At 51.9% G+C, this 57671-nt stretch carries 51 protein-coding genes, 1 tRNA gene and 6 pseudogenes (1 of these 58 running past the window's edge); 28 read left to right on the forward strand and 30 right to left on the reverse strand.

What is annotated here, in order from left to right; genetic code table 11:
• Positions 1–184: 184 nt before the first annotated feature.
• Positions 185–1255, forward strand: coding sequence for an acyltransferase family protein (locus EAH77_RS04440; RefSeq protein ID WP_140470602.1), 1071 nt, complete (start codon positions 185–187; stop codon positions 1253–1255).
• A gap of 205 nt (positions 1256–1460) precedes the next feature.
• Positions 1461–1559: pseudogene (locus EAH77_RS25095) on the forward strand (IS5/IS1182 family transposase); the annotation flags it as partial.
• Between the two features lie 655 nt (positions 1560–2214).
• Here EAH77_RS25095 and EAH77_RS04450 read toward each other — a convergent pair.
• The 3 genes and pseudogenes from EAH77_RS04450 to EAH77_RS04460 form a co-directional block, all read right to left on the reverse strand.
• Positions 2215–2366 (reverse strand): annotated as a pseudogene (locus EAH77_RS04450) (IS3 family transposase); the annotation flags it as partial.
• 69 nt (positions 2367–2435) lie between these two features.
• Positions 2436–2597: pseudogene (locus EAH77_RS04455) on the reverse strand (DUF2280 domain-containing protein); the annotation flags it as partial.
• Positions 2598–2817: 220 nt separating this feature from the next.
• Positions 2818–3399, reverse strand: a complete 582-nt coding sequence (locus EAH77_RS04460; RefSeq protein WP_140470604.1) for a maltose acetyltransferase domain-containing protein — start codon at positions 3397–3399, stop codon at positions 2818–2820.
• 207 nt (positions 3400–3606) lie between these two features.
• Between EAH77_RS04460 and EAH77_RS04465 the strand changes: the two are divergent.
• Positions 3607–4681 (forward strand): annotated as a pseudogene (locus EAH77_RS04465) (site-specific integrase); the annotation flags it as partial.
• A gap of 308 nt (positions 4682–4989) precedes the next feature.
• On the opposite strand, the gene EAH77_RS04470 reads toward EAH77_RS04465, so the two are convergent.
• A complete protein-coding gene (locus EAH77_RS04470) occupies positions 4990–6012 on the reverse strand; it encodes a zinc-dependent alcohol dehydrogenase (RefSeq protein ID WP_161985763.1) in 1023 nt (340 codons plus the stop codon).
• Between the two features lie 292 nt (positions 6013–6304).
• Between EAH77_RS04470 and EAH77_RS04475 the strand changes: the two genes are divergently transcribed.
• Positions 6305–7354, forward strand: coding sequence for an acyltransferase family protein (locus tag EAH77_RS04475; RefSeq protein ID WP_140470606.1), 1050 nt, complete (start codon positions 6305–6307; stop codon positions 7352–7354).
• 100 nt (positions 7355–7454) lie between these two features.
• Here EAH77_RS04475 and EAH77_RS04480 read toward each other — a convergent pair whose 3' ends face one another.
• Positions 7455–7757, reverse strand: coding sequence for a hypothetical protein (locus tag EAH77_RS04480; RefSeq protein ID WP_140470607.1), 303 nt, complete (start codon positions 7755–7757; stop codon positions 7455–7457).
• 1094 nt (positions 7758–8851) lie between these two features.
• On the opposite strand from EAH77_RS04480, the gene EAH77_RS04490 reads away from it, so the two are divergent.
• Both EAH77_RS04490 and EAH77_RS25100 read left to right on the forward strand, forming a co-directional pair.
• On the forward strand, positions 8852–9160 hold the full coding sequence (locus tag EAH77_RS04490; RefSeq protein WP_140470609.1) for a hypothetical protein: 309 nt from the start codon (positions 8852–8854) through the stop codon (positions 9158–9160).
• Positions 9161–9190: 30 nt separating this feature from the next.
• Positions 9191–9358 carry a hypothetical protein gene (locus EAH77_RS25100; RefSeq protein ID WP_161985764.1) on the forward strand — a complete coding sequence of 56 codons (168 nt, stop codon included), beginning with the start codon at positions 9191–9193 and terminating at the stop codon, positions 9356–9358.
• A 180-nt stretch (positions 9359–9538) separates the two neighbouring features.
• On the opposite strand, the gene EAH77_RS04495 is transcribed toward EAH77_RS25100, so the two are convergent.
• The 4 genes from EAH77_RS04495 to EAH77_RS04510 form a co-directional block, all read right to left on the reverse strand.
• Positions 9539–9751 carry a hypothetical protein gene (locus EAH77_RS04495; protein WP_140470610.1) on the reverse strand — a complete coding sequence of 71 codons (213 nt, stop codon included), beginning with the start codon at positions 9749–9751 and terminating at the stop codon, positions 9539–9541.
• Positions 9752–10006: 255 nt separating this feature from the next.
• Positions 10007–11434 (reverse strand): efflux transporter outer membrane subunit, encoded by a 1428-nt coding sequence (locus EAH77_RS04500; protein ID WP_140470611.1) that lies wholly within the window; start codon positions 11432–11434, stop codon positions 10007–10009.
• A gap of 1 nt (position 11435) precedes the next feature.
• Positions 11436–14597 carry an efflux RND transporter permease subunit gene (locus tag EAH77_RS04505; RefSeq protein WP_140470612.1) on the reverse strand — a complete coding sequence of 1054 codons (3162 nt, stop codon included), beginning with the start codon at positions 14595–14597 and terminating at the stop codon, positions 11436–11438.
• Between the two features lie 2 nt (positions 14598–14599).
• A complete protein-coding gene (locus tag EAH77_RS04510) occupies positions 14600–15760 on the reverse strand; it encodes an efflux RND transporter periplasmic adaptor subunit (RefSeq protein ID WP_140470613.1) in 1161 nt (386 codons plus the stop codon).
• Between the two features lie 211 nt (positions 15761–15971).
• Between EAH77_RS04510 and EAH77_RS04515 the strand changes: the two genes are divergently transcribed.
• From EAH77_RS04515 to EAH77_RS25315, 4 genes and pseudogenes are all read left to right on the forward strand, one after another.
• Complete coding sequence (locus tag EAH77_RS04515) at positions 15972–16751, forward strand: MipA/OmpV family protein (protein ID WP_140470614.1); 780 nt, start codon at positions 15972–15974, stop codon at positions 16749–16751.
• Between the two features lie 86 nt (positions 16752–16837).
• A complete protein-coding gene (locus EAH77_RS04520) occupies positions 16838–17170 on the forward strand; it encodes a hypothetical protein (protein ID WP_161985765.1) in 333 nt (110 codons plus the stop codon).
• A gap of 77 nt (positions 17171–17247) precedes the next feature.
• Positions 17248–18027, forward strand: a complete 780-nt coding sequence (locus EAH77_RS04525; protein ID WP_140470868.1) for a HalD/BesD family halogenase — start codon at positions 17248–17250, stop codon at positions 18025–18027.
• Positions 18028–18218: 191 nt separating this feature from the next.
• A pseudogene (locus tag EAH77_RS25315) lies at positions 18219–18323 on the forward strand (transposase); the annotation flags it as partial.
• Between the two features lie 356 nt (positions 18324–18679).
• Here the strand turns inward: EAH77_RS25315 and EAH77_RS04535 are convergent.
• Genes EAH77_RS04535 through cecR form a run of 5 tightly spaced genes read right to left on the reverse strand, consistent with a single transcriptional unit; the run spans position 18680 to position 24346 of the window.
• On the reverse strand, positions 18680–19786 hold the full coding sequence (locus EAH77_RS04535; RefSeq protein WP_140470616.1) for an ABC transporter permease: 1107 nt from the start codon (positions 19784–19786) through the stop codon (positions 18680–18682).
• 9 nt (positions 19787–19795) lie between these two features.
• Positions 19796–20932, reverse strand: coding sequence for an ABC transporter permease (locus tag EAH77_RS04540; protein WP_140470617.1), 1137 nt, complete (start codon positions 20930–20932; stop codon positions 19796–19798).
• The gene (locus EAH77_RS04545; RefSeq protein WP_140470618.1) at positions 20925–22670 is read right to left on the reverse strand and encodes an ATP-binding cassette domain-containing protein; all 1746 of its coding nucleotides are present in this window, start codon (positions 22668–22670) and stop codon (positions 20925–20927) included. Before EAH77_RS04545 ends, EAH77_RS04540 begins: the two co-directional genes overlap by 8 nt.
• Entirely contained in the window at positions 22657–23661 is a 1005-nt protein-coding gene (hlyD, locus tag EAH77_RS04550) for a secretion protein HlyD (protein ID WP_140470619.1), read from the reverse strand. The genes EAH77_RS04545 and hlyD overlap by 14 nt, the downstream gene beginning before the upstream one ends.
• 13 nt (positions 23662–23674) lie before the next feature.
• Positions 23675–24346, reverse strand: coding sequence for a transcriptional regulator CecR (cecR, locus tag EAH77_RS04555; protein WP_140470620.1), 672 nt, complete (start codon positions 24344–24346; stop codon positions 23675–23677).
• Between the two features lie 127 nt (positions 24347–24473).
• Between cecR and EAH77_RS04560 the strand changes: the two are divergent.
• Positions 24474–24840 (forward strand): annotated as a pseudogene (locus tag EAH77_RS04560) (site-specific integrase); the annotation flags it as partial.
• Positions 24841–24855: 15 nt separating this feature from the next.
• On the opposite strand, the gene EAH77_RS04565 reads toward EAH77_RS04560, so the two are convergent.
• Positions 24856–24932, reverse strand: a tRNA-Arg gene (locus EAH77_RS04565).
• Between the two features lie 145 nt (positions 24933–25077).
• On the reverse strand, positions 25078–25989 hold the full coding sequence (locus tag EAH77_RS04570) for an L-lactate dehydrogenase (protein ID WP_140470621.1): 912 nt from the start codon (positions 25987–25989) through the stop codon (positions 25078–25080).
• A 179-nt stretch (positions 25990–26168) separates the two neighbouring features.
• Here EAH77_RS04570 and folD point away from each other — a divergent pair, with 179 nt between their 5' ends.
• Positions 26169–27035: a bifunctional methylenetetrahydrofolate dehydrogenase/methenyltetrahydrofolate cyclohydrolase FolD gene (gene folD / locus EAH77_RS04575; protein ID WP_140470622.1), complete on the forward strand. Its 867-nt coding sequence runs from the start codon at positions 26169–26171 to the stop codon at positions 27033–27035.
• A 28-nt stretch (positions 27036–27063) separates the two neighbouring features.
• Positions 27064–27285 carry a ribosome-associated protein YbcJ gene (gene ybcJ, locus EAH77_RS04580; RefSeq protein ID WP_140470623.1) on the forward strand — a complete coding sequence of 74 codons (222 nt, stop codon included), beginning with the start codon at positions 27064–27066 and terminating at the stop codon, positions 27283–27285.
• A gap of 83 nt (positions 27286–27368) precedes the next feature.
• On the opposite strand, the gene cysS is transcribed toward ybcJ, so the two are convergent.
• The gene (gene cysS / locus EAH77_RS04585; RefSeq protein WP_140470624.1) at positions 27369–28760 is read right to left on the reverse strand and encodes a cysteine--tRNA ligase; all 1392 of its coding nucleotides are present in this window, start codon (positions 28758–28760) and stop codon (positions 27369–27371) included.
• 193 nt (positions 28761–28953) lie between these two features.
• Between cysS and ppiB the strand changes: the two genes are divergently transcribed.
• The 4 genes from ppiB to purK all read left to right on the forward strand — a co-directional run bounded on the left by ppiB (position 28954) and on the right by purK (position 31926).
• Positions 28954–29448 carry a peptidylprolyl isomerase B gene (ppiB, locus tag EAH77_RS04590; RefSeq protein ID WP_140470625.1) on the forward strand — a complete coding sequence of 165 codons (495 nt, stop codon included), beginning with the start codon at positions 28954–28956 and terminating at the stop codon, positions 29446–29448.
• Positions 29449–29474: 26 nt separating this feature from the next.
• Positions 29475–30197 (forward strand): UDP-2,3-diacylglucosamine diphosphatase, encoded by a 723-nt coding sequence (locus tag EAH77_RS04595; RefSeq protein ID WP_140470626.1) that lies wholly within the window; start codon positions 29475–29477, stop codon positions 30195–30197.
• 155 nt (positions 30198–30352) lie between these two features.
• Entirely contained in the window at positions 30353–30862 is a 510-nt protein-coding gene (purE, locus tag EAH77_RS04600; RefSeq protein ID WP_140470627.1) for a 5-(carboxyamino)imidazole ribonucleotide mutase, read from the forward strand.
• Positions 30859–31926 (forward strand): 5-(carboxyamino)imidazole ribonucleotide synthase, encoded by a 1068-nt coding sequence (purK, locus tag EAH77_RS04605; protein ID WP_140470628.1) that lies wholly within the window; start codon positions 30859–30861, stop codon positions 31924–31926. Before purE ends, purK begins: the two co-directional genes overlap by 4 nt.
• Before the next feature lie 178 nt (positions 31927–32104).
• On the opposite strand, the gene ybbP is transcribed toward purK, so the two are convergent.
• Complete coding sequence (gene ybbP, locus EAH77_RS04610) at positions 32105–34537, reverse strand: putative ABC transporter permease subunit YbbP (protein WP_140470629.1); 2433 nt, start codon at positions 34535–34537, stop codon at positions 32105–32107.
• Complete coding sequence (ybbA, locus tag EAH77_RS04615) at positions 34534–35220, reverse strand: putative ABC transporter ATP-binding protein YbbA (RefSeq protein ID WP_140470630.1); 687 nt, start codon at positions 35218–35220, stop codon at positions 34534–34536. Before ybbA ends, ybbP begins: the two co-directional genes overlap by 4 nt.
• Between ybbA and tesA the strand changes: the two genes are divergently transcribed.
• From tesA to EAH77_RS04640, 5 genes are all read left to right on the forward strand, one after another.
• The gene (tesA, locus tag EAH77_RS04620; protein WP_194150488.1) at positions 35191–35862 is read left to right on the forward strand and encodes a multifunctional acyl-CoA thioesterase I/protease I/lysophospholipase L1; all 672 of its coding nucleotides are present in this window, start codon (positions 35191–35193) and stop codon (positions 35860–35862) included. The two genes, ybbA and tesA, sit on opposite strands and share 30 nt — an antisense overlap.
• Before the next feature lie 28 nt (positions 35863–35890).
• Complete coding sequence (locus EAH77_RS04625) at positions 35891–36667, forward strand: SDR family oxidoreductase (protein ID WP_140470632.1); 777 nt, start codon at positions 35891–35893, stop codon at positions 36665–36667.
• A gap of 93 nt (positions 36668–36760) precedes the next feature.
• Positions 36761–37618 carry a co-chaperone YbbN gene (locus tag EAH77_RS04630; RefSeq protein ID WP_140470633.1) on the forward strand — a complete coding sequence of 286 codons (858 nt, stop codon included), beginning with the start codon at positions 36761–36763 and terminating at the stop codon, positions 37616–37618.
• A 345-nt stretch (positions 37619–37963) separates the two neighbouring features.
• Entirely contained in the window at positions 37964–38872 is a 909-nt protein-coding gene (locus tag EAH77_RS04635; RefSeq protein WP_140470634.1) for an SPFH domain-containing protein, read from the forward strand.
• Positions 38872–39333: an NfeD family protein gene (locus tag EAH77_RS04640; RefSeq protein ID WP_140470635.1), complete on the forward strand. Its 462-nt coding sequence runs from the start codon at positions 38872–38874 to the stop codon at positions 39331–39333. Before EAH77_RS04635 ends, EAH77_RS04640 begins: the two co-directional genes overlap by 1 nt.
• Positions 39334–39352: 19 nt before the next feature.
• Here the strand turns inward: EAH77_RS04640 and cueR are convergent, their stop codons facing one another.
• The gene (gene cueR, locus EAH77_RS04645; protein WP_140470636.1) at positions 39353–39778 is read right to left on the reverse strand and encodes a Cu(I)-responsive transcriptional regulator; all 426 of its coding nucleotides are present in this window, start codon (positions 39776–39778) and stop codon (positions 39353–39355) included.
• A gap of 96 nt (positions 39779–39874) precedes the next feature.
• Between cueR and copA the strand changes: the two genes are divergently transcribed.
• The 5 genes from copA (at position 39875) to ybaL (ending at position 47401) form a co-directional block, all read left to right on the forward strand.
• Complete coding sequence (gene copA, locus EAH77_RS04650; protein WP_140470637.1) at positions 39875–42403, forward strand: copper-exporting P-type ATPase CopA; 2529 nt, start codon at positions 39875–39877, stop codon at positions 42401–42403.
• A gap of 51 nt (positions 42404–42454) precedes the next feature.
• Entirely contained in the window at positions 42455–43264 is an 810-nt protein-coding gene (locus EAH77_RS04655; RefSeq protein WP_140470638.1) for a TraB/GumN family protein, read from the forward strand.
• A 341-nt stretch (positions 43265–43605) separates the two neighbouring features.
• Positions 43606–44085: a Cys-tRNA(Pro)/Cys-tRNA(Cys) deacylase YbaK gene (gene ybaK, locus EAH77_RS04660; protein WP_140470639.1), complete on the forward strand. Its 480-nt coding sequence runs from the start codon at positions 43606–43608 to the stop codon at positions 44083–44085.
• A gap of 52 nt (positions 44086–44137) precedes the next feature.
• Positions 44138–45355, forward strand: coding sequence for an MFS transporter (locus tag EAH77_RS04665; RefSeq protein WP_140470640.1), 1218 nt, complete (start codon positions 44138–44140; stop codon positions 45353–45355).
• A gap of 354 nt (positions 45356–45709) precedes the next feature.
• Positions 45710–47401 carry a YbaL family putative K(+) efflux transporter gene (gene ybaL, locus EAH77_RS04670; RefSeq protein WP_140470641.1) on the forward strand — a complete coding sequence of 564 codons (1692 nt, stop codon included), beginning with the start codon at positions 45710–45712 and terminating at the stop codon, positions 47399–47401.
• A gap of 48 nt (positions 47402–47449) precedes the next feature.
• On the opposite strand, the gene EAH77_RS04675 is transcribed toward ybaL, so the two are convergent.
• The 8 genes from EAH77_RS04675 to EAH77_RS04710 all read right to left on the reverse strand — a co-directional run bounded on the left by EAH77_RS04675 (position 47450) and on the right by EAH77_RS04710 (position 54390).
• Positions 47450–47707: a helix-turn-helix domain-containing protein gene (locus EAH77_RS04675; protein ID WP_140470642.1), complete on the reverse strand. Its 258-nt coding sequence runs from the start codon at positions 47705–47707 to the stop codon at positions 47450–47452.
• A gap of 517 nt (positions 47708–48224) precedes the next feature.
• Positions 48225–49544 carry an inosine/guanosine kinase gene (locus EAH77_RS04680; protein WP_140470643.1) on the reverse strand — a complete coding sequence of 440 codons (1320 nt, stop codon included), beginning with the start codon at positions 49542–49544 and terminating at the stop codon, positions 48225–48227.
• Between the two features lie 58 nt (positions 49545–49602).
• Positions 49603–50565, reverse strand: coding sequence for a ferrochelatase (hemH, locus tag EAH77_RS04685; protein WP_140470644.1), 963 nt, complete (start codon positions 50563–50565; stop codon positions 49603–49605).
• Between the two features lie 230 nt (positions 50566–50795).
• On the reverse strand, positions 50796–51440 hold the full coding sequence (gene adk / locus EAH77_RS04690; RefSeq protein WP_140470645.1) for an adenylate kinase: 645 nt from the start codon (positions 51438–51440) through the stop codon (positions 50796–50798).
• Positions 51441–51543: 103 nt separating this feature from the next.
• Entirely contained in the window at positions 51544–52428 is an 885-nt protein-coding gene (locus tag EAH77_RS04695) for a DMT family transporter (RefSeq protein WP_140470646.1), read from the reverse strand.
• Positions 52425–53306 carry a DUF6024 family protein gene (locus tag EAH77_RS04700; protein WP_140470647.1) on the reverse strand — a complete coding sequence of 294 codons (882 nt, stop codon included), beginning with the start codon at positions 53304–53306 and terminating at the stop codon, positions 52425–52427. The genes EAH77_RS04695 and EAH77_RS04700 overlap by 4 nt, the downstream gene beginning before the upstream one ends.
• On the reverse strand, positions 53306–53704 hold the full coding sequence (locus EAH77_RS04705; protein ID WP_140470648.1) for an NUDIX hydrolase: 399 nt from the start codon (positions 53702–53704) through the stop codon (positions 53306–53308). Before EAH77_RS04705 ends, EAH77_RS04700 begins: the two co-directional genes overlap by 1 nt.
• A 14-nt stretch (positions 53705–53718) precedes the next feature.
• Positions 53719–54390 (reverse strand): hypothetical protein, encoded by a 672-nt coding sequence (locus EAH77_RS04710; RefSeq protein ID WP_140470869.1) that lies wholly within the window; start codon positions 54388–54390, stop codon positions 53719–53721.
• A gap of 264 nt (positions 54391–54654) precedes the next feature.
• Between EAH77_RS04710 and EAH77_RS04715 the strand changes: the two genes are divergently transcribed.
• Positions 54655–55527 carry a LysR substrate-binding domain-containing protein gene (locus EAH77_RS04715; protein WP_140470649.1) on the forward strand — a complete coding sequence of 291 codons (873 nt, stop codon included), beginning with the start codon at positions 54655–54657 and terminating at the stop codon, positions 55525–55527.
• A 61-nt stretch (positions 55528–55588) separates the two neighbouring features.
• Here EAH77_RS04715 and htpG read toward each other — a convergent pair whose 3' ends face one another.
• Together htpG and recR are read right to left on the reverse strand one after the other, a co-directional pair.
• Positions 55589–57457, reverse strand: a complete 1869-nt coding sequence (gene htpG, locus EAH77_RS04720; RefSeq protein WP_161985771.1) for a molecular chaperone HtpG — start codon at positions 57455–57457, stop codon at positions 55589–55591.
• A 196-nt stretch (positions 57458–57653) separates the two neighbouring features.
• Positions 57654–57671, reverse strand: partial view of a recombination mediator RecR gene (recR, locus tag EAH77_RS04725; protein WP_140470651.1) — the 3' portion only. 588 nt of this gene lie beyond the right edge of the window; only the last 18 of its 606 coding nucleotides appear in the window; its start codon lies off the right edge, out of view — the gene reads right to left on this strand; the stop codon is at positions 57654–57656.

A 57671-nucleotide genomic window follows, 5' to 3' on the forward strand; every position in this document is an offset into this window, starting at 1 on the left:
GTGGCATGGGTATCCCACGGCTAATTGTTTTATGCTTATTCGCATATGAATGATAGCGTCGGTTGTCACAGGGTTTATGGATTACCTTATTCAAATGGAATGGAAAATTATTCATATCAAGCCAATACAATAAAGGCGCGGCGGATGATTTTATCTCACGAAAGTAAGCGTTTGCGAAGGGAATATGTTAGCCAAAAAAAACAAACTAAATGGTGTTCAATACCTTAGAGGATATGCAGCTATCCTAGTTGTTATAAATCATTTATGGTCACACAATGGTTATATATACAAAAAACTTAATTTTGAGAATATTGGTGGTTTTGGCGTTGACATTTTTTTTGTGATCAGTGGATTTATAATGGCTTACACCCTAAATGACTTTACTAAAAAAAACAATCATTTGGCGGCATATGAATTCATAAAAAAGAGAGTTGAGCGTATATATCCTCTATATTTTGTGATTCTAGCCCCATCTTTTATTATTTATGTTTTGAAATGTATGTATGGAAGCTCAAACTTTTCCATAGCTACCGTATTGGGAAGCGTACTTCTATTGCCAAGTTTTAATAATAGCGAAAGCTATCATATGATAATGTCGCCAGCGTGGACATTGGTTTATGAAATGTTCTTCTATGTGACACTATCATTGATTATAGCCATATCAAAAAGCAAGAACACATGCATAGTAATGTACTCCCTTATTATTACGGCTGTGGTCTTTTCAGTTAATATCTTCGGATTAAAAGGCGATAGGCTTGGTTGGGTGAACCTAAGTTATATGGTAGGGGACCCCATTTTCTTTGATTTCATCATGGGATTTATTATTTTTTACATGAAAAAAGTAAATTTAAAAACCAAACTATCAAGAGCAGTAATGATATTTATCGTTGTCATTATCACGTTGTTCGCCATGTTTATGGCCAGCAAAGGTCTCCCACGTATATTATCATTTGGTTTAACATCATTTATTCTTGTTTTGCTCTTCACAGTAAACATTGACAGTATTGACAATGGTCGATTTCAAAAAGAAGCGCTATTATTAGGGGGGGCTTCCTATTCGATATATCTTACCCACCAATTATTCATTTTGTTGGCTGACAACATATATAAAAAGTACGCGTGGCTGAATAGCTCTGATTTTTTTGGATTACTACTTTCTATGTTAGTAATTTTATTTGGTTGCCTGGTCTATATGAAAATAGAGAAAAAAATTACCGCTAAAATTAAAAAACCTCACCAAAATACTTCTATTTAAATTTGGTAACCTTGACGACTTAATCCCGTTAAGAGCATTCACGTGCGGAAATAAAAAATCTGGAAGGTTTTTACTTAATATTCAATAAGTTGGTAGACTTTTGAATCACGGTAACTTGCTTTAATAGAGGCGTTGTTGAATAAATCGAACTTTTGGTCGTTATCAGGATCAGATCCCCACATTCCTGACGATAACGCGGTACCCCGTGGCAAAACAAAAGTTCAAAGTGACCAACTGGTCAGCCTACAACAAGGTGCTCATCAATCGCGGCTCACTGATATTCTGGATCGATGAGTCGACTATCCAGGCAACCCAGGTAAAAATAAATATGACAATTACACAGCGATTATTCCTGGTCTTTTCTCTGCTTTCTGCCTCACTTATCTCCCTGGTGATTATCGCTGTTCTGGTCGTGATGGCGTTTCAGTTACGCTTTCAGTATGTCCAGAGCAATATCGTGCTTTCAATTATCGATTTAGGCAAAATGGTGGATGCCAGCAATCAGCTGATTATCTGGATGTACAGACATCAGAGCGAGACTGAACCGACCAAACAGGCCGACGTTGAGAAAAAGCTCAGTGAACTGGTGAGTAATCTCAAGAACCTCAATCAGTATTATCTGGATAACGATATTTCCAGTGGCCGCGACCGACAAATGACGGAGTTGGGTTTCGCCACGATACAAGATATCCAGAATAAATTGCCGACGTTCCTGAAAGGATCCCGTGAACAGAATGATGCCGTTTCTCTGCGTGAGCTCCATGGCAACACTGGCATAGGTGAAACCGCCCGCCGACTCATTTCCGGCTACATGGAGCAGTTGCAGCTGAATGTGGACATCGGTGATACGCTCAAAAATCAGAATATCCAAATCTATCAGCTCACGCTCTTGGCAATGATTGCTGGATCAGCAATTGTGATCACTATCCTCGTCTTATTCACCATGCAGACTGTGGTGGTCAACAAAAACTGGCCACGCCTTTAGTGTTTTTCCCAATACAATCGCTCTGATTCATTAGGTGTTAATCCACCGTTATATTGTTGGGGGTCTGAGTTGGCAGTAATAACCGATGATATAATTCGTTATTACACTATTTGCTTCGTTAAAATTGAACCAGTATCGATAGTTGCTGCGATGGATATCAGCAGTCTTATTTTGAAAGCGCTCGCGAGTGGCATGAAACATATCCCCCCATTTCTTCGCAAGGGTCTTACCCGCGGCCTTATTTGGCTCGTGCGATTCAACCTGCTGGCGCGTAATTTTTATATCGACTTCTTTTAAGACAGCGTCAACGACTCTGGGGGTGAGGAAGTGCCAATTCCCGCCGTATCTGTTTTTCACGTGCTACCCACGAGGTTATGGCCATGATCCGTGCATTGGACAAAATGACGCGTGCAGGCATGCCAGAAAGTGTGCGGATTGTCTGAGAAAATGACTGACAGGAGGATCTGTTATCTAAATCTTATTTATTCAACAAAGCCTTACTTAGGTAGAAGCGTCGGCCACGGTGTAAGGCTATGCGGAAAGCCGAATGTGTGAGTTCGTCACTCGATTAACGTTTTTATATTAAAAACGCCTCACGATCCTCCGGCCCGATCGCCCGCATGACGCGGCACGGGACACCCGCCGCGACCACATTCGCAGGAATGGATTTTGTGACCACGCTACCTGCGCCGATCACGCTGTTGCGGCCAATGGTCACGCCCGGATTCACAATCACGCCCGCGCCCAGCCAGACGTTATCTTCAATCACGATCGGCAGGGAGAATTGTTGCCCGCTGATGCGAATTTCCGGGTCGATCGGGTGCCCGGCGGTGGCGAGGGTAACGTTCGGCGCGATCATCACGTTATCGCCGATGGTCACCGTGGCGTCATCCACCAGCGTGAGATTGAAGTTAGCGTAGAAGTTCTTGCCGATGTGCGTATGCGTGCCGTAAGCCACGCGCAGCGGCGGTTCAATCCAGCCGTTCTCACCGATGCTGCCCATCATATCTTTCAGCAACCGCTGGCGTTTCTCTTCTTCCGAGGGGGGCGTCAGGTTGTAATCGTACACCCGCTCTTTTCCGGCCCGGCGCTCCTCCGGCAGCCCTTCGCCCATGTCCGTGTACAGCTCGCCGATATTCATCTTTTCGCGTGTAGACATCCCTTCATCCTTAACCATTAAGCCAGTGATGACTCAGTCTACTCACCGACTTTGCAGTTGTGAACGTATGACATTCCACTTTGCGATCCGTGTCACTCAGTGCTGTCTGAGAGACGCTTCCTCCTAAGCCGCTATACTTATTTCTATGATTTAAACGGCATACGTCAGGAAGATTTACATGTCTGCCCAATACCAAATCCTTTGTACAAGAGGGAGGCACAGGAACTCCATGGCAAGCGAAAATCTGAACTATGGCGAATAGACCGCCTTGGTGATTTTCCTGACGTGAGTTTCGGCGAGACTTGCTTAAGGTGATTGGAGGAAAAAGCTGAGAAGAAATGTCTGGATGATGACAAAAGTCGGATGGGATTCTGGCTTATGCATTTTGAAGGGGTGAAATTAAAGGATGTTACCGAGGCCAGAATTTACACGGCGATCAGTGAAATGACCAACCGCCGCGCCGCTGAAAATCACCGGCTGCACGCTCAGTCTCTTGTGAAAATGGGAAAGGATGCTCCAGAGTACGAGCAGCAGCCTGTCAGCACATCGACAAAGGTGAAGTACCTTGCATTAATGAAGGCTCTTTTACGTACCGCTAAAAGGGATTGGAAATGGCTGGAAAAGACTCCCGTCATCAATGTCCCCCAGGTGAGCAACAAGCGCGTCAGACGCCTTGAGCCGAATGAAGCGCAACGCCTGGTCGATGAGTGTTCTGAGCCTCTAAAATCGACGGTGATATTTGCGCTGATTACCGGCCTGCGCAGATCCAACATCGTTAACTTGGAATGGCAGCAAATAGACATGCAGCGAAAGGTGGCATGGACCCACCCGGAGCAGAGTCAGTCAGATAAAGCTATTGGCGTAGCTTTAAACGACACGGCATGTAAAGTATTACGTGAGCAGATAGGTAATCACAATAAATGGTTTTTTGTTCACACGACCGCCAGCAAGCGATCTGATGGGACGGCTACACCAACGATCAGAAAACTGAAGGTGGATTCTAACACTGTATGGTGCCTGGCAATCAAACGGGCCGAGATTGAAAATCTTCCATTTTCATGACCTTCGCCACACATGGGCAAGTTGGTTGGTTCAGGCCGGAGTGCCACTTTCTGCTTTGCAGGAGATGGGCAGATGGGAATCTATCGAAATGGTACGCAGGTATGCTCACCTGTCACCGAATCACTTAACGGAGCATGCCAAGCAAATTGATTCGATTTTTGGGGTTTCCGTCCCAAAGCTGTCCCACACACTAATTTCGGAGGGGAAAACAGGGGGCTAACTCGTTGATTTGTAATGGTCCATACAGGATTCGAACCTGTGATCTATGGCTTAGAAGAACGTCGGCGCATCAATAACTGATTGTTTTAACAGGCTAATCCTGCATTCACAAGTGACACACAGGAAAGTAATGACATACTAGTGACACTCTTACGGTACTGTAGGTGCGTCACTAATTTGTCCCCCCCGCAGAAAGAACCCCTCCCCGTCATCCCTAAGCACCCCCGATTAGATTTACTCCCTCTTATCGAAAATTCTCCTGTTACCAAAACGAAAAAAACCGCCGAAGCGGGTATTAGTACTGAGTATCTATGGTTTGAGGTGAACTTTCACAGAGCCTGTGGATTTATCTTCCGCAACCAAAAATGCCTCATGTATCTCATCAAGGCTCATAACATGAGTTACAATCTTGCGTAGAGAGTCTCCACGGCGAGATAGGATATCGATAGCAACTTCAAAATCATGCTTCCCATCTAAATACCCATAGCAGTTCGAGAAATATATCTGGTGCTCTTTCATTAAAGAATTAAACAGCTCGAATCCGTTGTATCCCGGCTCAAATGCTCCAACGACGCCAATTTTTCCAAGTGTTCTGACTAATTTGGATGCTGTATCCATCGTAGGACGTTTTCCGCCAACAGCTTCAATAGCAAAATCGACGCCGAGATTGGTTTTCTGCATTAACTTTTCAACAGCCTCATTATCATCTGTTGATAATACATCTGCTGCCCCCAACTCAAGAGCTAAATTAATTTGAGTTGGATGTTTTGCGACTACAAATACTTTCTCGGCACCAGCATCTATTGCTGCAATTAACGAACATAGTCCGATCGCTCCACCGCCGATAATAACGCCAGTGGAACCAGGGGAAATCTGCATTTTTCTCACCGCATGAACTGCGACGGCCAGTGGTTCAACTAACGCACCCAGCGTGTTATCGACTGATTCTGGCAAAACAAAAGATGCCATTTCTTTTACCAGTACATACTCAGCAAAACCGCCGGTCGTTAGTTGGCCGCGATTTGTACAATGAAGTGGCGCTCCACGGCGACAGAATTCACACTCTCCGCACATTGCATTCAGAAATACGTCAGCAGTTACACGATCTCCGATCTTGATGCGGCTAACACCATCGCCGACTTTAACCACTTCCCCGGCATACTCGTGACCATCCGGCGTTGAACTTTCAGGATAGTGCTTAAAGCCAGTAAGGTCTGACCCACAAATCCCTACGGTTTCTACTTTGACTAAAATGTATCCGGCAGGAACTGTAGGAATTTCAAGCTGACCAATTCCCATCGTACGAGAACCCGTGCGCAATGCTACTTTCATTATCATTTCCAATACGTTTGTTATGGTAATGATCCTAATGTAGTGGGTTGCACTGTCAAGATTTAGTTGGTGTCGGAAGCATACGTTGAACATCAAGCAGTTGAGCATTCCAACTGATCTTAAGCTATTTTCTGATGGCATCCATGGCATTGACAGGTTAAGGGTATATACATAGGGGGTTGGCATTGATCTGACTAGCGAGGGGAAAATCTTTGTAAGCGAGAAAAATGGTGAACATGATCGAAAAATCAAGGATAGTGGGACTACATTTAACTTTTATTTTCGTAAAAAAATGATTTTAAAGCAAAGAAATGTCAGTCTTGATTTTTTCCGTGGTGCAATGGCTTTGATGGTCAGTATGGGCCATTTTTTCTATTGGAATAACAAACCTTACTTCCCATTTTCTTTCATACTTGCTGTGGACTTTTTTTTAGTGCTCAGCGGGTTTGTTATTGCTTCATCTGTCCTTAAAAGAGATACGTTTGACCCGTTAACTTTCGCTAAACAACGGTACTTAAGATTAGCTCCCGTATATTTCTTTTGCGTAATTATAAGCATTCCAATATGTATGTTATGGGATAAAACACCATTACCAAACCTTGCTGATATTGTTAAAGTATTTACTCTTTCTCAAATGCTGCCATTTAATGATAAAAGCCAATTCCCAATGATCACATTAAATCCAATTGGCATAGCTTACACCATTTCAGCAGAATTATGGGTTGGTATTATTTTATTCCCAATAATTTACTTTTTGAAAAAGCATTCAGAAATACTTTTATTGCCATTTCTTCTTATTGTAGTTTGTTCCTGTCTTCTAAAAATAAGTATTGATTCTCCAGACTTCATGAACCTTCATTACGCCATGGTTAACAAATTCCTATACTGGGGAATGCTAAGGTGTCTAATGGATTACTCTATTGGCATAGCAGCCTTCATCATTATTTCAAGGTCATCTTCAAACAGATGCTTTTATCGTGAAAGTGCATTACAAGTATTATGCATTGTCGCGTTTACCTATTTTTTCCTAAAAATAGACTATGGCAGGCAGAATGAGATTTTCGCGCCTTTATTATTTTCTATTTTCATCTCCTCAATTTCAAAAGGTTATGGAATAGTAGCTAAAATAACCAATAATAAGATTGGTAAGTTCATGGGTGACATATCGTATCCATACTATTTAATACACCCTATTTTTATATTTATCTTTATAAATATTTTTAAATATCCTGTTAGCAATCATATAGCTGTCATAGTCATGATATCATCTATTATTTCGGCATATTTTATAAATAAATTTATCGAGAAAAAATCAATAAATTACTTCATGGAAAGTAAATGATTTAATTTGACATTTGTTTTATTAATAATTAACAACACCCATAAGCTGGGTGTTGTTAATTTAACCACCACAGCCATTAAGCCGCTGGCGGGCTAGTAAATTAATGAAAGAACTGAATATCGTCAGTTGCGAACAACCGAAGTTCCTGTCTTTTAATGTCATCATATTCCTTAGATCCTAGTACGAATTTCAAGCTTTCACGGTATGTTACCGCTGCTTCCACCGGACAAACTAAGCGTATCGAGCCAAATGAAAACATCGTCATACCATCGAAAAGGTAAAACTTATTATCTGACGATTTTTCATGATGCCAACTTTTCTGTATAAAAACCTCTTCTGGATATGAATCGTAAGTCACCGCGTATTTATAGGGCTGAATGTCAATAATATCGATGATTTTCACTGTAAAATTTGTCCGCATAGCGGGAATGACAGGCAAAAAATTGATAGTATAAAAAGTACTCCAACCCCAGCGCCTCCGATTCCAATGATTTGTTTTACTAGGCTGGCTCCCTTTGCCATCCCAATGAATACCACACACGGGATAAGCGATGTAACAAGCACTATGACACTGAGTATTATCACATCTTTAAGTTGAGACTAGCTGTCTGTATCCGGTAGAAAAGTCAGGTTATATAGTAATAAGGAAAGGGGGGGAACATATAACCATGATAGAAGTCCTAAAAGAAATTGTGTGCCAGCATGCACACGCAGTTTAAATTTTGTCAGGTCCCACCCTTCCATAAATTTGGTCCGTTTAATAAGATGGTCGTCACCTGACGCAGTATCTAATGCTGTACAACATACTTGGTCCAAAGCTCACTATCAGTGATGCGAGAATCCCGCAGATACTAGAAATACGAACACCGGTAGCCGTTAAATAGTCAAACAAAGGAGTACCGAAAATAACTGCGTACTGTAGAACGCTGAAAGCCAGAATAAGTACCAAAAACAGCAGCGCACTCTTCAGCGTAAAGAATATCCATTTTCTTAGCCCGAGCCCAATATACCTGTTGCGCCTGAACGCCCCTTTGTAGTCCCTTATGAACTTTGCCATGCCTTGCAACCTTGAGCTTAAATCGTCCCTTATAATTGCATAGATTGCCTGTTATTGGGTATCTATTGAGAGCCGTTGTGAAAGTGGCTCCTGGTACGATTCCTAGATACTAAGGAGTCATGATGCTTAGTTATCGCACCGGTGGTCCCAGAGAGCTGCCGCCACGCAATGTTAAGAGGTTTTTAAGGGGTGCAGCACGTTCCAGTTACCACCAAACCAAAGAAGAAGCATTGCGCGCATTCGTTTACCGGAAAATATTTCAGCTTGAAAAATTCAGCTTACCAAAGAAACGGGCCGCATGTGTCTGGGAGGCTTGCGAGATGTCGGTCTTATCTCCAATGGGTATCACTGCGAGGTGGCAATCCCGCCAGAAGATGAGCCATCCTTAGCTTCTCAGGAGGCGAGCCAATAGCTTCTAATTACAGCTGGAGTGAATACTGATGTCTGAAACAACTAAAACTGATATTGCAGCGCTGAAGGGAAAGCAGGTGCCGAAATACTGGACAGTAGTTTCAGGCTTTAAAACAGTGCTGAAGCACAGCAAAGAAGACGCAGAATATTATTTGCGCAATGTTAATGGACTGTTTATCGAAGAATTATGCACCGCCCCGCAAAAGCCAGTCGTGACCGATTCAATGGCGCTGGTATTCCACAAGGTGCTCAATGATGGCAGAATAGGCCATAGTGATTTGGAGGAAATTAAAGTTAGCCTGCGTGCTACGCTGGGCAGTTATGAGAGTGGTGAGTGATGGTAAGCTTCTCGCTCTAAGGAGGGAGCCATGAACATGAAAGAAAAGTGCCAGACATGCAATAGGAAAATGAGTAAGACAATTTCCATTGGAACTCTAGGTGGAACACTTGAAGTAGCAAAAATTTTGATTAAAGAAATGGCGTTTTTCATTTCTAGTGTGCTTGAAAATCGCAAAACTTCTGTAGTATTCCCCTGAATCAATTGAACCCTTACTGATAATATCGACGCTGAAAATACGCGAGCTTGGATATTTGTTAAAGTCCGCGTTTGGCACAAAGCCGTCCACAGGAAGAACCCTAGTCGCCTAAGGGCTGTGAGTTCAACGGGTCGATGCAACGCTATCCTTAAACGAGGAGAACATTTCGCCTGAAACAATTCACCGCAGGTCGTCATAAAAATCCCCATCAATGTTGCACTGATAATACCTGTCCGCTTTGACATAATAGCGCTTCCCGTTAAAGTCCATCACCGGCATCGCTTTATTATGAGCATGCGTGACAAGGGCTTCTACCACCACATACCGATTTCCTATTTCACGATAATAGGTGTCGTTAAATAGCCAGTACGTCAAGCCGCTGACCACGCTCATTTCCGCTGCTGAAGGAGGGGCGGTAAACGATGCTACTGCTCCTGGCATTGGGATAGCAGGGGTGGCATGGGGCCAGAAGGGCCAGCGCCGTCGAAGGGAACGGCGTAGACGGCAGCAGATATGCTTAAAAGAAACAGCGTACAGGCAAAAGTTTTTTTCATAAAAAACTCCCGATTTCTTAATTATTCACAGATTCATTACTCAGGCAGATAACGGCCAGCCCTCTCAGAATTATTGTCTGGCTGGCAGATGTCCTCAGTGTTTAATATCCGATTCTGTCAGTGCGGTTCCTCCTCCCATAACTTTATATAGCGTTATCAGGTTTTCGTAATATTCCTGCTGAGTACTAATAAGTGACGTCCTCGCTGTATAAAGCGTACGCTGAGCAATGAGTGCGTTTAGCCAGCTATCGACCCCATTTCGGTAGCGAAGGTCCGCCAGGTTGTAATAGTTTTCAGCGGAATTCACGTAATTCTGTTGGCCGGTGAGTTGATCATCTATGGTGCCTTGTCGTGCCAGCGCATTTGCTACCTCCTGGAACGCCGTCTGAACCGCCTTGTCGTATGCCGCCACGTAATATTCCTTTTGGGCTTTTGTGTAATTCAACTGCGAGGTGTTGTAGCCGCCAGAAAAAATGGGCAGAGAGATGCTGGGAGAGAATGACCAGACTCCGGCCCCATGCTTAAACAGAGATGAAAGGTCGGAACTGGCGGCTCCGCCACTTGCAGTAAGTGAAATGCTGGGAAAGAAATTTGCCCGGGCAGCGCCGATGCTGGCATTGGCAGACTTAAGGTTATGCTCAGCCTCGAGAACGTCAGGCCGATTAAGTAAAACGTCAGATGATATGCTCGCCGGTATTTCTCGGAATGCATGGGAAAGTGTATCAATGCCTTCAGGTAAAAGGTCGTCGGGAACTCTTTTTCCGACGACAAGATTGAGTGCATTTTTGTCCTGAGCCACGCTGGTTGTATAACTGGCCACATCCGCAAGCGCAGACTGATACGTGGTATCTGCGGAAGAAACGTCCACCATTGATACAGTTCCATAACGAAGCTGAGCCTGCGTAACGTGTAATGACTGACGTGCACTTTCAGCGGTTTGTTTTGCAACTGCAAGATTGCTTCGGTCTGCAGCGAGTGTCAGCCAGTAGTCAACAGTGTTATAAAGCACGGTCAGGCGGGTACTTCGTGCTCCCTGAAGCGTACTGAGATACGTCTCATACTGCTCACGTGTCAAACTCTGATTCTTACCAAACAAATCGAGTTCAAAGGAGCTGACACTGGCATCTCCCTCATAACTTGAGCTCAGTGCGGTCTTGTTACCCTCGCCTGCGAGCGAACGGGAGCGACTTCCGCTGAGTTCAGAGTTTACGGTCGGAAAGAGATTTGAGCGCTCTTCTCCATACTGAGCCCGGGCGGCTTTCACGCTGGCAACGGCCTCGCGCAGGTCCCGGCTGCTATCAAGCGACATCGCCACAACCTGCCGGAGCCGGGCATCCTGAATATAATCATACCAACCTGTCTCACTATAGTTACCTGCACGGGCATTGCCCAGACTGGCATAACCTTCCCCCTGCGGGGACGTTGCCGGGACAGATAACTCCGGCCGCTTGTAATCTGGATCCAATGAAATGCAACCAGCCAGCAAGAGTGGGGAACATAAAATCAGAAGCTTGAAGGTCATTTTATTCTCCTTTCTCTTCAGCGGCACCACGTACGTCTTTACGATCAGCCGGCACTCCCGGGACGATGCGTCTTACCAGAACGAAGAACAGAGGGACCAGGAATATGGCCAGAAGAGTGGCAGTGATCGTTCCGCCAACGATGCCTGTGCCTATTGCAACCCGGCTGTTTGCTCCCGCACCGGAAGACACGGCCAGCGGCAATACACCCGCGGTAAAAGCAAGGGACGTCATGATTATCGGGCGCAGGCGCATGGTCGCTGCATGAATAGCTGAATGGATCAGATCTTCTCCTTTGCGATAATTCGCCTCGGCGAACTCCACGATGAGGATCGCATTTTTGGCGGAAAGCCCAATGATGGTCAGTAGCGCAACCTGGAAATAAACATCATTTTCCAGCCCGCGCAGGGTGACAGCCAGGAGGGAACCCAAGACGCCAAGCGGAACGACCATCATGACGGAAAAAGGGACTGACCAACTTTCATAAAGGGCGGCGAGGCACAGAAACACCACAATCAAAGAAATGCCGTACAGGGACATGGCCTGATTGCCGGAGAGTTTTTCCTGATAGGAAAGGTCTGACCAGGAATACGTCACACCGGGAGGCAATTTGCTGGCCAGTTTCTCCATTGCGGCCATCGCATCACCGGAACTGCTGCCAGAAGATGCACTTCCCTGAATTTCATAAGAGGAAAGTCCATTGAAACGTGACAGTGAATCCGCGCCGAACACCCAGTGAGAAGATGCAAAAGAAGAAAACGGTACCATCGTGTTATTACCATTACTGTCGGTCCCGCGAACAAACCATTGGTCGATATCCTCCGGTTTTCCGCGATGTATTGCATCACCCTGCATATAGACTTTTTTCACGCGGCCGCGGTCAACGAAGTCATTAATATAGGTTCCCCCGATGGCAGCACTTAACGTGTCGTTAATATCACTGACCGATATGCCAAGAGATTGCGCCTTCGCATCATCAATATCGACCTGGAGTTGAGGAAGGTCAGGCAGGGTGTTCGCACGGACATTACTGAGAGTCGGGTCTTTAGCCGCCTCGGCAATCAGGTTATCCCGAAGCTTAATCAGCGTACTGCTATCAGTACCGGCGCGCGACTGCAGCTCGAAAGTGAAACCATTTGACTGCCCGAGTCCGGAAACGGCCGGTGGTGTCAGTACAAAAATCTGCGCATCCCTAATCCCCGCCAGGTTCATCATGGCGCGTCCGGCAATGGCGTCAGCACTATTGTGGCTTCCTTTACGATCATCCCAGTTTTTGAGGGAAACAAAACCGACGCCAGCATTCTGACCGCTTCCCCCAAAGCTGAAACCGTCAACAAGCATGCTGACATTAACGTTATCTTTCTCTTTGGTTTGAAAATACTGCTGTATCGCTTTGCGCACCTCCCGGGTGCGATTTTCAGTCGCGCCGGGAGCCAGCGTGTATTGCACCATGATATATCCCTGGTCTTCAGTCGGGAGAAACCCGGTGGGCAGCCGCATGTACATAACGGCACATCCCAGTAGGATCACACCGTATAGAATGAAGAATCGTATCTGGCCGTGAACCACATGGCTGACGCCATTCTGGTATCGTCCCTGAATTGCGCTGTACTTGCGGTTAAACCAGCCAAAGAAACCTTTATCAACACTTTGCTGGTTATGGGGTTTCAGCAATGTTGCACATAGTGCAGGTGTGAGTGTGAGAGCCACTATCACAGACAGCACCATAGACGAGACGATGGTTATGGAAAATTGCCGGTAGATAACGCCCGTAGAGCCGCTGAAAAAGGTCATCGGCAGGAAAACAGCGGAGAGTACCATCGCAATCCCTATGAGTGCTCCGGTGATCTCTCTCATCGATTTTTCAGTGGCTTCGCGTGGATGCAAATTTTCCTCACGCATCACACGCTCAACGTTTTCGACGACGACGATCGCGTCATCCACCAGCAAACCTATCGCCAGCACGATGCCAAACATCGTCAGGGTATTGATGGAGTAGCCAAATGCTGAAAGCACGCCAAACGTTCCCAATAGCACAACAGGAACAGCGATAGCCGGGATTAACGTAGTGCGAATATTCTGCAGGAATATAAACATTACGATGATGACAAGCAGGATCGCCTCGACGAGGGTTTTAACCACTTCCTTAATGGACACTTTAACGAAGTCAGTACTGTCAAGGGGATAGGCCACGACATAGCCAGCCGGCATGTCTGCCTGAAATTCAGCCACTGTTTTTTTGACTTCTTCAGCCGTCGAAAGCGCATTAGCGCCCGATGCCAGCTGAACCGCAAGCCCTGCAGAGGGGTGGCCGTTTGCGAGGACGTTAACACTATAATCCTCATCACCCATTTCAACCCGGGCCACGTCAGAAAGACGCACAGCTGAACCATCAGCTTTACTCTTGATAACGATATGACGAAATTGCTCTGGTGTTTGAAGGCGTGAGCGCGAGCGGACTGTGGCGACTAATTGCTGCTCATTGTTTGACGGCGTCGCACCTAGCTGACCGGATGAGACCTGCGTGTTTTGGCTTTCAATGGCAGTCTGTACGTCAGAGGGCATGAGAGAAAAGGCAGCCAGTTTTACGGGGTCAAGCCAGATGCGCATGGCGTATTCTGAGCCAAACACCTGTACGCCACCTACGCCTGAAACGCGTGCAAGAGAGTCTTGAATATTACTGACCAGATAGTCAGCCACATCGGCTGAGGTGCTTTTATCTGTCTTGTCATAAATCGCCATGATAAGCAGGAAGTCACTCTGCGCCTTTTCAACCGTCACGCCTTGTGATGTTACGGCGTCCGGCAGACGGCTTTCTGCCCGCTGAACTTTATTCTGAACCTGAACCTGAGCGATATCCGGATCGGTGCCCTGTTTAAAGGTAACCGTAATTTTAACCTGGCCCGTTGAAGCAGTACTTGACGATGAGAAATAAAGAAGGCCATCAAGACCGGTGAGTTCTTGCTCAATAACCTGGGTCACGCTGCTTTCGAGAGTTTCAGCTGATGCACCCGTGTAAGTTGCCTGGATACTAATCTGAGGCGGCGCCACGTCTGGATACTGGGCAATCGGCAGGTTGTTAATGCTGATAATACCCAACAGCATGATGACGATTGCAATGACCCATGCAAATACAGGGCGTCTGATAAAAAACTGTGCCAGCATGCTTACTTGCCTCCGGTTACGTTGCTGGAAGCCTCGTTCGCAGCTGTGCTGCCAACCTCTGTTGTTTTAACGTCCATACCGGCCTGAACCTTGCCAGTCCCCTCCGTTATCAGACGTTCACCCGCCTGAAGGCCGCTGGTAATCAGCCATTTATTGCCCACCACGCCTTCAGTGGTTACCTGCCGACTTTCAACTTTATTGTCTTTACCGACCACCAGGGCAATGGCATCGCCTTTGGCGTCACGCGTAATACCCTGCTGAGGAGCCAAAATGGCATCATGGCGTACTCCCTGGCTCACGGCTGCCCTGACGTACATGCCCGGAAGGAGTTCATGTTCCTGGTTCGGGAAAACGGCTCTGAGCGTGACGGAGCCCGTAGATTCATCGACTGACACCTCCGCCAGCTCAAGCTTACCGACGTGCTGGTATTTTGTGCCATCTTCCAACGTTACAGTGACGGGTACAGTTTCTTCTTTTTGGCCTGAGCGTTGCTGTTTTCTCAGTTTCAAAAGCTGCGTGCTGGACTGAGTCAAATCGACATAAATAGGGTCTAGTACTCTGATGGTTGCCAGAGCATCGGTCTGGCTCGCGGTGACTAATGCACCTGGGGTAACTGATGAAATACCGATACGGCCTGAAATTGGCGCTTTTATCTGGGTATATTCAAGATCAAGGCGGGCGCTTTGCGCAGCCGCCCGGTACTGCGCCACCGATGCAACATTCTGCTGGTAGGTCGCTTCGGCGTCGTCTGCATCTTGACGGGTTACGCCCTTTTCTCGGAGCAACGCGGCGTAGCGTTCAGCTTTAAGCTTGCTGCTTTTCACCACGGCAATGGCATTATTCATTTGCGCAACCGCTTCATCATAACTGGCCTGATAGGTGGCTGGATCAATCTGATAAAGAACCTGGCCTGCCTGAACTTCGTCCCCTTCCGTGAAGAGTCTTTTCTTTATGATGCCACCGACCTGTGGCCTGACATCAGAAACCATCGTTCCGGTGACGCGTCCTGAAAGTTCACTATAGAGGGTCACTGATTCAGACTTTAGGGTGACGACGCCCACGTCTGTAGGCATAGAATCCATCCCCGGCATTCCGGCATTCTTCTGGTCACAACTGACGGTCAAAAGCACGAGTCCTGTTATAAATAATTTTTTGTAAAGCATACGCAGACAGACCCTTAGTGAACGTTCATTCTCAATCTGAAACTTTATCAGTCCACATAAAAAACGTACGTCAGTAATACGAAAAGAGCCTGCGCGAAAAGTGAAAGTTGAAGGATGAGGAGAGGAATATCAGAAGGGGTTTGACAGGATACTGTTAGGTAATATCAAGAATGCGAAAGGGGTCTGTGCAAGACAAAAACTCTCATGCAAGATGCACAAACTTTACTCTGCTGGTGGATCCGTCGTGAAAAAAAAACTCATTTTGCTTTGTGTTATTGCCATACCCGCCACCTCAATGGCTTCTGCAAACACGAATGAATTGAGCATAGGTGCCGGCGCCGCAATTGCGCAGAGCCCGTACAAAGGTTATGACAACAATGTCCAGCCCGTTCCGCAAATCATGTATGAGGGAAACAACTTTTGGGTGCATGGCCTCGGTGCAGGGTATTACCTGTGGAATACAGATGAAGACAAATTGTCAGCGACAATTTACTGGGCTCCTTTTAAGTTCAAATCAGACGACAGCAGCAATCAGCAACTGAAACAACTCGATAATCGCAAGTCAACCGCCATGGCTGGATTGACGTATACCCACACGACAGATTATGGCTTTCTACGGGCTGCTTTGGCGGGCGATATGCTTGGAAACAGCGATGGTTTGACAGGGAATGTGGGCTGGATGTATCCATGGAGCGTCAGCGGCATTGATTTCCTTTCCGGCGCAGGATTGGAATTTGCCGATTCTCGACAGAATAATTACTACTATGGAATATCGCAGAAAGAGTCACGCAAAAGTGGTCTGAGTGCCTATGATGCAGGAAACAGCTGGTCACCCTTTCTGGAGCTGAATGCGGCGTATTCAATCAATAAAGACTGGAAAGTTAACGTCGCGCTTCGTTACCTTCACCTTTCTGATGCAGTCACAGATAGCCCAATGGTTGATAAATCCTGGACGGGGCTTCTATCAACAGGTGTGACTTATAACTTCTGATATGACGATGCAGCTGTCTGATGCGACTAAGCTGGACTTCTCTTGATATTTTAGATGAGGAGTCATATTGCGAATGCGCATCAGGCATGATGCTTTTTACTGAGATCGGCAAGCCCACCTGCGGCACTAAGCACGGCGGTAATAGGCTGACTGATGGTAAATCACTGTCACTGAATTTGTATTTTCGAACAGACCTGAGTTTCCTAACCCGCCGCAAGCGTTACCAGCGGTCACAAAAGGAAGTGTCGAGATTAACCCTGCGCGTGTCCAAGCGGCTTACCGTATTCTTGCAGCTTTACAGTAAATCACTGAGCCCGCTTCAGCGGGCCTTCTCAAATACCGGGATACTAATAATGGTGATTGAACCGAACAATAAACTGCAGGAAGTAAAATCACGTTTGGCCAGTCAGGGAGGATAACTTTCATTTCCCAGCCATTAATTACTTGGTTAAAGTAGAAACAACTGTTTTTTCCTGAATAATTCATGAGAGTCATGATGCAAGAACTCGATAGGATCGTAAATTTCGCGGCTAATCCGATATTGGATACGAATTTTCTTTCTCAGTGTCAACGGACGCTGAATGAAAAGGGTGTCCTGGTCTTGCATGACTTTCTTAATCCTGCTGCGCTGAAGGCTATTAAGCGTGAGGGGGATGAAAATCGCCATTTGGCCTATTACACCAGCAGTAATCATAATGTTTATCTATTGAAACCTGATGCCAGGCTGCCAGACTCGCATCCAAGAAATCGGCAGATTGTCTCCTCAAAGGGCTGTATTACCGATGAAGAGATCCCGCAGGATTCGGCACTGCGCGCACTGTATGACGCGCCAGTGTTTCGTGCGTTTCTTTGCTCGGTGCTGGGTGAGACGCAGTTGTATTCTTACGCTGATAAACTCTCTTCAATCAACCTGCATTACGCCAGCGAAGGCCAGGAGCTGGGCTGGCATTTCGATAACTCGTCTTTTGCCATCACCCTGCTGATTCAAAAACCCCAGGCTGGAGGCGTGTTTGAATACGTTGAGAACCTACGTGATGCTGATGCTGGCGACATGAATTTTGATGGCGTTGAAAAATTACTGGATAAGCAAACCGAGCCGAAAAAACTCGGCATTGAGGCAGGCGATCTGGTGCTGTTCCGCGGTCGAAATGCTATTCATCGTGTGACGCCAACGGAGGGGGATACCACCCGCATGCTGGTGGTTTTGGCTTACAATTCTCAGCCTGATATTTCGCTGTCTGAGCCTGCTAGAATGACCTTCTACGGACGTATTTAACGGCCTGCGATTCTGATTCAACACAAAGCGAATCAGCACTGCGTTTTATAATCGGCTAGCTAAAGTGTTCGCGGCTGAAAAGCTGCCGCGTGCGAAGCTGAACAAGTTGCAGCTGTAAGTATCCCACCAAAACGGCCCGTTCACTTTTAGAGATCTTCCGACATACTGATTATGTCCCCGAGGAGATCGCTATGCGTAAAATCCGATTCACCGAGCACCAGATCATCGCCGTTCTGAAGTCTGTCGAAGCCGGACGCACCGTTAAAGATGTGTGCCGTGAGGCCGCTATTAACGACAAGAAAACGCACCGAATTTATTGTCTGGAAGGGTTAAACCTGAGACGCAAACGTCCTCGTCGCAACGTCACGGCAATGCAATGCAATGCAATGCAATGCAATGCAATGCAATGCAATGCAATGCAATGCATCGTCAGCAGCGGCCGGTGCTAAGTCATGTAGATCAGTGCTGGAGTATGGATTTTGAGTACCCCATATTTCTGCAGCTAATCCTCTTCACCGTAAAACCATTATGCCAGCAGAGCATTAACACCGTTTCAAGGGCACTTCCCATCGAACTTTTAGCTTTTCCCGAGCATCGCTTGAATCGGTTCCAAACCACCAACCGCCTCGATCGCGATCATTTGATTGACAGATCAGGCAACTTTGCGGCGAAACATCCAGTACGCCGCTGAGCCTGTTATAGCAGCAATCACCAGTAGCGGCCACAGGCTTCCCCATACAATGTCCAGACTCGCATCTTTCAGGTAAATCTGTTTTGTGATGTCCGTGAAGTGCCGGATAGGATTTATCCACGTCAGATTTTGCAACCACACGGGCATGTTCTCTACCGGTGAGACATAGCCGGAAAGCAGAATCGCCGGCATCATAAAGACAAATACGCCAATAAATGCCTGCTGCTGCGTCGAACTTAGTGCAGAAATCAGCAGCCCGAATCCCACCAGCGAAAGCCCGTAAATCAACATGGTGAAGTAAAACAGTAAGACCGAACCAGAGAAGGGGATTTGATAACCCCATATTCCCACACCGAGCACAATAGTGGCCTGTGCAATGGCGACAATCTGCGCGGGTACGGCTTTACCAACAAATATCTGCCAGGTGGCAAGCGGCGACACCAGGAGCTGGTCGAGAGTGCCTTGTTCACGTTCACGAGCAACGGACAGTGAAGTCACAATCATTACGCCAATGGTCGTTATCATGGCGATAAGCGACGGCACTACGAACCATTTGTAGTTCAGGTTTGGGTTATACCAATTGCGTACTACCAGCTCACTGTTATTCGACTTCGGTTGACCCGTCATGAGTTCTAGTTGGTAGTTTCTCACGATTTGCTGCAGGTAATTGGCGGCAATCTGCGCACTGTTCGAGTTACGACCGTCAAGAATAATTTGCAGTTTAGCTGGCTGCTTGCTTGCCAAATTTCGCGAGAAATCCGCAGGGAAGCGGATCAGCAGCAGCGCTTTTTGTTTATCGAGGGTTGGCTGGATTTCCTGCGGGCTTTTTAACAGCAGCAGATGGCTAAAAGCTTTGGCGTGTGCAAAACGTTGCGTCAGTTCCACGGAATGGCTGCCATTGTCTTGGTTGTAAATCGCGATGGTGGCGTTAGTGACCTCAAGCGTGGCGGCAAACGGGAACAGTATCACCTGCAACACCACCGGCAAAATCAAAATGGTACGGGTTTGCGGCTCGCGCAGCAGGGATTGCAGTTCTTTGCGAATTAATGTCCATAGTCGATGATACATAGCTTTCCCTTAATCCAGACGACGTTTGGTCTTCAAGGCCGTCAGGCCGATAAACATCGTCGCCGAGACAAGTAGACACAGTACGTTAACTACCAGCACAGTGGAGATATTTCCCGCGAGAAACAGGGTTTGCAGGGTATTCACGAAGTAGCGCGCAGGTATGATATAAGTCACCGCGCGGATAATCGCTGGCATGCTGTCGATCTGGAAGATAAAGCCCGAGAGCATGATGGAAGGTAAAAATGCAGCGTTCAGCGCCACTTGAGCGGCGTTAAACTGGTTGCGAGTGATAGTCGAAATCAGCAGACCCATACCAAGCGTGCTGAGCAAAAACAGACTGGTAATCAAAAATAACAGTAGCAGCGAACCGCGATAGGGTACGCCGAGAATAAATACCGAAACCACCATACACAGTAGCATTGCCAGCATGCCGAGCACATAGTAGGGGAGCAACTTGCACAGCAACAACTCGGTACGCGTTATCTGCGTTGAAAGCAGGGCTTCCATGGTGCCTCGTTCCCACTCACGCGCCACGACTAGCGATGTCAGAATGGCACCGATAACCGTCATAATGATGGTTATCGCCCCCGGAATAATGAAATGCTGACTGATAGCAGCAGGGTTAAACCAGTAACGCAGTTGCACGTCAATCAGTGGCTCGACGCTTTCACCCCGGCTCTTCGAGCGCTGCTGTTGCCATACCTGCCAGATCCCTTCGACATAGCCCTGCACAAAGTTTGCAGTGTTCGGTTCGCTGCCGTCGGTAATCACTTGAACCGGCGCTGTAGCCCCGGCGCGCGCCATGTTCTGCGCAAAGTCTGTAGGGATAACCACTATGCCGCGGATTTTTCCCGCCTGCATGAGCTGAATCAGTTCGTGGCGGTTATCGCTGATGGTAGGCTGAATGTAGGGCGAAGCGCTGATGGTATGAGCGAAAGTCAGCGCTTCTTCGCTTTGCTGTTCCAGCAGAACCCCCACGTGCAGGCGGCTTGAATCTAGGTTGATGCCAAAGCCGAAAATAAAAAGCAGCAGCAGGGGGATCACCACAGCAATCAACCAACTGCTCGGATCACGCGCAATCTGGCGCGTTTCCTTCACGCAGAGGGCGCGTACTCGCCTCCATGAGACTATTTTATGCTCACTCATGCGTGTGCTCCTTATCCCACTTGTTTATCAGCGTGATAAATGCCTGTTCCATGGTTGGGTCGACCTGCTCGTCGTCTGCCGCCTGCTGTTTGAGATCGTCCGGCGTGCCGCTGGCGATAAGCTTGCCACGATACACCAGCCCGATACGGTCGCAATATTCCGCCTCGTCCATAAAGTGTGTGGTGACCATCACGGTTACGCCTTTTTCAACCATGCTGTTGATATGTAACCAAAATTCGCGCCGTGTAATCGGGTCAACGCCAGACGTGGGTTCATCAAGGAACAGAATATCCGGCTCGTGCATCAGTGAGCAGGCCAACGCCAGGCGCTGCTTGAAGCCGAGTGGCAGGGAATCTGTCGAGCTATTAAATATCGGCTGGAGGTTAAACGCTTCGCTCATACGGGAAATTTTGTCGTCCTGCGCCTTGCCGTGCAGCCCGTACACACCTGAGAAGAAACGCAGATTTTGTGCAACCGTCAGGTTGCCGTACAACGAAAACTTCTGCGCCATATATCCCAGATGCTGACGGGCCTTACCGGAGCTGGTTTTCAGATCCATATCCAACACCAGCGCCTTGCCAGAGGTTGGCACTAGCAGCCCGCACATCATTTTAAACGTCGTGGATTTACCCGCGCCGTTCGGCCCAAGCAGCCCGAAGATCTCGCCGCGCTGTACGGTAAAATTGACCTGGTCAGTTGCTGCGAAATCACCAAATTTCTTTGTGAGCTGTTTGGCTTCAATCACCGTTTCTTCGGAACTGCCTTCCACCGTATGCAGTATTTTTCCTAGCGGTGATTCCTTCGTGCCGGTGCCGCCCAGCAGTTCGATAAACGCATCTTCAAAACGCGGGACGGTACGTGTTATTTGCTCCAGAGACAGATCCAATGCTTGTGCCAGCTCTTCTATAGTGGCGTCTTTTGCCAGTATCAGACGTACGGAACGCCCCTGGATCACACCGTCGCTCACCTGCGGCAATTTCAGCGCCCGTTGAAGTAGCTTGCGGTTGTTCTCTCCCCCATGACTCACCAGCAGCGAACGCCCGGCCATTTTCTGCGTCAGCTCTTTTGGCGCTCCGTGATACAGCAGCTCGCCTTCGTTCAGCAGTAGCACCTCGCGGCACTGTTCGGCTTCGTCGAGGTACGAAGTACTCCATAGGATCAGCATCCCTTCACCTGCCAGTTCGTGCACCATCTGCCACAGCTCGCGTCGCGAAATGGGGTCTACGCCGACGCCGGGCTCATCGAGCAGCAGAACCTTAGGTTGGCCGACCAGTGTACAGGCGAGGCCTAGCTTCTGCTTCATACCGCCGGAAAGTTTGCCGGCAAGGCGCGAGGTAAAGGGACCGAGGGAAGTAAATTCTAGCAGCCGCGCAAATGTTTTTTTACGTTCCTCGCCCGCCACTCCACGCAGGTCTGCGTACAGAGTGAGATTTTCCATCACCGTCAGGTCTTCATACAGCCCAAATTTTTGCGGCATGTACCCTACTACGGCGTGTAGGGCACTGCCATCTTTGATTGGGTCGAGGCCTATGACCTGTGCACTTCCCCCGCTAGGTTTCATCAATCCTGCCAGCATACGCATTAGCGTGGTTTTCCCTGCGCCGTCAGGCCCCACCAACCCGGTGACTTCCCCCGGGTGGATTTCACATTCAAGGCTTGCTACCGCGGGTTTACCCAGTTCAGGGAAGTTTTTCATCAGCCCCTGTAAGCGGATGATGCCGCTGTCATAGCTGTTCATGCTGGGCACCATTGTTAAAACTTACGGTGACCGGCATACCCTGACGCAGCGAATCGTCGGCATCGGTCACTATAATGCGCAGGCGATAGACCAAATCGGTGCGCAGATCGGGCGTCTCAACCGTTTTAGGGGTGAACTCCGCGGTAGGAGAAACAAAGCCAATTTTGCCGTGATAGGGCTTTTCGGGACGCCCGTCGGTATAAATCTGCACTTCCGTACCCGGCTGTACATTGTAAAGACTCACTTCATTCACATAAGCACGTACCCACACCGGGCGCGTAAGGGAAAGCGTTAATACCGTGCTACCCGCGTTGAGCATGCTCCCTGGTTCAACGGCGCGAGTAAGCAATGTGCCGGCGGATGGGGCGGTAAGCGTGGTGTCCTGTAAATCCAACTGCGCCTGGGAGAGCTGTGCTTTAGCCTGTTGCAGACTGGCCTGTGCCTGGGCTATCTCTTGTGGGCGGTTACCGTTGCGGTACTGACTGAGCTTATCGCGCGCGGCTTTCAGCGTAGCTTTTGCCTGATCGCTTGATGAACGGGAATTTTCCAGCTCATTTGCAGCAATCATGCGTCTGGCCCACAGCCCCTGTTGGCGCTGGTAAAAATTCTGGGCATAGTCATAGGCAGCCTGCGCCTGATTCACCTGCGCGGCCACCTGGGCAATTTCTTCGTCACGGTAGCCGGCAATAATCAAATCAAATTTCGCTTGTGTCGCTGCAACGTTTGCTTCCGCCTGCTGCAAGGCGTTTTGATACGGGCCTTTGTCCAGCTCGCCGAGCGTTTCCCCTGCCTTGATTGCATCGCCTTCATCGACCTGCAACGTCGCGAGGCGGCCACCGACGCGGAAGCTCATGTTCACTGTGCGAATATCCACATTCCCGTAGAGCGTTAATGGTTTTTCCTGCTCGCTTTGATACCACATCCAGCCGCCAAAACAGCTGGCCAGCAACGCAATAACAACGAGCACAACCATGGGCTTTTTATTTTTCATGGCACGATCTTCCTTAATTAACAGACAATCCCAGCAAGATGAAATCGACGTGGGTTAACACAACGCTACTGATTTGCTGCCGGTTGGCCTTATCAAAGTTTGTCCAACCTGTGCGTAGTAAAATAGTTTCCCGCCCCAGTCGGAAGGCCAGAATCTGTCCGAGCAAAGCGTGAGTATGTAAAATGGTTTCGGTATCTAGGGGATCACGTCCGGTGTAACGACCCACAAGGGAAGTCAGGTGGCTGTGCATCGGTGCCATCACACGATCGTGGATGAGCTGATAAGCGGGTGTTGGCGAAAGCTGTTCGCGAGAGATAAATTTGCTGAGGTTCAGAGTTTCATCGGAGGTGAGCAGCCTTATCATTTGCGCACATGCCGTATGAATTAGCTGGCGGATTTGCGCTTTATCTGATGACGACTGACTCATAACCTCTTCAGCGCACTGCATGTGCTCAAGAAAATTGTCATTGATAAAATCCGCAATCCACTCAGCAGAAGCAATATACAGCTCTTCTTTTGAGCCGAAATAATAGGTGATAGCCGCAATATTTTGCCCGGCAAGAGCCGCGATATCACGGGTGGTCGCCTGCAAGCCATATTCACCAAACTGAGCGATGGCGGCTTTAATAAGGCTATTTTTAGCCTGTTCGCCACGGGAAGTTATGGGGGGTTGAGAGGTCGGCATACTGCCTCATAAAAGAGTTAATCAATCGATTGATTAATTAAAAATAGGCCGAAACAAATAGGCTGTCCAGCGATGTGTTTGTATCCTGCGAGGTGGTGCGGACGATTTATTGGACTGTCAGGAAATTGTTTATGTATTCGCGCTGGCAACAGGATTGCGCAGGTCTAACATTTTGGATTTGGAATGGTCGCAGATTGATATGCAGAGGAAGGTTGCATGGATACATCCAGAGAACGCTAAAGCGGGCAGGAATTACAGATTTCCGGTTCCACGACCTGAGACATACCTGGGCAAGTTGGCTGGTTCAGGCAGGAGTACCACTTTCTGCTTTGCAGGAGATGGGCGGATGGGAATCTATCGAAATGGTACGCAGGTATGCACACCTGTCACCAAATCATCTGGCTGAGCACGCACGCAAAATCGATGACGTTATGGCGATTCATGTCACTAATCTGGCACTTTTGGATTTTGATGTTGAAGTGAAGAAGGCTTAATTCGTTGATTTGTAATGGTACGCCCTACAGGATTCGAACCTGTGACCTACGGCTTAGAAGGCCGTTGCTCTATCCAACTGAGCTAAGGGCGCATTGCTGTCCCATCAGGGAGCGTTGCGGATTCGGATTATACGGGCAGACCGCAGTGAGTCAATGGCTTTCGAACTCACTGCTTAATGACTGAACGATTTATCGTTATTCTCTGCCCTGCTCGTCTTTATATAGCATCGCTCCGTACTATTTCTCTGAATTTATGGCTGCGGTGATCACCCGCGCTGACGCCTGATAAGCCATGTTTTCATAAGCGGTCAGTTCAGGTTGCAGGGTTTGTACCACGCCTTTTCGGCCGATAACCGCAGGCTGGCCGATGTACACGCGCAAATTTTCATCCCACGCGGCGACCGGGTAGACGCTGTTGGCATCGGACAAGATGGCATCCAGTAAGCGGGCGGTGGCCGTCGCTATACCATAACTGGTCCAGCCTTTACCTTGCAGAATATCCCAACCTCCGCCGCGCACGGCGCTGTCCATTTTGGCCCAGTCAACGGCGTTATCGCCCGCCAGTTCAGCCACCGGGCGGCCACCTAAGGTCACGGTACTCCATGCAACAAACTGAGACTCACCGTGCTCGCCCATCACGTAACCGGTGACGCTTTTCGGGTCGAAGCCGAAGAACTCGCCGACGACGCGCTTCATGCGTGCGGTGTCGAGCGAGGTGCCGGTGCCGAGAACCTGGCTGTGCGGGAAACCGCTGGTCTGCTGAATGATCTGGGTTATCACGTCGCACGGGTTGGTGATGTTCAGCATCACCCCCCCAAAGCCACTGGCAATGATGCGGGGCACCACTTCATGAACTGCGGCACGGGTCTCAGCCAACTCTTCCAGACGGTCTTCGCGCAGCAAGGTTTTCGGGCCAACGGCGATGACTATCACATCGGCGTCGTGCAGTTCGGCATAGTCGTTGGCGATGACTTTAACTCGCGAGGCGGTAAGCGACGCCATATCACGCAGCTCCAGCGCCTGACTGGCCGCTTTCTTCTCGTTTTCATCTAACAAAACAATCACATCACACAGCCCCTGCGTGACCAGAGAAAAAGCCACATCAGCGCCTACATGACCCGCGCCGATAATTCCCACTTTACGTGTCATCCCGCGTTTCCTTATGTTTTCGATTTTACGTCTTCCTAAAATAACCCCAATATTTCTAAACGTCTTCGCAAACCTGCGGCAAATTTGTCGGCTACGGCAATTCAGCGCCTGACAGCGCGCGCCGCATCTGCCAAAATAGGGCATCCCCTGCATTTTTTAATTGATGGATTTACTCCCCGATGTCAGCAAAGATTATTGACGGTAAAACGATTGCGCAGCAGGTCAGAAACGAAGTTGCGGAAAAAGTGAAACAACGGCTGGCTGCCGGTAAACGTGTGCCAGGCTTAGCTGTTGTCCTGGTCGGAGAGAATCCGGCGTCGCAGATTTACGTCGCCAGCAAGCGTCGCTCTTGTGAAGAGGTTGGCTTTCTGTCGCGCTCCTATGATTTACCTGCCACCACCACCGAAGGCGAACTGTTAAAGCTGATTGATGATCTGAATAATGACGACGCCATCGACGGCATTTTGGTTCAACTACCGTTGCCCGCGGGCATCGATAACATCAAGGTTCTGGAACGTATTCATCCAGACAAAGACGTTGACGGATTCCATCCCTATAACGTTGGCCGCCTGTGTCAGCGCGCGCCCACACTGCGTCCTTGCACCCCTCGCGGTATTGTGACGCTGCTGGAACGTTATGGCATCGACACCTTTGGTCTGAATGCCGTGGTGATTGGTGCGTCAAATATCGTGGGCCGCCCGATGAGCATGGAACTGCTGCTGGCCGGTTGTACCACCACCGTCACCCACCGCTTTACCAAGAATCTGCGTCACCATGTTGAAAATGCCGATCTGGTGGTGGTTGCTGTCGGTAAACCGGGGTTTATTCCCGGCGAATGGATTAAACCGGGCGCAATCGTCGTGGATGTCGGTATAAACCGTCTGGAAAGTGGTAAAGTTGTCGGCGATGTGGAATTTGATGCCGCCGCCGAGCGCGCTTCATTTATTACACCGGTGCCGGGCGGCGTAGGCCCGATGACGGTCGCGACGCTGATTCAAAATACCTTGCAGGCTTGCGAGGAATATCACGACATCAGCGCCAACTAAAAGTCAGTAACAAATAAGTCAGGAAACCATGGAAACTTTTTTTCTCGAAAAACACCCGCACGTTGAACTGTGCGACCTGCTCAAATTTATGGGCTGGTGTGAAAGCGGCGCAGCGGCTAAAGCCGTGATCGCTGAAGGTCAGGTAAAGGTCAACGGGCAGGTAGAAACCCGCAAACGTTGTAAAATCCTTGCCGACCAACAGGTAGAATTTGCCAGCAGCAAGCTGGTGGTCAAAGCCTCAGCCGAATAAACCCGGTTCTGAGCAATAAAAAAGCGCGGAGGGATAACCCGACCGCGCTTTTTTTATATCAATTTTATGGCAAGTAAAATAGCCTATTTACGGCGCCAGGTGGTACCGCCTGGCCCATCTTCAAGCACAATGCCCATCTCATTTAAGCGATCGCGCGCAATGTCTGCCATGCCCCAGTCTTTGCTGGCACGGGCGTCGTTACGCTGCTTGATAAGCCGCTCGATCTCCGCCACTTCTCCGTCGTCATCTGTCTGTGCACCGGACTGCAGGAACTGCTCGGGATCTTTTGCCAGCAGGCCCAGCACGCTGCCCAACTGGCGCAGTTCGGCGGCCAGGCCGTTGGCAGCGGCCATGTCTTCTGCTTTCAGACGGTTGATGTCACGCGCCATATCAAACAGTACGGAATAGGCTTCCGGCGTGTTGAAATCGTCGTCCATCGCTGCGCGAAAACGTGTCACAAAGGCTTCGCCACCGGCCGCGACTGCATTCACATCGCTGCCGCGCAGTGCGATATAGAGACGCTCCAGCGAGGTGCGAGCCAGTTTTAGGTTCTCTTCGCTGTAGTTCAGCTGGCTGCGGTAATGGCCAGACATCAGGAAGTAGCGCACGCTTTCGGCGTCGTAATATTTTAAGACGTCGCGCACGGTGAAGAAGTTATCCAGCGATTTGGACATCTTCTCGCGGTCAATCATCACCATACCGGAGTGCATCCAGGTATTGACGTAAGGACCGTCGTGGGCGCAACTCGACTGCGCGATTTCATTCTCGTGATGAGGGAACATCAGGTCTGAACCGCCGCCGTGAATGTCAAAATGTTCGCCAAGCTGCTTGCAGTTCATGGCTGAACATTCGATATGCCAGCCCGGACGCCCTTCACCCCACGGCGAGGTCCAGCTCGGCTCGCCCGGCTTAGACATTTTCCACAGCACGAAGTCCATCGGGTTGCGTTTGACATCAGCGGCCACTTCGACGCGGGCACCGGCCTGCAACTGATCCAAGTCCTGACGTGATAACACGCCGTAATCCGGGTCACTTTCTACCCAGAACATCACATCGCCGTTAGAGGCCACGTAGGCGTGATCGCGGTCGATCAGCTTTTGCACGATCTCAATGATTTCGCCGATATGGGCGGTAGCGCGCGGTTCAGCATCTGGCGGCAGAATGCCGAGCGCAGCGAAATCAGCGTGCATCTCAGCGATCATTCGGTCGGTCAGCGCGGTAAAGGCCTCGCCTCTTTCGGCTGCACGTTTAATGATTTTGTCTTCAATATCAGTAATGTTACGCACATATTTCAGGTCATAGCCCAGGTAACGCAAATAGCGTGACACCACGTCGAATGACACAAAGGTGCGACCATGGCCGATGTGACACAGGTCGTAAACGGTGATCCCGCACACGTACATACCGACTTTACCGGCATGAATTGGCTTGAATTCCTCTTTTTGGCGACTCAGGGTATTAAAAATCTTCAGCATCAGGCTATTCCGTGTTAGGCATTGAAAACGTCAATTGCGCTCATAATATAACGAAAATGAATCTACCGAAACGGCATAAGCCGCCAGGCGTCCGAAACAGGCTGCTGACGCCTGCTTTTGAGTTATGGTATAAGAAAAGGCTATAGTAGCGGCTCACACGAGAGCACACATCAACATAAGCAGGATGATTATTATGGTCACTTTACACACCAATCACGGCGACATCGTTATTAAAACCTTCGCGGACAAAGCGCCGGTCACCGTCGAAAACTTCCTGAACTATTGCCGTAAAGGCTTCTACGACAACACCATTTTCCACCGTGTCATTAACGGTTTTATGATTCAGGGCGGCGGTTTTGAGCCAGGCATGAACCAGAAAAATACTGACGCACAAATCAAAAATGAAGCGAATAACGGTCTGAAAAACAACAAAGGCACGCTGGCGATGGCCCGTACCAATGACCCGCATTCTGCTACCGCACAGTTCTTCATCAACGTTACCGACAATGATTTCCTTAACCACACTGGCGAAAACGCGCAGGGTTGGGGTTACTGCGTATTTGCAGAAGTGACCGATGGTCTGGACGTGATTGAGAAAATCAAAGCCGTGAAAACCGGCCGCAGCGGCATGCATCAGGACGTTCCAAAAGAAGACGTGGTGATCACCAGCGTCACCGTCAGCGAATAACGTTCGGATTTTACGAACGCGACGCAATGACCACTTTTTTTATCGCAGATATCCATCTTTGCGCACAGGAACCGGCAATTACTGCCGGTTTTCTGCGTTTTTTACGCGAAGATGCACCGCAAGCCGATGCGCTGTACATCCTCGGTGACTTGTTTGAAGCCTGGATAGGCGACGACGATCCGCAGCCTCTGCACGCGGAGATCGCCGCAGCGCTCAACGCTCTCCACCAACAGGGTGTGCCCTGTTTCTTTATTCACGGTAACCGCGATTTTTTAGTCGGACGGCGCTTTGCCCGCGACAGCCTGATGCAAATCCTGCCCGACACCAAAGTGCTCGAACTTTATGGCCGCCGGGTGCTGATTCTGCACGGCGACACACTGTGTACCGACGACACCGGTTATCAGAATTTCCGCAAAAAAGTGCGTAATCCGCTGATTCAGAAAATCTTCCTCGCCCTGCCGCTGAAGTGGCGTCTGGCGATTGCCGCCAGAATGCGTGCCGACAGTAAGGCCTCCAACAGCGGAAAATCGCTGGAGATCATGGACGTCAATCCGCAGGCCGTCATTAATGCCATGCAGGAAAATGGTGTCGAATGGATGATCCACGGCCATACCCATCGCCCTGCTATGCATGACGTGCCGTTAAAGGGGAAGACGGGTCACCGCGCGGTGCTGGGTGCCTGGCATACAGAAGGATCGATGATCACCGTCAGCGCTGACGGTGTGGAACTGGTCACCTTTCCATTCTGATCCTCACACCGATTTAAAAGCCACACAAACCCGCCACGCAATCGTTTTCCTCGCTTTGTGAGCATGGTATGATTTGCGCCCTCTCCGCCAGAAATCCCCGGTGAAAACCGCAGAACAACTGGCGACGCTTGTTTAATCACAGGAGCTTTACAGACATGTCATCCAACGTTACCCCGGCAAAAATCGCCATCGTTATGGGGTCTAAAAGTGACTGGGCGACCATGCAGTTCGCCGCCGAGGTTCTCACAACGCTGAATATTCCTTTCCATGTCGAAGTTGTTTCCGCCCACCGTACGCCAGATAAGCTGTTCAGCTTTGCCGAACAGGCGTCTGAAAACGGTCTGGATGTGATTATCGCAGGCGCAGGCGGCGCGGCGCATCTGCCGGGCATGATTGCAGCGAAAACGCTGGTGCCGGTGCTTGGCGTGCCGGTGCAAAGTGCAGCCCTGAGCGGCGTAGATAGCCTTTACTCTATCGTCCAGATGCCGCGCGGCATTCCGGTTGGTACGCTGGCCATCGGTAAAGCGGGTGCGGCCAATGCAGCCCTGCTGGCGGCGCAAATCCTGGCACTGCACGACGCGGAAATTGGCAAAAGTCTGGCGGCGTGGCGCAAAGCACAAACCGATGAAGTGCTGAATAATCCCGATCCGCGGGAGGAAGCATGAAGCCGGTTTGCGTACTCGGAAACGGCCAGTTAGGTCGAATGTTGCGTCAGGCCGGTGAACCGCTGGGGATCGCAGTTTACCCTGTCGGCATCGACGCCGAACCGGAAGCCGTGCCCTTTCAGCAAAGTGTGATCACCGCTGAAATTGAGCGCTGGCCGGAGACCGCGCTGACCCGCGAACTGGCGACGCACAAAAGCTTCGTAAACCGTGATATTTTTCCGCGTCTGGCCGATCGCCTGACGCAAAAACAGCTGCTCGACCAGCTCGGTCTGGCAACCGCACCGTGGCAATTACTGGCGGATATTGCCGAATGGCCGCAGGTCTTTGCACAACTGGGTGAACTGGCGATTGTGAAGCGCCGCGTGGGCGGTTATGACGGCCGTGGACAGTGGCGTTTGCGGCCTGGTGAAGAAAACACCTTACCGGCTGACAGCTACGGCGAATGCATCGTCGAGCAGGGCATCAATTTCTCCGGCGAAGTGTCGCTGGTGGGCGCACGCGGCCATGGCGGTCAGACAGTCTTCTACCCGCTGACCCACAACTTGCACGAAGACGGCATTCTGCGCACCAGCGTGGCGCTGCCAAAACCGGATGCCGCATTGCAGCAGCAGGCCGAAAGTATGCTGTCAGCTATTCTCAATGAGCTGAATTATGTCGGCGTGATGGCGATGGAATGTTTTGTGGTCAGCGAAGGTTTGCTGATTAATGAACTGGCCCCGCGCGTACACAACAGCGGGCACTGGACGCAAAACGGCGCATCCTACAGCCAGTTCGAAATGCATCTGCGCGCTATTCTCGGTCTGCCGTTGCCAAAACCGGTGGTCAGTACGCCGTCTGTGATGGTTAACCTGATTGGCACGGCGGTGTCTACCGACTGGCTGAGCCTGCCGCTGGTGAACCTGCACTGGTACGAGAAAGAAGTACGCGAAGGCCGTAAGGTCGGGCATCTCAATCTGAATGACGCCAGTGCCGGGTTGCTGAAAGAGACGCTGGACGCGTTAGTGCCGATGCTGCCGCCGGAGTACAAAAGCGGTATTGCATGGGCGATCAATAAACTCGCTTAAATCATCTCCTGCCCGCCCAATCCGGGCGGGAGCTAACATCCTTTTTCTCATTCCTCCCACCCGCTGTTTTGCGGTTTGCAGCAATACTGACGCCCAATTTTAGGGGAAGTGAAGTGATGGGGTTCCCGCAGGGACGCCCCACGCTTCGCTCGCCCCGTGTATCTCAGGCCAACAGGCATTAACCGTTATACCCACGAAACAGCGCCCTTCCCCGTAATAACCGCACGCCCATCCAGCCTCCGCATAACGACAGCAACAGCGCGCTGACCAGCGGCACCGACCACCAGAGAACCCTATTCGGCTCCCACGGGAAATCGAACACCTTGCGTTGCAGTATCCACAGCGCAGCTTCGGCCCCGACGGCGGCGGCGATCCCAGCCACCAGTCCGAGCACGGCGAACTCACACCACAGCGTGCTGCGGAGCAGTTTTTTACTGGCACCCAGCGTGCGGTAGACGATCAGCTCCTGACGCCGCTGCCGCATTCCGACCTGAATTTGTGCCAGCAACAACAGGCCGCCGCACAACATCACCAGAATCACCATCACCTCCAGTGCGCGGCTCACCTGCTGCAACACCTGACCCACCTGTTTCAGGATTGAACCGATATCCAGCAGGCTGAGCGTCGGGAACTGACGGTTGAGCTGAGTAATAGTTTTGCCGTCACCGTGATAGCGGAAACTGGTCAGCCAGCTCTGCGGTTGGGCATCCAGCGCGCCCGGCGGGAAGATGAAGTAGAAGTTTGGTCGCAAGCTGTCCCAGTCCACTTTGCGCAGGCTGGAGATTTTGGCGCTGAACTCCTGGGTATCGCCGCTGAAGGTCAGCGTATCGCCGATCTTCACACCCAGCCTTCCGGCCAGACCGTCGTCTATCGACACTTCACCGGCCTGCGGCGGGCCGTTGCCGGCCACCAGCGGATTGTGATCCGGCAGCCCCTGCATCCAGGTCAGGTTCAGTTCACGGTTGACCGCTTCGCCTGCCGCGTCGTCCGGCTTGATGATATCGGTCGCCACCTGCTGATTAATACCGGTCAGGCGCACGCGGACAATCGGGTAGAAGGTCTCCGGTTCGGCCTGATGCTGACGCAGGAAATCTGTCACCTGCGGCACCTGATCTTTGGTGATGTTGAGCAGGAAGTAGTTCGGACTGTCCGGCGGCAGCTGTTGCTCCCAGCGGTCGAGCAGGTCGCCGCGCAGCACCAGCAGCAGGGCCAGCAGCATAAATGACATGGAGAATGCCGCTAACTGGCTGAGTGTTACCCACGGCTGGCGCACCAGGCGGTTGATCGCCAGTCGCAGCGGCAGTTTACTGACGCTGATACGGCGCAGCAGCAACAGACTGCCCCAGCCGATGGCTCCGAGCAGCAATGACAGCACCACCACGCCCGCCAGCAGCGACCACAGCAGCGTACTGCCACCCACCAGCGCCGCCAGCAGGCCGACCACGATCACCAGCATCACCGGAATAAACCAGCGCAGCGGCCAGACGTTCGCCACCACGTCGTTACGCAGTACGCGTAGCGGCTGCGTTGCCAATAGCTGCTTATACGGACGCGCACCGACCAGCAGAGAAATCACTACCAGCGAGCCCATCGACCAGATCCACGGCCAGATACCAGACGGCGGCAGCACCGACGGTAAAACTGGCGCCAACATTTTCATCAGCACGGCTTCAAACAGCAAACCGATGATGCTGCCACACACTGCCGCCAGCAGCAGAACTGACACCCACTGGCCGATGATCAACCGGCGCAGCGCTTTTTTACCGGCGCCGAGCGTTTTCAGCACCGCCACCAGATCATAGCGGCTGCGGCAGTAATGCCCCATCGCGACGGCCACGGCGGCAATCGACAACATCAACGTCAGCAGAGCCGAGAGCAGCAGGAATTGCTGTGAACGTTGCAGGGATTTGCCCAGCGCCCCTTCTGAATCTTCCATGCCATACCAGCGCTGGTCCGGTTTCAGCAACCCTTTGATAGCCTCGCCATAGGTATGAATATTTTCCGCTGACCCGGCAAACATATAGCGATAGGTCAGACGGCTGCCCGGCTGGATCGCGCCGGTTTTCGGCACATCAGCCAGGTTCATGATCAGGCGCGGCGCAGTCTGGAACGGGTTAAACCCGGAGTCCGGCTCCTGAATGATTTCTCCGGCAATTTTCAGCGTTGCGTCGCCGACTTCAAGATGATCACCGACTTTGACGTTCAGCAACGCCATCAACCGCGGCGCGGCCAGCACCGTACCCGGCTCAGGTTTGACACCCGGCGGCTGGGTTTGTAAGTCGCCATACAGCGGATAAACCAGATCGGTGGCTTTGACATCCGCCAGCTGCGGGGTGTCGCCAGCGAAGGTCATGGTCATAAAACTCAGCTGGCGGCTGACTTTCAGCCCCTGTTTCTGCGCATCCTGCAACCAGGCTTCGGTTATCGGATGGGCTGAACGCAGCACGCGGTCAGCGGCGATAAAGTCGCGGCTTTGCTGGCTCAGCCCTTTTTCCATACGGTCGCTGATACTGCCAAGCGCCAGTACGCAGGATACCGCCAGCGTCAGCGCCAGCCAGACAATCAACAGCGAGGGTTGCCGCCACTCCCGCCAGAACCAGCGCCAGATCATGCTTCCTCCCACAGTTTTCCATCACGCAGGCGTAAGCGACGCTGGCAGCGGGCCGCCAGCTGTTCATCGTGCGTCACCAGAATCAGCGTGGTGGCCGCATCGCGGTTGAGCGAGAACAGCAGATCGACAATACGCTCGCCGGTGGCGCGGTCCAGATTACCGGTCGGTTCATCGGCAAACAGCAATTTAGGTTTGCCGATAAATGCACGGGCCAGCGCTACACGCTGCTGTTCGCCGCCGGAGAGCTGTGCGGGCAGATGATGTTGACGCTCACCCAGCCCCAGCTGTTGCAGCAGCTGTACAGCCTGTGCGCGGCTGCTGGCGTCAGACTCACCGCGCAGCAGAGCCGGAAGCTGGACGTTTTCCAGCGCATTCAGCGTCGGCACCAGCATGAAGGATTGAAAAACAAAACCGACGTTTTTGGCCCGCAGCGCGGCGCGGCCCTCTTCGTTCATGTTGGTCAGCGACTGTCCCAGCAGTTGCACATCGCCACCGGTACCGTCGTCCAGACCGGCCAGGATCCCAAGCAGGGTTGACTTGCCCGAACCAGACTCGCCAATCAGCGCGAGGGTCTGCGCCGGTTTGACAACCAGCTCTACACCGGAGAGGATAGTTAACTGACTTTCACCCTGACCGACGTGTTTACTAAGATGATGAACTTCAAGAACGTTTCCCGCTGGCATCTTCCTTTCCTTTTCCTTGTATCAATGCTGGTCACTGCGACAGTGAGCTTTCGTGCCGCAGCGGCTGATAATTTGCTGATTATCGGTGATAGTCTGAGCGCGGTTTACCGCCTGCCTGCCGACAGCTCGTGGCCGTCGCTGCTCAATAAAAAATGGCAAGGTGAGACCGGTAAACCCAATATTATTAATGCCAGCATCAGTGGTGATACTGCCGCACAGGGGCTGGCGCGCCTGCCCGCGCTGCTGAAACAGCATCATCCACGCTGGGTATTGATTGAACTCGGAGCCAACGACGGCTTACGCGGGTTTGCACCACCGGCCATCTCCGAGACGCTGACTCAGATCATTACGTTGGTGAAACAAGCCGACGCCGAACCACTATTGATGCAAATCCGCCTGCCGCCAAACTATGGCCGCCGTTATACTGATGCGTTTTATGCCATTTATCCGGCGCTGGCCAAACAGCATTCGATTCCGCTGGTTCCGTTCTTTATGGAACAGGTGGCCTTGAAACCGGAATGGATGCAGGACGACGGTTTGCATCCGGAACAGGCTGCCCAGTCATTTATCGCCGACTGGATGGCGGAAAAACTGGCACCGCTGGTCAAACCCGGCGAAACCCTAAGTAAACCACAGTCCTGAAAAATAGGGGCTTCTGACAGGTAAAGTTATGCAAAAAGCTGTATTGATCACCGGCTGCTCCAGCGGTATTGGCCTGGTTGCGGCACAGGATTTACGTAATCGGGGTTATCGCGTTCTGGCGGCCTGTCGTAAAACCCGTGATATTGAAAACCTGCGCCAGCTGGGTTTTGAAACCATCACGCTGGATCTGGATGACAAACAAAGCGTTGCACGCGCCGCCGCTGAAGTCCTGACCCTGACCGGTAACCGGCTTTATGGTTTGTTCAACAATGCCGGTTATGGCGTTTACGGTCCGCTGCACACCATCAGCCGCGAGCAGTTCGAGCAACAATTTTCCACTAACCTGTTTGGCACCCATCAGCTAACACAGTTGCTGTTACCGGCTATGCTGGCGCACGGCGAAGGCCGCATCATTCAGACCAGTTCGGTGATGGGGCTGGTCGCAACGCCGGGGCGCGGAACGTATGCAGCCAGCAAATACGCGCTGGAAGCCTGGTCCGACACGCTGCGCATGGAGCTGCACGGCACCGGCATTCAGGTCAGCCTGATTGAACCCGGCCCGCTGAGCAGTAATTTCACCCAGAACGTGAATCAATCACAGGCCGATAAACCGGTGAATAACCCTGGCATTGCCCAGCGTTTTACCCTGACACCAGAGGCAGTATTGCCGAAATTGCGCCATGCTTTAGAGAGTCCGAAAGCACGCCTGCGCTACCCGGTCACGCTGGTCGCCCACGTCCTGTCGGTGCTAAAACGCCTGTTGCCCGGTCGTCTGCTGGACAAACTGCTGCGTGGTCATAGTTAACGCCACGGTTTCTGGGGGTTGAAGCGGCAAAAGCCGCCCCCATTTAAACCTGTATACTCATACCGTTGCGTCAGAAATAAGAGAACCCAATTCATGCTTGCACAACCTTCAATTATCGATATCAACGAAACCAACCTGCACCAGACGCTTGAACAATCTATGTCGTTGCCGGTGATGTTCTATTTCTGGTCTGAGCGCAGTCAGCACTGTGTACAACTCGGCCCAATCCTCGACCGACTGGCAGCGGAATACGCCGGTCAGTTGATCCTCGCCAAAGTTGACTGCGATGCAGAACCGGCCATCGCCCAGCAGTTCGGCCTGCGCTCTATTCCGGCGGTCTATCTGTTTAAAGACGGACAACCTGTGGACGGTTTCCAGGGGCCGCAGCCTGAAGAGGTGATCCGCGAACTGCTGCAAAAAGTCCTGCCGAAAGAAGAAGAGTTGAAAGTGACTCAGGCGCAGGAACTGATTGAAGCGGGCGATCTCGCCGCTGCCCTGCCGCTGTTAAAAGACGCATGGCAGTTGAGCCATCAGCGCAGTGACATCGGCCTGATGCTGGCGGAAGTGCAGATCCAACTGAACCGCAGCGAGGACGCCGAAGCCGTGCTGGCGACCATCCCACTGCAGGATAAAGACTCCCGTTATCAGGGGCTGGTAGCGCAAATCGAACTGCTGAAACAGGCCGCTGACACCCCGGAAATTCAGCAATTACAGCAACAGCTGCAACAAGAGCCGGAGAATATCGAGCTGGCAGTGAAACTCAGCCTGCAACTGCACGCTGTCGGGCGTAATGAAGAAGCGCTGGAACTGTTGATGGCACCGCTGAAAAAAGATCTCGGTGCGGCGAACGGCGCGGCGCGTAAAACGCTGATGGATATTCTCGCTGCACTCGGTACCGGCGATGCCCTGGCCGCCAAATACCGTCGTCAGCTTTACTCCTTGCTCTACTGATCCCCTGCTTTTCCTTATTCCCAGCGCGGTACACGCCGCGCTGTCATTCATTCCCGCACTCTTCCCCCAAGCTGAACTATCCTTAATCGATACGACTTCTGAACAAATTGTGCGACAATGCCCAACGAGCAAAATCTATTCAGAATGCTCACAGGAATTTGTTTTTTCTGGAAAATATTCGGAAAAACAATCAGGACACGCAATTATGCCCAAAATAGATCGAGTGGCAGGAAGGCAGCAACTGAACGAATCCCGATGAGCTTACTTAAGTAAGTGATTCGGGTGAGTGAAGGAAGCCAACGCCCCTGCAGCTCGAAATATGCCGGGCATTACAGGAGTTCGAATATGTTGACCGTCATCCCCATTATTATTGTTCTTGCACTGCTGGTGGTATTTGCCGGCGTCAAAATCGTGCCACAGGGTTTCCAGTGGACTGTCGAACGCTTTGGCCGTTATACCAAAACGCTGATGCCAGGTCTGAATCTGGTGGTGCCCTTTGTCGACCGCGTTGGCCGCAAAATCAACATGATGGAACAGGTGCTGGATATTCCTTCCCAGGAGATCATCTCCCGCGATAACGCCAATGTCGCCATCGACGCCGTGTGTTTTATTCAGGTTATCGACCCGGCGCGGGCTGCGTATGAAGTCAGTAATCTGGAGCAGGCGATCGTCAACCTGACCATGACCAACTTCCGTACCGTATTGGGTTCGATGGAACTCGATGAAATGCTCTCGCAGCGCGACAACATTAACGCCCGTTTGCTGCACATTGTTGATGAAGCCACCAATCCGTGGGGCGTAAAAATCACCCGTATTGAGATCCGCGACGTGCGTCCACCCGCTGAATTGATCTCTGCAATGAACGCTCAGATGAAAGCCGAACGAACCAAACGTGCCGACATTCTCGAAGCCGAAGGGGTGCGTCAGTCTGCCATTTTGCGTGCCGAAGGTGAGAAACAGTCACAGATTCTGAAAGCTGAAGGGGAACGTCAGTCGGCATTTCTGCAAGCCGAAGCCCGTGAACGTGCGGCGGAAGCCGAAGCGCAGGCCACCAAAATGGTGTCCGAAGCGATTGAAGCCGGTAGCGTTCACGCCATCAACTACTTCGTGGCACAGAAATACACTGATGCGCTGACCAAAATCGGCTCGGCCAACAACAGTAAAGTGATCATGATGCCGCTGGATGCCAGCAGCCTGATGGGTTCCATCGGCGGTATTGCTGAATTACTGAAAGAAACCAAAGGCGGCAAATAATGCTGCAGCAGCTTATAGCAAGCCCGCATCTGTTCTGGCTGTCGCTCGGCGGCCTGCTGCTGGCAGCCGAACTGCTCGGTGCGAGCGGTTATTTGCTGTGGAGTGGCATTGCGGCGGCGCTGGTCGGTTTGCTGACCTGGGTGCTGCCGCTGTCGTGGGAATGGCAAGGCGTATGCTTTGCCGTGCTGACCATGGTGGCCGCATGGCTGTGGTGGCGCTGGCTGAGCAGCCGTCAAAAATCTGATCCGCAGAACAGCTCGCTGAATCAGCGCGGGCAGCAGATGGTCGGAATGCACGCCACCGTGCTGGAACCCATGAGCAACGGCTACAGCCGTGTGCGCATCGGCGACAGCACCTGGCGCATTACCAGCACCGCGCCTTTAAGCGTGGGCGATGACGTGATCATCACTCACGTGGAAGGGATCACTTTGTGGGTTGAGCCGGGAAAAAAAACCGGCTGAAACGCGTTGCAGCCATCAACTAACGCTGCTGCGGCTTCAAGGGCGAAGAGGAATGGCAGCAGCCGCTAAGGTTGTTGATGATTGGGCACTCAGCGCCGTCATCTCCCGGACAAGACTCTGCCAGCACCAGCAGCCGCTGGTGCATCCCCTTCAACTCTTCGATGTGCCGCGCAATCTCGGCGGCCTTTTCCAGCGTTCGCGCTTTGACGTCCGCACTGTGACGCTCGGGGTTATGGAATAACGCCACCAGTTCCTGACACTCTTCCAGCGTAAAACCCACCTGCCGTGCCTGGCGCAGCAATGTCAGTTCTTCAATATGCTTGGGCGCATAACGACGATAGCCGTTATCGCCACGCATCGGCGCGGTCACCAGCCCTTTCTCCTCATAAAAACGGATCGCCTTGCTGGTCAGCCCGGTTTTTTTTGCCACATCGCTGATATTCATTTTGTCCCCTTGACCTTCCCCTTGCTGGAAGGTTTATCCTACCGCCTGAATACAAAAAGGCCAACCGGCTATACCGATATCAATGAGGATTTCACCATGACGACCACCGTTTTGAACCTTGAAGGTTTATCCTGCGGGCATTGCGTGGCCTCCACGCGCAAAGCATTAGAAGCCGTTCCCGGCACCACTCAGGTTGACGTCGAACTGAACAAAGCCGTTGTACAAAGTTCAGCCACCAGCCAGCAGTTGATCGACGCGGTTGAAAACGCCGGGTATCACGCAGTACTGGCGGGTGAAGTTCACCCAAAATCTGAGCCGCTGACCGAAAAGGCGAATACTTTACCGGAACCCCTGTCAGCGGCTGCCCAACCTGTTCCGGTCAATCCCCAGGATGACAATGTTCAACTGTTACTCAGCGGCATGAGCTGCGCCAGTTGCGTGAGTAAAGTGCAAAAAGCACTCGAAAGCGTGGAGGGTGTGGCGCAGGCGCGGGTCAATCTGGCGGAACGCAGTGCACTGGTGAGCGGCTCGGCCGACCAGCAGGCGCTGATTAACGCCGTTGAGCGCGCAGGTTATGGCGCAGAAATTATTATTGATGAAACCAAACGCCGTGAGCGGCAGCAGCAAACCGCACGTCGCAGCATGATCCGCTTCAGCTGGCAGGCCGCACTCGGTCTGGCGGCCGGTATTCCGATGATGCTGTGGGGGCTGCTCGGCGGTGAAATGATGGTCACTGCCGCAAATCAGACCGGCTGGCTGATTGTCGGGCTGTTGACGCTGACAATCATGGTGGTTGCGGGTGGCCATTTTTACCGCAGCGCGTGGAAAAGCCTGATGCACGGTAGCGCAAATATGGACACGCTGGTATCGCTCGGGACCGGTGCCGCCTGGGTGTTCTCCTTCGCGGTCTCGCTATGGCCGGACGTGTTCCCGATGCAAGCACGCCACCTTTATTACGAAGCCAGCGTGATGATCATCGGCCTGATTAACCTCGGTCACGCACTGGAACAACGCGGGCGACAGCGCTCGTCCAAAGCGCTGGAACGCCTGCTCGACTTAACCCCGCCAACGGCGAGGGTCGTCACCGAACAGGGCGAAGTCACCCTGCCGCTGGCAGAGGTTCAGCAGGGCATGACGCTGCGCCTGACGACCGGTGACCGCGTGCCGGTTGACGGCGAAATACTGAGCGGTGAAGCCTGGATGGATGAGGCCATGCTGACCGGAGAACCGGTCGCACAGCAGAAATCATCGGGCGAAAACGTGCATGCAGGAACACTGGTGAAAGACGGCAGCGTGCTGTTCCGGGCGGATGCCATCGGCAGCCAGACGACGCTGTCGCGCATTATCAACCTGGTACGACAGGCGCAAAGTAGTAAGCCAGAAATCGGCAAGCTGGCGGATAAAATCTCCTCGGTATTTGTCCCTGCCGTGGTGCTGATTGCCCTGTTCAGCGGCGCGATGTGGTACTTCTTCGGCCCGCAGCCTCAGTTGGTGTACACGCTGGTGATCGTCACCACCGTGTTGATTATTGCCTGCCCTTGCGCATTGGGTCTGGCCACACCGATGTCAATTACTGCCGGTGTGGGCCGCGCCGCCGAATTTGGTGTACTGGTCCGTGATGCTGATGCGCTGCAAAAAGCCAGTTCAGTCACCACCCTGGTGTTCGACAAAACCGGTACCCTGACGGAGGGCCAGCCCAAACTGACTGATATTTTCTGCTTTGAAGGGGTTGATGAGTCTCTGGCGCTGAGTTGGGCGGCGGGTCTGGAACAAGGATCACGCCATCCCCTGGCGCAGGCCATCATTGACCGCGCGGCCGGAATACCGCTTGCTGAGGTGCATAATTTCCGCACGCTGGGGGGGCTGGGGTTAAGCGGTGATGCCAATGGCGTCACGCTGCTGCTGGGCAATAAGGCGTTGCTGGAAGCACATCAGGTGGACGTCAGCGAAGCGGAAACCACGCTGAATGAACAGGCGGAACAGGGAGCGACACCGGTACTGCTGGCGGCTAACGGTAAACTCGCCGCGCTGTTTTCCCTGAAAGATCCGCTGCGGGAAGACAGTGTCAGCGCATTACAACGCCTGCATGGGCTGGGTTACCATCTGGTGATGCTGACCGGCGATAACTCGCGCACGGCGCAGGCGGTGGCGGCACTGGCAGGGATTGATACGGTGATCGCGGGCGTTCGTCCTGACGGCAAAGCTGAAGCAATAAAACAGCTACAGGCGCAGGGCCAGCAGGTGGCAATGATTGGTGATGGCATTAACGACGCCCCCGCGCAGGCGCAGGCGGATGTGGGTATCGCCATGGGTGGCGGCAGCGATGTTGCTATTGAAACCGCGGCGATCACCCTGATGCGCCCAAGCCTGCACGGTGTCGCCGATGCCATGGCGATGTCAAAAGCCACGCTGCGCAACATGAAGCAAAACTTGCTGGGTGCCTTTGTCTATAACGTCATTGGTATTCCAATTGCCGCCGGGGTGCTCTACCCGCTGACCGGCACGTTGCTTAGCCCAGTGGTAGCCGGTGCAGCGATGGCGCTGTCATCAATCACCGTGGTGGCCAACGCGAACCGTTTGTTGCGCTTCACCCCGAAAAATCAAGACTTTCCCCCTGTTCGCTGAACCGGTGACGCGATAGCATGTCCCTTCGTTCATTGAAGGAGACAACGCCGCATGGGCCATATTTTTTACCAACTTGCCCGCTGGCTGGGTCTGCTTTCACCCGCGGAATATCACTATCCGGCCATCGATGTGCAGCTTCCCGGCGATCGACATTTGCATCTGGTGGGCAGCATTCACATGGGCACGATTGACATGCAACCGCTGCCCGAACTACTGATTAAACGCCTTACGCAGGCCGACGCGCTGATTGTTGAAGCGGACATCAGCGGCGCCGAAGCCCCTTTCGGCGACGCCGAGGATCTGCCCCCGCTGGCAGAACGGCTGACCGCACAACAGTACCAGCAGGTCGAGAGTTTGTGTGATGAGCTGGGCACCCCAGTCTACAGCATAGACGCAATGCCCTGCTGGCATGTCGCGCTGATGTTGCAGGCCGGACAAGCGCAGCGTTTGGGGTTACGGGGCGAATACGGCATCGACTATCAACTGTTGCAGGCCGCCAGTCAGCAGCAGAAAAAAGTGATTGAACTTGAAGGTGCGCAGGAGCAGTTGGCGCTGTTAAAACAGCTGCCTGAAGACGGCCGGGCGCTGCTCGATGATACCCTGACCCACTGGCATACCAACGCACGCCTGCTACAAACCATGATCAGTTGGTGGCTGGAGTCACAACCGAGCCAGCCGATTGAGCAGTTGCCCAATACGTTCAGCAATGAACTTTATGATGTGCTGATGCATCAGCGCAATCAACGCTGGAAACAGCAACTTAACGCCCTGCCAGCGGGCAACTATGTGGTTGCCGTCGGCGCGCTGCATCTGTATGGCGAAGGAAATCTGCCGGATCTGCTACAGGAAGGAAAGCGTTGAAGCACTGACAATTCGAAGGAAAAGAGGATAAAAAAATGGCCAATATCTCTATTGGCCAGTCAAAGAGGAACTTCTTTTATTAGTTATAGCTTCAGCACTGGCCCCTTACAAGGCACAGCACCGGCGGCGGTAGGTTAGCAATCTGCATTGGGTCTTGGCAACACCCATTCGCTGGACTACTATTTGCTCTTCGCTCAATAATTACTCTTTGTTGTTTAGTATCAAAAGATTGAGCAGGGTTATTATTTTTTTGCTAATTAAGTCATCGTGGTCGCCGGAAGCCTTTTGTGGTGACTGACACGGTGACTTTTTTATTGGAATGTTCTGTCAGGGGATTGGTCATGACACCAGCAGTAAACTTATTGGAAAAAAACAAGGTGGCCTTCACGCTCCACCCTTACGAGCACAGCAGTGATGAAACCAACTTCGGCGATGAGGCGGTGAAAAAACTCGGGCTGGATGCACGTCAGGTTTATAAAACATTGCTGGTGGCACTCAACGGTGACGCGAAAAATCTGGCTGTGGCCGTGACGCCGGTCGCCACCCAGTTGGATTTGAAAAAAGTCGCCAGGGCGCTCGGAGCCAAGAAAGTCGATATGGCGGATCCACAGCTGGCGCAGCGTGTAACCGGATATCTGGTCGGTGGAATAAGTCCGCTGGGGCAGAAAAAACTGCTGCCGACGGTGATTGATAGCCCTGCGCAGAACTTTGCCACCATTTTTGTATCCGGGGGTAAACGCGGACTTGATATTGAGCTGGCCGCCAGCGATCTTTGTAGCCTGCTGCGCGGAAAGTTTGCTGACATCGCAAAAATCGACTAACTCAATCCGCTACCGTCAACAACGACAACAACAAGAAGAAAGGCCCGACTGAATGACCGACCGTACTGACATCCCCGCTCCGCCGCCAGTGAGCGCCGTGAAGCGCACCGCCTTTTCCATTCTCGCCGCCATCAGCGTTTCGCATCTGCTCAATGACATGATCCAGTCGCTGATCCTGGCGATTTACCCACTGCTGCAAAATGAGTTCTCCCTCAGCTTTACGCAGATCGGCATGATCACCCTGACCTACCAGATCACCGCTTCGCTATTGCAGCCGCTGATTGGCTATTACACCGATAAACATCCGCAACCTTATTCGTTGCCGATTGGCATGGGCTTTACCCTGTCCGGTCTGCTGTTGCTGTCGGTAGCGCAGACCTTCCCGCTGGTGCTGGTGGCGGCGGCGCTGGTCGGTACCGGTTCATCGGTGTTCCACCCGGAGTCTTCACGCGTGGCACGCATGGCCTCGGGTGGGCGTCACGGTCTGGCGCAGTCGGTATTCCAGGTCGGTGGCAACTTCGGCAGTTCACTCGGACCCTTGCTGGCAGCGCTTATCATTGCGCCATACGGTAAAGGCAATGTGGCGTGGTTCTCACTGGCGGCGCTGCTTGGCATCGTGGTGTTGCTGCAAGTCAGTAAGTGGTATCGCCAACAGCAGCAGATCATCAAGAAACGCAGCCCGGTGGCCGGCAATGTGACGGTGCTTCCACGCAAAACCGTGGCGTTATCGATGGGTATTCTGCTGGTCCTGGTGTTCTCGAAATACTTCTACCTGACCAGCCTGAGCAGTTATTACACCTTCTATCTGATTCACAAATTCGGCGTGTCAATTCAGAACGCGCAGATCCACCTGTTTGTGTTTCTGTTCGCCGTGGCGGCAGGCACTATTATTGGCGGACCGGTTGGCGATAAGATCGGCCGCAAATACGTCATTTGGGCCTCAATTCTTGGCGTAGCGCCCTTCACGCTGATGCTGCCTCACGCCAACCTGATGTGGACCAGCATATTGAGCGTGATTATCGGGGTGATTCTTGCATCCGCGTTCTCAGCGATTTTAGTCTTCGCACAGGAACTGATCCCCGGCAAAGTAGGAATGGTGTCCGGGTTATTCTTCGGTCTGGCGTTTGGTATGGGTGGCCTTGGCGCAGCAGTGTTGGGCTATGTGGCAGACCGCACCAGCATTGAGCTGGTCTATCAGATCTGTGCCTTCCTACCCCTCCTCGGGATTCTGACGGCATTCCTGCCGAATCTTGAACGAAAACAGTCTTAAACCTCCTGCCTTGTGCTGCCGGTACTGAAGTATCGGCAGCACCTTTGCCTTGTCCGATCAAACCTTGCTGTGCAAAACTCAGTTAAATGTCACTCTCAGCCTGATTTTCTTCAGGCGCGTTATTTTTGATATTCAGGGCACTTTTTCCTGCACATCAAAACCCGATTTACCATAAACTGGTTAACAATCTCTTACATTTACACAAAATGATTCGAGTTGCAGCACGACGGCAACTGAATGAGTCCCGGGGAGCATGGCCGCCCATGTGACCTGGGTGAATGAAGGCAGCCAACAAAGCCGCAACGCGAAGCATGACGTGTATATTGGCCTGATGTATCGCAAGAAGGAGTCTGGATGCACAATTCTACGCCCTTGATCACTACTATCGTCGGCGGCCTGGTGCTGGCGTTCCTGTTCGGGATGCTCGCCAATCGTCTTAAAATCTCCCCTCTGGTTGGCTATCTGGCCGCAGGCGTTCTGGCCGGGCCGTTCACGCCGGGTTTTGTCGCGGATACTTCTCTTGCTCCAGAGCTGGCGGAAATTGGCGTCATCCTGCTGATGTTTGGCGTAGGTTTGCATTTCTCCCTCAAAGATCTTCTGGCGGTTAAATCCATCGCCATTCCCGGCGCAGTGATCCAAATCGCCGTCGCAACGCTGCTCGGTATCGGCCTGTCGCGGCTACTCGGCTGGGATCTGGGTGCGGGAGTGGTCTTCGGATTGTGCCTTTCCACCGCCAGTACCGTGGTGTTGCTGCGCGCGCTGGAGGAACGGCAACTGATTGACAGCCAGCGTGGGCAGATTGCCATCGGCTGGCTGATTGTTGAAGATCTGGTGATGGTGCTGGCGCTGGTTCTGCTGCCGGCCTTCAGCAATATGATTGACAATAATCACTCCAGTTTCACCGGTCTCGCTCTGGAGTTGGTGATAACCCTCGGTAAAGTCGTGGCTTTCGTTACGCTGATGTTAGTGGTTGGCCGCCGTCTGGTGCCATGGATTCTGGCCAAAACCGCCAGTACCGGCTCGCGTGAGCTGTTTACGCTGGCCGTGTTGGCGCTGGCGCTGGGTATCGCGTATGGCGCCGTCAAACTGTTCGACGTCTCCTTCGCATTGGGTGCGTTCTTTGCCGGGATGGTATTGAATGAATCCGAACTCAGCCATCGTGCGGCGCATGACACCCTGCCGCTGCGCGATGCCTTTGCAGTGCTGTTCTTTGTGTCGGTCGGCATGCTGTTTGACCCGCTGATTATTCTGCATGAGCCGCTGGCCGTGCTGGCAACGCTCGGCATCATCGTGTTCGGTAAGTCCATCGCCGCCTTCCTGCTGGTAAAAACCTTCGGCCACTCGCGGCGCACCGCCCTGACGATTTCCGTCAGTCTGGCGCAGATCGGCGAATTCGCTTTTATTCTGGCCGGGCTTGGCATCACGCTCGGTTTACTGTCAGAACATGGGCGCAATCTGGTGCTGGCCGGAGCGATTCTGTCAATTATGCTCAATCCGCTGCTGTTCAGTCTGCTGGAAAGTTATCTGGTCAAAACGGAAACTATCGAGGATCAGAGCGTCGAGGAGGCGGTCGAGGACGAGAAGCAGATCCCCTTCGATTTATGTAACCACGCCCTGCTGGTCGGTTATGGGCGCGTCGGCAGCCTGTTGGGTGAAAAGCTACAAGCTGCCGGGATCCCGCTGGTAGTAATTGAAAACTCCCGGCCACGGGTCGAAGCGCTGCGTGCACAGGGCATCAGCACGGTGCTCGGTAATGCGGCCAATCAGGAAGTGATGGATCTGGCCCGTCTCGACTGTGCCCGCTGGCTACTGGTGACCATTCCTAACGGCTACGAAGCCGGTGAGATTGTCGCGTCTGCCCGCGTCAAGCGCCCTAACATCGAGATCATCGCCCGCGCCCACTACGACGACGAGGTGCAATACATCATGGAGCGTGGAGCCAATGAAGTGGTGATGGGTGAACGGGAAATCGCCAATAGCATGCTGAACATGTTGCACGTCGATCTGCTCAGCGACGAAGAGAAGCGACCATTTTGCCCGACTTGATGCAGGAATAAATAACCCGGGCGCGGCATGATGCTGCGCCCTTTTGTTTTATGCCTTTCTCAACGTTTTGATAATCACTTTCCCTGCCCCATCGTAATAACGGCTTGGCCAGATCTGCGCCGCAGGAACACCAATCGCTCTGGCAATCAGCAATTCCCCTTTCGGCCACGGCCGGCTTAACGCATTCGCCAATGTCGAAGAAGACAAACCCGCCGCCCTCGACGCCGCCGCCAGCGTGGTGCCCTTCTTACGCAATGCCGCAATAATATCGGCCTGATGCCAGTCGGCGCGTTGGTTTTTACTCATAGTTCACCTCAGTGATTCCAGCTAATCAAACGCCATAAAGGCGCATCTGTTTTCCAGTTTTCACAGGGCGCAATTCCCGGCTGCGAACTTGCCACAGCACGATGATCATAATTAAACGAATCACAGGCTGACAATAGCCGAATCAGTAACTTGCGAGTAAAATTCCAGTAAATATCAGGCATTACATGACGTTGCAGCGAAGGAGAAAACTTTCGATTTAAAAGTCCAGGCCGCATTCAAAAATGGCGCCGAACAAGAGGTGCAAAAACGCGCGTTTTTTTTGCGCGGGTTGAAACCCGCCGTGAGGGCACCGCAACGCGGCGATATTTTGCGGCTGTAACGGAAATAGCTGAAACATGGCCATCCCGATTCAGCGATAGCGCGGAGTGAAAAGAGCGTAGAGACCAGAGACCCGCGCGACTGCGGGTCTCTGGTCGGTGTGGGCCGACGCCCACGGTTTTGACCTTGAATTGGAATGTGAACTAAAAGCGCATTTGGAGCCGCCGCCCCAACAAACTCACCGTTCCCAATACGACTCTTCCAAACTGTCTTCCCGCTCCGGCAACCCCCGCGTCAGCCTTGGCGAATGCTGATTCAGCACCTGATAACTCACGCGGTTAGCGTATTTACACACCTGCGCCAGTGACGAATAGGTCAGGTAGTCGCGGGAATGTTTGCTGGAGTTCGGCACGCTGCTGCGGTGGAAACCGTTGGCAGCAATGTCGTGCAACAGCGCAGAGAGTGCGCCGTCGCCCGCGCCGTTGGTGTTCATGATCTTCTCCGGCCCGCCCATGTAAGGCGCGATGTGCGAATAGATCTTCAGCGGCGTCTGGCAGCAGTCGCGGCGCATGGCGCGGCTGAATTCATACTGGTTGAACTCGGCAATCGCGCCCGGCAACAGTGGATGATTGGTGATGCGCTTGAACGCTTCTTCGGTATAACTGGCCATAAACAGACCGTTCGGCCCGGCGGTGCATAAGACTAAATCCACCCAGTCCAGCGCTTTATCCGCCGCCATCAGCGGGTCTTTCAGGCCGGTCAGCGCGAAGCCTTCATCTTCATTCATTGCCAGAATTGAGACGTTATCACGGATGAAATCGCGCCATGCCTGCGGGTTTTCGGCGATGACAAACTGGGTGCCCAGCGTCAACACCACCGGCACCTGATACTTCTTGGCGTAGGCGATAGCCTGCAAGGTGGCGTCCGGCATGGGTTCGCCTTCGCCGCTGCGCAGCAGATACGAAGTGAGTACCAGCGCCGATGCACCGGCGATCACCTCTTCCGGTACGCTCTCCTGGCGCAGATTGTTCATGTGCCCAGGGCTGATGGCGAAAGTACGCTCCCCGCTGTCACTGATCAGCGTAAAGCAGCGGCCAATCGCGCCGTCAACACCCTGTAAATAGTTGAGATCCACACGGCTCGAGGTGTTGCACAGATAGCGGTAGGCGTAACTGCCGATCTGCACATGGCTGCACATCACGCCCAGCAGTACCGAGCGGTCATCCGCCAGCACCGAATAGTTGTGCAATGTGTTGCCGATGGTGCCACCGGCAAACTGATGAGTGATCAATGCTTCGCGCATCAGTTCCTGATACAGCGCTTCGGCGGTATCGTCGTCAATGACGCTCGATTCACCGGCTTTCAGGCCATAACGCGCAACGAAGTCTTCATCCACCCGGGCTTCAATATCCACCATCGTCTGGTCGATACCGACAATATAGGACGCCCCCGCTTCGCTTTCCGGCTGCATCTGTTGCAGCATCGAATCACGCAATAACGGGTCACGTGCGCTGACCGGGAAATAGTGTTTTGACTTACGTTTACCAGGAAATTTCATTGATGTTCTCTGTGGTTCAAAAGCGCGAAATGTGTCAGCTATTTTTCAGACCGGCCGGTCAGAAGTGCTGGGTGACCAGCTGTTGCAACAGGTCAATATGCTCTGGCTGATCGTTGAGCGCGTCGATGTAGTCGAAGCGTTCGCCACCGGCGTGCATAAAGATCTCGCGGTTCTCTTCTTTAATCTCTTCCAGCGTCTCCAGGCAGTCAGACGCAAAGCCCGGACACATAATCTGAATATTCTTGATGCCCTGCGCAGGCAGGCCTTTCAGCGTTTCGTCGGTGTACGGCGTCAGCCACGGCTCGCGGCCAAAGCGCGACTGGAAGGTCAGCATGATTTTACCGGTTGGCAGGCCAAGGGCTTCGGTCAGCGCCTGAGCGGTGTCATGACAGCGCTGTTCGTAGTCATCGCCCAGTGCCACAAAGCGTTTTGGAATGCCGTGGAAAGAGAGGATCAGGCGGTCTGGCTCGCCGCGCTCGGCAAAAGAGCGCAGCACGGTGGCTTTCAATGCAGAGATATAGGCTGGATGCTCGGCGTAATCACGAATAAAACTGACCGACGGTAAACGGCGCTGCTCTTTAAGCACCCGCGCCACGCCGTCGAATACGGCGGCGCTGGTTGAGCAGGAGTATTGCGGGTAAAGCGGCAACACCACCATTTTGGTGACACCCTGCGCCAGTAATTTTCCAATGGCGTCCTGCATGCTCGGGTTACCGTAGCTCATCGCCAGTTCGACTGGCGTGCCCGGCAGGCGTTCGGCCAGCGCTTTTTGCTGACGACGGCTGAAGACCATCAGCGGTGAGCCCTCTTCCATCCACACAGCTTTGTACAGTTTGGAGACGCGCGTTGAGCGCAGCGGCAAAACTACGCCATAAAGGATAGGTAACCAGATCAGCCGGCTGGTGTCGACAACGCGGATATCACTTAAAAATTCAGCCAGATACTTTCTTACGGCCTGCGGCGTAGGTGCTTCGGGGGTACCGAGATTGACCAGTAACACACCGAATTTCGTCTGCATCATACTGAATTTCCTAAATTAATGAGGCCAATGAGCCAGAACAATACGAAGCAGCCCGAAAGTGCTTCAACGTAACGACCTATATTGTAACTAAATTGTCCCGAATCGGAACCGATAACAGCCAATGGCAGGAGTAATCAATCAGGGTAACGTGCAGGGAAAATACGGGGAATTAAAATAACAAAGGCGACCGGAGTCGCCTTTGTGTCATGCGGTTTTCATGCTGAAAATAATCAGCCCAGAATCTGAGCCAATTCCTGACGCACTTCGTCAACTTTCTGTGTGCCGTCGATGCGCACATATTTCGTGTTACCCGCTTCAGCTTCTTTGCTGTAGTAGGAGATCAAAGGCTCGGTCAGCTCATGGTATTCCACCAGACGCTTACGCACGGTTTCTTCCTGATCGTCTTTACGGGCGATCAAGTCTTCGCCGGTCACATCATCTTTACCTTCCACTTTCGAAGGGTTGAATTTGATGTGGTACACGCGGCCAGAGCCAGGGTGTACGCGACGGCCAACGATACGATCAACGATCAGTTCGTCCGGTACGTCAAATTCCAGAACGTAATCCACTTTGATGCCAGCGTCTTTCATTGCATCGGCCTGGGGAATAGTGCGCGGGAAGCCGTCCAGCAGGAAACCTTTACGGCAGTCTTCCTGTTGAATACGCTCTTTTACCAGTGCAATCACTAACTCATCGGTCACCAGTTTCCCGGCGTCCATAATTTCTTTTGCTTTCTTGCCGAGTTCACTTCCGGCTTTCACAGCTGCGCGCAACATATCACCGGTAGAAATTTGCGGAATGCCATATTTCTCCATGATGAATTGAGCCTGTGTACCTTTACCAGCGCCCGGAGCGCCCAGCAGAATGATACGCATTGCGTAAATCCCCTTGCATGTAATTTTTATTAAAACGCACAAAACGACCAACCATACCATTCTGCACGCCCTTCCTCAAGGAAGGGACATTGCGCGAAGCGGCTCAGGCCAGTGCTTCCTGACGTTTTACCCGCAAGGTTTGCGATACCACAGCCAACACAATGATGCATCCGCCGACGATGGCCTGTGGGGTCGGTGCTTCGTGTAAAAACAGGTAGATCCACAGCGGCGCCAGCGCGGTTTCCAGCAGTAAAAACAGCCCGGCATTGACCGGTGAAACAAAGCGCGTGGAGAGAGAAATCAGCCCCATCGCCAGCGGCATAATGACAGCACCTTCGATAGCCAGCCACAGCCACTGATAATGCGAGAGCAATGGAACGCCGTGCAGCACGCTGCCGCCCGTGAAGGCCACCACGCAGGCTGATGCCAAAACACCGCCAATCGAAGGCAAGCCGACGGTGCCGTTTTCGACTTTCGAGGCAAAAATAAACGCCAGCGCCATCGATACGGCCGTCGCCAGGGCAAAATAGTTAGCCATCGGGTCATGCCCTTCCGAGCGCCCGGTCATGACTATCGCCACCCCCAGCATTCCCGCGATGGCCGCCATCATCAGGGTCTTGTCGATTTTAGTGCCAAAGAACAGCCGTGAAATAATCGCCGAAACAAACGGCGTCGAGGAGATAATCACCAGCACTGTCGCGATGCTGCCCCGGTTTAACGCATTAACGAAGCAAGCCGACGCCACGCAAAAAAACAGCGTCGAGAGCGCGTTTTGCCGTGTGATCCACGGCACGCCCAAGATTGCCCGGCTTTTCGGCCATAGCAGATAGACCAGCACCACCAGCCCCCACATGAAGAGGCCGCGCAACATCACGATCATCCACGAGTTATCAATGCTCATCAGGCGGATAAATACCGAATCCGTACTCAGAATTATTCCGCCCAGAATACCGATAAGATTGCCGTTAACGGGGGTAGATTTACTCATTTTTGACTCCAGAGTCGGGCTAAGTCGTCAATCACACTTCCCGTGTGATCGGTGTGTTGCGAGCGGTTGCCCCGCGTCCAGCGCGATATGCGCAGAGTTTGGGAATGCTCAAAATAGCTGCCGTCCATTTGCTTAATTTTGCGCAGCTGTTCTTCCGAAAGCGTTGCCACAGGGAAACAGGCAAACGGCAAACCGGAGGCACTGACCGAGGTGAGTCGCAGACCGTTGGTCAGCGGCAAGTCGATCTTTTCAATGCTGGCCACGTTATACGGCTGCCAGGCCGGGTCATCCATGACGTCAATTGCCTCCTGCAGTGGCCGTTGCGACACAGTGGAACCCTCGAACAAGCGCAGTTCACTGCGAAACAGACAGCTGTAATGTTCGGGTCGTACAGCAATAATCGATAACCCTACCGCCACCGAGGCATGTTTATGCAACGGTGCGAGGAAAATCGAACTGTTGCCGATCAGTTCGTCATGCAGACCGGTAGCAAAACTGTGTGATGCATCCACCACCGCTTTACCTTCGGTGTTTCCAAGATCGCTTATCACGCCGGTGTAAGGATTGACGTGCGTAACGATATTGATGCCGCTGTTTTGCGCCGAGGCATCACTGAGCCTCTGGTTGGAAAACAGCAGTTCTATCGGCTGATAGTGGCGGTGCTGGCCCAGTTGCAACGTCAGCTGATGTTTATGCAACAAGTGAGATAACATGGCTAAGCCGACACACACCGATTGCACCAAAAAAATGTCATAATTCTCAAGCCGATAGACGGTCGTCAGCTTGTCGCGCAGAACTTCCCGCAGCCGGTTAACTTCCCTGTAATAGTGGTCACCGTGCTGTTGCTGCAAGGCGGGAGCAAGTGATGAGGGATCCATCAGTCAATCAACTCACGCTGGTACAGTAACGGCAGGACGTTGTCGCGAAACACGGATCCCACTCCCACTTCGCAAGGCGGCTTGCGGTAATTCACCCAGGCTATTTCAGCGATCTCCGCGCTGGCGACCGGTTGCCCCACCACTTCCACCTGATACACATGATTTTCAATCGCAACTTTTTCGAATTCAGCCACGCCGTGAAATAACCCCAGCGGGGTTATTTTTGCAGTATCCACGTTCAGCTCTTCTTTCAGTTCACGTTTCAGACAGCTGATGTGATCCTCTCCCGTCAGCGGTTTGCCGCCGGGGGAGATAAAAATATCGGTACCGCGTTTGCGCGTGAGTAATAACGCGCGGTCACGGATGATCACTGCCGAACATTTGACGATAGTTTTCATCGCAATACCTTTAATTACGCCGCAGCATGCGCCGCAGTTCTTGGCCCAAGATTCAGGGTTTCACCTGAAAGGAATTTAACGATATTCAGTGCCAGCGGAGTTTTCTCATTCAGATAAGCCAGAATGGTTTCGTCGCTAGGCGTGGAGAAGCTGTCGCCGAAAATACTGACGCCTTCCAGTGATTTGGTAGAAATACCCAGTTGCAGCAGACGGTATTTCACGTCATCGGCTGATTGGGCAAATTCGTAAATTGGCGAATGGTATTGGATGTCGAATTGATTCATCAGATTCACCAGGAAATCTTTCGCCACCTGACGCTGTTCAGGGAATTCCTGCTGATAATGGGTAATGCCGTCGTTAATGATGCTGATATCGTTGCGGCGGCAGAAGTCCACCAGATGGGCATGAATTGCCAGTTTTTCACCGAGTAAAACCAAGTTCTTACGGTGGCGCAGAATATCGCTTTCAATATTTTCAATCGCGATGGAGCGGAAAGTCCCGCTGATATCTTCCACCGTGTGTTCCACCACGAGTTCGCCAAAGCGGTTACGTAATTCTTCGACGCGGTGCGCCAGAATGCCGCGATGTAGCGAGCAGCCGCTGTTGGCCGAATAGAGATGAACCGGGATACCTTGTAACATCAGATAACATGCTGCCAGGGTGCTGTCGCGCCCCCCGGTAAACATAACGAGCTGCGTTCTTGGAACCGAATGTGCTGTAGAAGTCGATTTATCAGAAAGTGAGTTGTTCATAGTCATCCTTATTTTTTTACAGACATAACCAGCGCGCTGGGCGCAGACTGGCGCATCTATTGATGTTTATTCAATAAAATTACAGCGCCTGTTGGGGGAGATGTGCTTCGGAACAAGATCGAGACTAATGGGTTTTTTTGGCACAAGAAAATGATATAAATAGACATCAGAGTTGAATTAATCTAACAAGGTTGAAACATGGCTGACTTACCGGCGCTCCGCGCATTGCACTATTTCAAGCAGGCCGCGCTGTTTGAAAGTTTTAGTCTGGCGGCGGAATCACTGAATGTGACGCACAGTGCGGTGAGTCATCAGATAAAAAACCTGGAAGGCTGGTTGGGGACGGCGTTATTTAAACGCGCCGCAGGACGGGTATATTTAACCCGCGATGGGGAGAAATTAAAAAAATGCTGCGACCAGGCGTTCAGTGAAATAGAAAATACCTGCCGTGAAATAAAAGCCCGGCAGGAAAATAACTTAATTATTTCCTGCGCGCCCAGTTTTCTGGCGCAATGGTTAATTCCGCGTATTAGCCGCTTTTCAGAACGGCATGAAAATATCGTTTTGACATTTCAGACGCACACCGATGTACAGCAAATCCACGAACAGCGCACCGATATTCTGATCAAAAGTAATGAGAGCCAGCTGACCAGTGAGATTGAATCGACGCTGATCACCGTCGATTATATCGGCCCGGTATGCTCACCGGGTTTCCGTCACCGTTTCACTTACCAGACTGATTTTTCCACCCTGCCGTTGCTGCACGCTGACACCAAGATCAACGCCTGGCAGGAGTGGGCCAGAAAAACCAATGCCAAAGGGAACTTTGTGGCGGGTAAACATTTCGACAATTTGACGCTGGCGATTCAGGCAGCAAAAAACGGACTGGGGATCATCATGACACCGCAGATCCTGGTGAAGAAAGAGTTACAGGAAGGTTCGGTGATCGCCCCTCTGGGGTTTGCTGAAGTGGATCGCGCCACCTATATGTTGGTGAAAAGCAGCCGCAGCCAGGAACCGGAGATCACCGCGTTTCGCAGTTGGTTGCTGGAAGAAGCCAGCAGCGGATAGCCGGCAAAAAAAAGCCCCGTCGGGAGACAGGGCTGGGGTTCAAACGTTATTTCGCGAACGATTAAGCTTGTAAAAGTTGGTTCATACGACGGATGAACAGGTTTGGATCTTCCAGCGTACCGCGTTCAGCAAACAGCGCCTGATCGAGCAACAGTTCAACCCACTCGCTAAATTGTGCGTCGTCAGTAACGTCCGAAGCGCGTTTTACCAGTGCGTGATCCGGGTTCAGTTCGAAGATGTATTTCACTTCAGGCGCGTCCTGACCGGCAGCAGCAAACAGTTTCGCCATCTGGGTGGTCATTTCGTCAGCGCCGGTGGTGACAATCGCCGGAGTATCGGTCAGACGGTGCGTCAGACGCACATCTTTCACGCGATCGGCCAGCAGCGTTTTGACACGCTCGACGAACGGCTCCAGCGCCTTCTCCGCTTCTTTCTGCTCTTCGCTCTCTTCGTCTGCCAGTTTGTCCAGTGTGTCGTCAGCTTTGCTGACGGACTGGAAGACTTTGCCGTCGAATTCGGTCAGGTAGCTCATCATCCATTCGTCGATGCGATCGGATAACAGCAGGACTTCAATGCCTTTTTTGCGGAACAGTTCCAGATGCGGGCTGCTCTTCGCGGCGGCGTAGCTATCAGCGGTGATGTAGTAAATTTTGTCCTGACCTTCCACCATCTTGGCAACGTACTCTTCCAGCGACAGAGTCTGTTCGCTGCTGTCGTTGCGGGTGCTGGCAAAACGCAGCAGTTTGGCGATCGCTTCTTTGTTCGCGCCATCTTCTGCCGGGCCTTCTTTCAATACCAGACCAAACTGTTTCCAGAATTGCAGGTATTTCTCGTTGTCATCTTTCGCCAGTTTTTCCAGCATTTGCAGGACACGTTTGGTCAGCGCACTGCGCAGGTTCTGGGTAATACGGCTGTCTTGCAGAATTTCACGCGAGACGTTCAGCGGCAGATCGTTGGAGTCGATCAGGCCACGCACGAAACGCAGGTAGTTCGGCATAAACTGCTCGGCTTCATCCATGATAAAGACGCGCTGCACGTACAGTTTCAGGCCGTGCTTGTGGTCGCGGTTCCACATATCCCACGGTGCCTGGGACGGAATGTACAACAGGCTGGTGTACTCCTGCTTCCCTTCAACGCGGTTGTGGCTCCAGCTCAGCGGATCACTGAAATCATGGGAGATGTGTTTGTAGAATTCGACGTACTCTTCGTCGGTCACTTCCGCTTTACCACGGGTCCACAGGGCTTGTGCCTTGTTGATTTGTTCCCAGGTCACGGTACCGTCTTCTTCGTTGCGGGTTTCTACTTCAACCGGCAGCGCAATATGGTCTGAGTATTTGCTGATGATCGAACGCACGCGCCAGTCGTCGAGGAACTCGTCCTGATCTTCACGCAGGTGAAGGGTAATTTCAGTGCCGCGTTCAGCTTTCTCGATATCAGCCAGGGTGTATTCACCTTCACCGGCAGATTCCCAGAATACGCCCTCTTCCGGCGCTGCGCCTGCAGCACGGGTGCGCACGGTGACTTTATCCGCCACGATGAACGCAGAATAGAAACCCACACCAAACTGGCCGATCAGCTGGCTGTCTTTCGCCTGCTCAGAACCGACAGACTGCAGGAAAGCTTTGGTGCCGGATTTCGCGATAGTGCCAAGGTTGTCGATCACTTCGTCACGGCTCATGCCGATGCCGTTATCGCTTAAGGTCAGGGTGCGTTTTTCTTTATCAAACGCCAGACGCACGTGCAGTTCGCCGTCACCTTCATACAGTTCCGGCTTGGACAGCGCGCGAAAGCGCAGCTTGTCGGCAGCATCCGAGGCATTGGAAATCAGCTCGCGCAGAAAAATTTCTTTGTTGGAATACAACGAGTGGATCATCAGATGCAGCAGCTGTTTAACTTCAGACTGGAATCCGCGGGTTTCTTGTCCTTTCATACTCATCAAATTACCTCAATCACACTGTTTGATTTGTCATTACGCTGGAAAGCCCGGCCTTACGGCGGCACGCTTGCCAAAAAAGTAAAACGCTGAGGAGTAGATGGGGTTTTAATATGGGGAATTCAAGAGGAAAGTGTCGGTTCGATGGAAAACTGAACCGACGCGCGAAAAAAACGCGTCGGGGCAAAACAAATCAAAACTTGAAAGGATG

The sequence above is a fragment of the Ewingella americana genome (assembly GCF_006438725.1).
Lineage (GTDB): Bacteria > Pseudomonadota > Gammaproteobacteria > Enterobacterales > Enterobacteriaceae > Ewingella > Ewingella americana_A.

Coding starts and splice junctions, on each gene's coding strand:
- EAH77_RS04490 (WP_140470609.1), top strand. CDS start 8,852: ATGTCTGAAACAACTAAAACTGATATTGCAGCGCTGAAGGGAAAGCAG.
- EAH77_RS04655 (WP_140470638.1), top strand. CDS start 42,455: ATGGGCCATATTTTTTACCAACTTGCCCGCTGGCTGGGTCTGCTTTCA.
- EAH77_RS04675 (WP_140470642.1), bottom strand. CDS start 47,707: ATGAGTAAAAACCAACGCGCCGACTGGCATCAGGCCGATATTATTGCG.
- copA (WP_140470637.1), top strand. CDS start 39,875: ATGACGACCACCGTTTTGAACCTTGAAGGTTTATCCTGCGGGCATTGC.
- cueR (WP_140470636.1), bottom strand. CDS start 39,778: ATGAATATCAGCGATGTGGCAAAAAAAACCGGGCTGACCAGCAAGGCG.
- ppiB (WP_140470625.1), top strand. CDS start 28,954: ATGGTCACTTTACACACCAATCACGGCGACATCGTTATTAAAACCTTC.
- ybaL (WP_140470641.1), top strand. CDS start 45,710: ATGCACAATTCTACGCCCTTGATCACTACTATCGTCGGCGGCCTGGTG.
- cecR (WP_140470620.1), bottom strand. CDS start 24,346: ATGCCGACCTCTCAACCCCCCATAACTTCCCGTGGCGAACAGGCTAAA.
- EAH77_RS04705 (WP_140470648.1), bottom strand. CDS start 53,704: ATGAAAACTATCGTCAAATGTTCGGCAGTGATCATCCGTGACCGCGCG.
- EAH77_RS04630 (WP_140470633.1), top strand. CDS start 36,761: ATGCTTGCACAACCTTCAATTATCGATATCAACGAAACCAACCTGCAC.
- EAH77_RS04715 (WP_140470649.1), top strand. CDS start 54,655: ATGGCTGACTTACCGGCGCTCCGCGCATTGCACTATTTCAAGCAGGCC.
- EAH77_RS04470 (WP_161985763.1), bottom strand. CDS start 6,012: ATGAAAGTAGCATTGCGCACGGGTTCTCGTACGATGGGAATTGGTCAG.
- EAH77_RS04440 (WP_140470602.1), top strand. CDS start 185: ATGTTAGCCAAAAAAAACAAACTAAATGGTGTTCAATACCTTAGAGGA.
- EAH77_RS04535 (WP_140470616.1), bottom strand. CDS start 19,786: ATGTATCATCGACTATGGACATTAATTCGCAAAGAACTGCAATCCCTG.
- adk (WP_140470645.1), bottom strand. CDS start 51,440: ATGCGTATCATTCTGCTGGGCGCTCCGGGCGCTGGTAAAGGTACACAG.
- purK (WP_140470628.1), top strand. CDS start 30,859: ATGAAGCCGGTTTGCGTACTCGGAAACGGCCAGTTAGGTCGAATGTTG.
- ybcJ (WP_140470623.1), top strand. CDS start 27,064: ATGGAAACTTTTTTTCTCGAAAAACACCCGCACGTTGAACTGTGCGAC.
- EAH77_RS04505 (WP_140470612.1), bottom strand. CDS start 14,597: ATGCTGGCACAGTTTTTTATCAGACGCCCTGTATTTGCATGGGTCATT.
- EAH77_RS04710 (WP_140470869.1), bottom strand. CDS start 54,390: ATGTTTACCGGGGGGCGCGACAGCACCCTGGCAGCATGTTATCTGATG.
- EAH77_RS04460 (WP_140470604.1), bottom strand. CDS start 3,399: ATGTCTACACGCGAAAAGATGAATATCGGCGAGCTGTACACGGACATG.
- ybbP (WP_140470629.1), bottom strand. CDS start 34,537: ATGATCTGGCGCTGGTTCTGGCGGGAGTGGCGGCAACCCTCGCTGTTG.
- EAH77_RS04515 (WP_140470614.1), top strand. CDS start 15,972: ATGCACAAACTTTACTCTGCTGGTGGATCCGTCGTGAAAAAAAAACTC.
- purE (WP_140470627.1), top strand. CDS start 30,353: ATGTCATCCAACGTTACCCCGGCAAAAATCGCCATCGTTATGGGGTCT.
- EAH77_RS04570 (WP_140470621.1), bottom strand. CDS start 25,989: ATGACACGTAAAGTGGGAATTATCGGCGCGGGTCATGTAGGCGCTGAT.
- EAH77_RS25100 (WP_161985764.1), top strand. CDS start 9,191: ATGAACATGAAAGAAAAGTGCCAGACATGCAATAGGAAAATGAGTAAG.
- EAH77_RS04680 (WP_140470643.1), bottom strand. CDS start 49,544: ATGAAATTTCCTGGTAAACGTAAGTCAAAACACTATTTCCCGGTCAGC.
- ybaK (WP_140470639.1), top strand. CDS start 43,606: ATGACACCAGCAGTAAACTTATTGGAAAAAAACAAGGTGGCCTTCACG.
- EAH77_RS04595 (WP_140470626.1), top strand. CDS start 29,475: ATGACCACTTTTTTTATCGCAGATATCCATCTTTGCGCACAGGAACCG.
- EAH77_RS04695 (WP_140470646.1), bottom strand. CDS start 52,428: ATGAGTAAATCTACCCCCGTTAACGGCAATCTTATCGGTATTCTGGGC.
- EAH77_RS04625 (WP_140470632.1), top strand. CDS start 35,891: ATGCAAAAAGCTGTATTGATCACCGGCTGCTCCAGCGGTATTGGCCTG.
- htpG (WP_161985771.1), bottom strand. CDS start 57,457: ATGAAAGGACAAGAAACCCGCGGATTCCAGTCTGAAGTTAAACAGCTG.
- EAH77_RS04475 (WP_140470606.1), top strand. CDS start 6,305: ATGATTTTAAAGCAAAGAAATGTCAGTCTTGATTTTTTCCGTGGTGCA.
- EAH77_RS04540 (WP_140470617.1), bottom strand. CDS start 20,932: ATGAGTGAGCATAAAATAGTCTCATGGAGGCGAGTACGCGCCCTCTGC.
- folD (WP_140470622.1), top strand. CDS start 26,169: ATGTCAGCAAAGATTATTGACGGTAAAACGATTGCGCAGCAGGTCAGA.
- EAH77_RS04500 (WP_140470611.1), bottom strand. CDS start 11,434: ATGACCTTCAAGCTTCTGATTTTATGTTCCCCACTCTTGCTGGCTGGT.
- EAH77_RS04495 (WP_140470610.1), bottom strand. CDS start 9,751: ATGAGCGTGGTCAGCGGCTTGACGTACTGGCTATTTAACGACACCTAT.
- EAH77_RS04635 (WP_140470634.1), top strand. CDS start 37,964: ATGTTGACCGTCATCCCCATTATTATTGTTCTTGCACTGCTGGTGGTA.
- cysS (WP_140470624.1), bottom strand. CDS start 28,760: ATGCTGAAGATTTTTAATACCCTGAGTCGCCAAAAAGAGGAATTCAAG.
- hemH (WP_140470644.1), bottom strand. CDS start 50,565: ATGATGCAGACGAAATTCGGTGTGTTACTGGTCAATCTCGGTACCCCC.
- EAH77_RS04525 (WP_140470868.1), top strand. CDS start 17,248: ATGCAAGAACTCGATAGGATCGTAAATTTCGCGGCTAATCCGATATTG.
- tesA (WP_194150488.1), top strand. CDS start 35,191: ATGAACTTCAAGAACGTTTCCCGCTGGCATCTTCCTTTCCTTTTCCTT.
- ybbA (WP_140470630.1), bottom strand. CDS start 35,220: ATGCCAGCGGGAAACGTTCTTGAAGTTCATCATCTTAGTAAACACGTC.
- hlyD (WP_140470619.1), bottom strand. CDS start 23,661: ATGAAAAATAAAAAGCCCATGGTTGTGCTCGTTGTTATTGCGTTGCTG.
- EAH77_RS04700 (WP_140470647.1), bottom strand. CDS start 53,306: ATGGATCCCTCATCACTTGCTCCCGCCTTGCAGCAACAGCACGGTGAC.
- EAH77_RS04545 (WP_140470618.1), bottom strand. CDS start 22,670: ATGAACAGCTATGACAGCGGCATCATCCGCTTACAGGGGCTGATGAAA.
- EAH77_RS04665 (WP_140470640.1), top strand. CDS start 44,138: ATGACCGACCGTACTGACATCCCCGCTCCGCCGCCAGTGAGCGCCGTG.
- EAH77_RS04640 (WP_140470635.1), top strand. CDS start 38,872: ATGCTGCAGCAGCTTATAGCAAGCCCGCATCTGTTCTGGCTGTCGCTC.
- EAH77_RS04520 (WP_161985765.1), top strand. CDS start 16,838: ATGATGCTTTTTACTGAGATCGGCAAGCCCACCTGCGGCACTAAGCAC.
- EAH77_RS04510 (WP_140470613.1), bottom strand. CDS start 15,760: ATGCTTTACAAAAAATTATTTATAACAGGACTCGTGCTTTTGACCGTC.